At 35.7% G+C, this 56,209-nt stretch carries 66 protein-coding genes, 4 pseudogenes, 1 riboswitch and 1 other annotated feature (1 of these 72 cut by a window edge); of the genes and pseudogenes, 20 read left to right on the top strand and 50 right to left on the bottom strand.

Annotation, left to right across the window (positions count from 1 at the left end):
- The 13 genes from hisH to ilvE all read right to left on the bottom strand — a co-directional run.
- Window positions 1–437: the 5' portion of an imidazole glycerol phosphate synthase subunit HisH gene (gene hisH / locus AABL52_RS19825; RefSeq protein WP_097843828.1), read on the bottom strand. Its footprint begins 193 nt before the window's first position; only the first 437 of its 630 coding nucleotides appear in the window; its start codon is at window positions 435–437; its stop codon lies off the left edge, out of view.
- Window positions 438–1,022, bottom strand: a complete 585-nt coding sequence (gene hisB / locus AABL52_RS19830; RefSeq protein ID WP_001209293.1) for an imidazoleglycerol-phosphate dehydratase HisB — start codon at window positions 1,020–1,022, stop codon at window positions 438–440.
- Complete coding sequence (gene hisD, locus AABL52_RS19835) at window positions 1,022–2,311, bottom strand: histidinol dehydrogenase (RefSeq protein WP_341518250.1); 1,290 nt, start codon at window positions 2,309–2,311, stop codon at window positions 1,022–1,024. The genes hisB and hisD overlap by 1 nt, the downstream gene beginning before the upstream one ends.
- Before the next feature lie 11 nt (window positions 2,312–2,322).
- The gene (gene hisG / locus AABL52_RS19840) at window positions 2,323–2,958 is read right to left on the bottom strand and encodes an ATP phosphoribosyltransferase (RefSeq protein WP_341518251.1); all 636 of its coding nucleotides are present in this window, start codon (window positions 2,956–2,958) and stop codon (window positions 2,323–2,325) included.
- A complete protein-coding gene (gene hisZ / locus AABL52_RS19845) occupies window positions 2,934–4,196 on the bottom strand; it encodes an ATP phosphoribosyltransferase regulatory subunit (RefSeq protein WP_000170309.1) in 1,263 nt (420 codons plus the stop codon). The genes hisG and hisZ overlap by 25 nt, the downstream gene beginning before the upstream one ends.
- Before the next feature lie 309 nt (window positions 4,197–4,505).
- A complete protein-coding gene (gene leuD / locus AABL52_RS19850; RefSeq protein ID WP_000433207.1) occupies window positions 4,506–5,087 on the bottom strand; it encodes a 3-isopropylmalate dehydratase small subunit in 582 nt (193 codons plus the stop codon).
- Entirely contained in the window at window positions 5,065–6,459 is a 1,395-nt protein-coding gene (gene leuC, locus AABL52_RS19855) for a 3-isopropylmalate dehydratase large subunit (protein WP_097820216.1), read from the bottom strand. Before leuC ends, leuD begins: the two co-directional genes overlap by 23 nt.
- The gene (gene leuB, locus AABL52_RS19860; RefSeq protein WP_097843831.1) at window positions 6,459–7,523 is read right to left on the bottom strand and encodes a 3-isopropylmalate dehydrogenase; all 1,065 of its coding nucleotides are present in this window, start codon (window positions 7,521–7,523) and stop codon (window positions 6,459–6,461) included. The genes leuC and leuB overlap by 1 nt, the downstream gene beginning before the upstream one ends.
- A 76-nt stretch (window positions 7,524–7,599) precedes the next feature.
- Window positions 7,600–9,120, bottom strand: coding sequence for a 2-isopropylmalate synthase (leuA, locus tag AABL52_RS19865; RefSeq protein ID WP_341518252.1), 1,521 nt, complete (start codon window positions 9,118–9,120; stop codon window positions 7,600–7,602).
- Between the two features lies 1 nt (window position 9,121).
- Window positions 9,122–10,132: a ketol-acid reductoisomerase gene (ilvC, locus tag AABL52_RS19870; RefSeq protein WP_341518253.1), complete on the bottom strand. Its 1,011-nt coding sequence runs from the start codon at window positions 10,130–10,132 to the stop codon at window positions 9,122–9,124.
- 26 nt (window positions 10,133–10,158) lie between these two features.
- Window positions 10,159–10,668: an acetolactate synthase small subunit gene (ilvN, locus tag AABL52_RS19875; RefSeq protein WP_000822948.1), complete on the bottom strand. Its 510-nt coding sequence runs from the start codon at window positions 10,666–10,668 to the stop codon at window positions 10,159–10,161.
- The gene (gene ilvB / locus AABL52_RS19880) at window positions 10,665–12,365 is read right to left on the bottom strand and encodes an acetolactate synthase large subunit (RefSeq protein ID WP_341518254.1); all 1,701 of its coding nucleotides are present in this window, start codon (window positions 12,363–12,365) and stop codon (window positions 10,665–10,667) included. The genes ilvN and ilvB overlap by 4 nt, the downstream gene beginning before the upstream one ends.
- Before the next feature lie 73 nt (window positions 12,366–12,438).
- Window positions 12,439–12,666: a binding site (T-box leader), on the bottom strand.
- Window positions 12,667–12,682: 16 nt separating this feature from the next.
- Window positions 12,683–13,579 carry a branched-chain-amino-acid transaminase gene (gene ilvE / locus AABL52_RS19885; RefSeq protein ID WP_001005497.1) on the bottom strand — a complete coding sequence of 299 codons (897 nt, stop codon included), beginning with the start codon at window positions 13,577–13,579 and terminating at the stop codon, window positions 12,683–12,685.
- A 414-nt stretch (window positions 13,580–13,993) separates the two neighbouring features.
- On the opposite strand from ilvE, the gene AABL52_RS19890 reads away from it, so the two are divergent.
- Both AABL52_RS19890 and AABL52_RS19895 read left to right on the top strand, forming a co-directional pair.
- Complete coding sequence (locus AABL52_RS19890; protein WP_000752504.1) at window positions 13,994–14,233, top strand: DUF3911 family protein; 240 nt, start codon at window positions 13,994–13,996, stop codon at window positions 14,231–14,233.
- Window positions 14,234–14,512: 279 nt separating this feature from the next.
- Window positions 14,513–14,752: a YkuS family protein gene (locus AABL52_RS19895; RefSeq protein WP_061678665.1), complete on the top strand. Its 240-nt coding sequence runs from the start codon at window positions 14,513–14,515 to the stop codon at window positions 14,750–14,752.
- 351 nt (window positions 14,753–15,103) lie between these two features.
- On the opposite strand, the gene AABL52_RS19900 is transcribed toward AABL52_RS19895, so the two are convergent.
- Both AABL52_RS19900 and ytfJ read right to left on the bottom strand, forming a co-directional pair.
- On the bottom strand, window positions 15,104–15,193 hold the full coding sequence (locus tag AABL52_RS19900; RefSeq protein WP_000608225.1) for a hypothetical protein: 90 nt from the start codon (window positions 15,191–15,193) through the stop codon (window positions 15,104–15,106).
- Between the two features lie 108 nt (window positions 15,194–15,301).
- On the bottom strand, window positions 15,302–15,769 hold the full coding sequence (gene ytfJ, locus AABL52_RS19905) for a GerW family sporulation protein (RefSeq protein ID WP_061678666.1): 468 nt from the start codon (window positions 15,767–15,769) through the stop codon (window positions 15,302–15,304).
- 112 nt (window positions 15,770–15,881) lie between these two features.
- Between ytfJ and AABL52_RS19910 the strand changes: the two genes are divergently transcribed.
- Entirely contained in the window at window positions 15,882–16,265 is a 384-nt protein-coding gene (locus tag AABL52_RS19910; RefSeq protein ID WP_341519741.1) for an imidazole glycerol phosphate synthase, read from the top strand.
- 33 nt (window positions 16,266–16,298) lie between these two features.
- Here the strand turns inward: AABL52_RS19910 and AABL52_RS19915 are convergent, their stop codons facing one another.
- Entirely contained in the window at window positions 16,299–17,642 is a 1,344-nt protein-coding gene (locus AABL52_RS19915; RefSeq protein ID WP_341518255.1) for a TrkH family potassium uptake protein, read from the bottom strand.
- A 1,207-nt stretch (window positions 17,643–18,849) separates the two neighbouring features.
- Here AABL52_RS19915 and AABL52_RS19920 point away from each other — a divergent pair.
- Complete coding sequence (locus AABL52_RS19920; RefSeq protein WP_000814820.1) at window positions 18,850–20,085, top strand: dicarboxylate/amino acid:cation symporter; 1,236 nt, start codon at window positions 18,850–18,852, stop codon at window positions 20,083–20,085.
- Window positions 20,086–20,107: 22 nt separating this feature from the next.
- Here the strand turns inward: AABL52_RS19920 and AABL52_RS19925 are convergent, their stop codons facing one another.
- Entirely contained in the window at window positions 20,108–20,263 is a 156-nt protein-coding gene (locus AABL52_RS19925; protein WP_000184927.1) for a hypothetical protein, read from the bottom strand.
- A 136-nt stretch (window positions 20,264–20,399) separates the two neighbouring features.
- The gene (locus AABL52_RS19930; protein ID WP_000081442.1) at window positions 20,400–20,819 is read right to left on the bottom strand and encodes a MarR family winged helix-turn-helix transcriptional regulator; all 420 of its coding nucleotides are present in this window, start codon (window positions 20,817–20,819) and stop codon (window positions 20,400–20,402) included.
- Between the two features lie 162 nt (window positions 20,820–20,981).
- Between AABL52_RS19930 and AABL52_RS19935 the strand changes: the two genes are divergently transcribed.
- Both AABL52_RS19935 and AABL52_RS19940 read left to right on the top strand, forming a co-directional pair.
- The gene (locus AABL52_RS19935; RefSeq protein WP_341518256.1) at window positions 20,982–21,413 is read left to right on the top strand and encodes a YrvL family regulatory protein; all 432 of its coding nucleotides are present in this window, start codon (window positions 20,982–20,984) and stop codon (window positions 21,411–21,413) included.
- Window positions 21,414–21,446: 33 nt separating this feature from the next.
- Window positions 21,447–22,034 carry a thioredoxin family protein gene (locus AABL52_RS19940; protein ID WP_097845712.1) on the top strand — a complete coding sequence of 196 codons (588 nt, stop codon included), beginning with the start codon at window positions 21,447–21,449 and terminating at the stop codon, window positions 22,032–22,034.
- A gap of 29 nt (window positions 22,035–22,063) precedes the next feature.
- On the opposite strand, the gene uppP is transcribed toward AABL52_RS19940, so the two are convergent.
- The gene (gene uppP, locus AABL52_RS19945) at window positions 22,064–22,858 is read right to left on the bottom strand and encodes a bacitracin resistance undecaprenyl-diphosphatase (protein ID WP_087979915.1); all 795 of its coding nucleotides are present in this window, start codon (window positions 22,856–22,858) and stop codon (window positions 22,064–22,066) included.
- Window positions 22,859–23,038: 180 nt separating this feature from the next.
- On the opposite strand from uppP, the gene AABL52_RS19950 reads away from it, so the two are divergent.
- The 3 genes from AABL52_RS19950 to AABL52_RS19960 all read left to right on the top strand — a co-directional run bounded on the left by AABL52_RS19950 (window position 23,039) and on the right by AABL52_RS19960 (window position 24,815).
- Complete coding sequence (locus AABL52_RS19950) at window positions 23,039–24,403, top strand: MATE family efflux transporter (RefSeq protein WP_341518257.1); 1,365 nt, start codon at window positions 23,039–23,041, stop codon at window positions 24,401–24,403.
- A gap of 70 nt (window positions 24,404–24,473) precedes the next feature.
- A complete protein-coding gene (locus AABL52_RS19955; protein WP_341518258.1) occupies window positions 24,474–24,647 on the top strand; it encodes a 2-isopropylmalate synthase in 174 nt (57 codons plus the stop codon).
- 18 nt (window positions 24,648–24,665) lie between these two features.
- Entirely contained in the window at window positions 24,666–24,815 is a 150-nt protein-coding gene (locus tag AABL52_RS19960) for a hypothetical protein (protein WP_341518259.1), read from the top strand.
- 63 nt (window positions 24,816–24,878) lie between these two features.
- On the opposite strand, the gene AABL52_RS19965 is transcribed toward AABL52_RS19960, so the two are convergent.
- Window positions 24,879–25,376 (bottom strand): biotin transporter BioY, encoded by a 498-nt coding sequence (locus AABL52_RS19965; RefSeq protein WP_341518260.1) that lies wholly within the window; start codon window positions 25,374–25,376, stop codon window positions 24,879–24,881.
- A 105-nt stretch (window positions 25,377–25,481) separates the two neighbouring features.
- Between AABL52_RS19965 and AABL52_RS19970 the strand changes: the two genes are divergently transcribed.
- The gene (locus tag AABL52_RS19970) at window positions 25,482–26,384 is read left to right on the top strand and encodes an aminoglycoside phosphotransferase family protein (RefSeq protein ID WP_000382056.1); all 903 of its coding nucleotides are present in this window, start codon (window positions 25,482–25,484) and stop codon (window positions 26,382–26,384) included.
- A 2-nt stretch (window positions 26,385–26,386) separates the two neighbouring features.
- Here AABL52_RS19970 and AABL52_RS19975 read toward each other — a convergent pair whose 3' ends face one another.
- The 5 genes from AABL52_RS19975 to AABL52_RS19995 all read right to left on the bottom strand — a co-directional run bounded on the left by AABL52_RS19975 (window position 26,387) and on the right by AABL52_RS19995 (window position 29,609).
- Window positions 26,387–26,548, bottom strand: a complete 162-nt coding sequence (locus AABL52_RS19975) for a hypothetical protein (RefSeq protein ID WP_000651007.1) — start codon at window positions 26,546–26,548, stop codon at window positions 26,387–26,389.
- 251 nt (window positions 26,549–26,799) lie between these two features.
- Window positions 26,800–27,573, bottom strand: a complete 774-nt coding sequence (locus tag AABL52_RS19980; protein ID WP_341518261.1) for a hypothetical protein — start codon at window positions 27,571–27,573, stop codon at window positions 26,800–26,802.
- Between the two features lie 24 nt (window positions 27,574–27,597).
- Window positions 27,598–28,044 (bottom strand): flavodoxin, encoded by a 447-nt coding sequence (locus AABL52_RS19985; RefSeq protein WP_341518262.1) that lies wholly within the window; start codon window positions 28,042–28,044, stop codon window positions 27,598–27,600.
- The gene (locus tag AABL52_RS19990) at window positions 28,037–28,213 is read right to left on the bottom strand and encodes a hypothetical protein (protein WP_000929011.1); all 177 of its coding nucleotides are present in this window, start codon (window positions 28,211–28,213) and stop codon (window positions 28,037–28,039) included. The genes AABL52_RS19985 and AABL52_RS19990 overlap by 8 nt, the downstream gene beginning before the upstream one ends.
- Window positions 28,214–28,439: 226 nt before the next feature.
- Window positions 28,440–29,609: an amidohydrolase gene (locus AABL52_RS19995; protein WP_000827665.1), complete on the bottom strand. Its 1,170-nt coding sequence runs from the start codon at window positions 29,607–29,609 to the stop codon at window positions 28,440–28,442.
- Window positions 29,610–29,945: 336 nt separating this feature from the next.
- Between AABL52_RS19995 and AABL52_RS20000 the strand changes: the two genes are divergently transcribed.
- The 5 genes from AABL52_RS20000 (at window position 29,946) to dltD (ending at window position 34,262) form a co-directional block, all read left to right on the top strand.
- On the top strand, window positions 29,946–30,092 hold the full coding sequence (locus AABL52_RS20000) for a teichoic acid D-Ala incorporation-associated protein DltX (protein WP_000440293.1): 147 nt from the start codon (window positions 29,946–29,948) through the stop codon (window positions 30,090–30,092).
- A 12-nt stretch (window positions 30,093–30,104) separates the two neighbouring features.
- A complete protein-coding gene (gene dltA / locus AABL52_RS20005) occupies window positions 30,105–31,619 on the top strand; it encodes a D-alanine--poly(phosphoribitol) ligase subunit DltA (RefSeq protein ID WP_000770525.1) in 1,515 nt (504 codons plus the stop codon).
- Window positions 31,616–32,782 (top strand): D-alanyl-lipoteichoic acid biosynthesis protein DltB, encoded by a 1,167-nt coding sequence (gene dltB, locus AABL52_RS20010; protein WP_048544963.1) that lies wholly within the window; start codon window positions 31,616–31,618, stop codon window positions 32,780–32,782. The genes dltA and dltB overlap by 4 nt, the downstream gene beginning before the upstream one ends.
- 68 nt (window positions 32,783–32,850) lie before the next feature.
- Window positions 32,851–33,090, top strand: coding sequence for a D-alanine--poly(phosphoribitol) ligase subunit DltC (gene dltC, locus AABL52_RS20015; protein ID WP_000807310.1), 240 nt, complete (start codon window positions 32,851–32,853; stop codon window positions 33,088–33,090).
- Window positions 33,087–34,262 carry a D-alanyl-lipoteichoic acid biosynthesis protein DltD gene (gene dltD / locus AABL52_RS20020; protein ID WP_048544965.1) on the top strand — a complete coding sequence of 392 codons (1,176 nt, stop codon included), beginning with the start codon at window positions 33,087–33,089 and terminating at the stop codon, window positions 34,260–34,262. Before dltC ends, dltD begins: the two co-directional genes overlap by 4 nt.
- A gap of 17 nt (window positions 34,263–34,279) precedes the next feature.
- Here the strand turns inward: dltD and AABL52_RS20025 are convergent, their stop codons facing one another.
- The 3 genes and pseudogenes from AABL52_RS20025 to AABL52_RS20035 all read right to left on the bottom strand — a co-directional run bounded on the left by AABL52_RS20025 (window position 34,280) and on the right by AABL52_RS20035 (window position 37,283).
- Complete coding sequence (locus AABL52_RS20025; RefSeq protein ID WP_098873015.1) at window positions 34,280–35,374, bottom strand: NAD(P)H-dependent flavin oxidoreductase; 1,095 nt, start codon at window positions 35,372–35,374, stop codon at window positions 34,280–34,282.
- 157 nt (window positions 35,375–35,531) lie between these two features.
- A pseudogene (locus AABL52_RS20030) lies at window positions 35,532–36,687 on the bottom strand (RNA-guided endonuclease InsQ/TnpB family protein).
- A pseudogene (locus tag AABL52_RS20035) lies at window positions 36,684–37,283 on the bottom strand (IS607 family transposase). The pseudogenes AABL52_RS20030 and AABL52_RS20035 overlap by 4 nt, the downstream one beginning before the upstream one ends.
- A gap of 164 nt (window positions 37,284–37,447) precedes the next feature.
- Here AABL52_RS20035 and AABL52_RS20040 point away from each other — a divergent pair.
- Window positions 37,448–38,368 carry a S66 peptidase family protein gene (locus AABL52_RS20040; protein WP_341518263.1) on the top strand — a complete coding sequence of 307 codons (921 nt, stop codon included), beginning with the start codon at window positions 37,448–37,450 and terminating at the stop codon, window positions 38,366–38,368.
- 27 nt (window positions 38,369–38,395) lie between these two features.
- Here AABL52_RS20040 and AABL52_RS20045 read toward each other — a convergent pair whose 3' ends face one another.
- The 3 genes from AABL52_RS20045 to AABL52_RS20055 all read right to left on the bottom strand — a co-directional run bounded on the left by AABL52_RS20045 (window position 38,396) and on the right by AABL52_RS20055 (window position 39,918).
- Window positions 38,396–38,794 (bottom strand): SseB family protein, encoded by a 399-nt coding sequence (locus tag AABL52_RS20045; protein WP_282894425.1) that lies wholly within the window; start codon window positions 38,792–38,794, stop codon window positions 38,396–38,398.
- A gap of 85 nt (window positions 38,795–38,879) precedes the next feature.
- The gene (locus AABL52_RS20050) at window positions 38,880–39,434 is read right to left on the bottom strand and encodes a cysteine hydrolase family protein (protein ID WP_341518264.1); all 555 of its coding nucleotides are present in this window, start codon (window positions 39,432–39,434) and stop codon (window positions 38,880–38,882) included.
- Window positions 39,427–39,918, bottom strand: coding sequence for a carboxymuconolactone decarboxylase family protein (locus tag AABL52_RS20055; RefSeq protein ID WP_341518265.1), 492 nt, complete (start codon window positions 39,916–39,918; stop codon window positions 39,427–39,429). Before AABL52_RS20055 ends, AABL52_RS20050 begins: the two co-directional genes overlap by 8 nt.
- A 63-nt stretch (window positions 39,919–39,981) precedes the next feature.
- Between AABL52_RS20055 and AABL52_RS20060 the strand changes: the two genes are divergently transcribed.
- On the top strand, window positions 39,982–40,434 hold the full coding sequence (locus AABL52_RS20060) for an Lrp/AsnC family transcriptional regulator (RefSeq protein WP_001175500.1): 453 nt from the start codon (window positions 39,982–39,984) through the stop codon (window positions 40,432–40,434).
- A gap of 100 nt (window positions 40,435–40,534) precedes the next feature.
- Complete coding sequence (locus AABL52_RS20065) at window positions 40,535–40,717, top strand: DUF3913 family protein (protein ID WP_000707107.1); 183 nt, start codon at window positions 40,535–40,537, stop codon at window positions 40,715–40,717.
- A gap of 29 nt (window positions 40,718–40,746) precedes the next feature.
- Here AABL52_RS20065 and AABL52_RS20070 read toward each other — a convergent pair whose 3' ends face one another.
- The 13 genes and pseudogenes from AABL52_RS20070 to AABL52_RS20130 all read right to left on the bottom strand — a co-directional run bounded on the left by AABL52_RS20070 (window position 40,747) and on the right by AABL52_RS20130 (window position 51,340).
- Window positions 40,747–41,760: a CPBP family intramembrane glutamic endopeptidase gene (locus AABL52_RS20070; RefSeq protein WP_000558784.1), complete on the bottom strand. Its 1,014-nt coding sequence runs from the start codon at window positions 41,758–41,760 to the stop codon at window positions 40,747–40,749.
- Between the two features lie 194 nt (window positions 41,761–41,954).
- A complete protein-coding gene (locus AABL52_RS20075; protein ID WP_341518266.1) occupies window positions 41,955–42,731 on the bottom strand; it encodes an ABC transporter permease in 777 nt (258 codons plus the stop codon).
- Window positions 42,731–43,633: an ABC transporter ATP-binding protein gene (locus AABL52_RS20080; RefSeq protein WP_000528796.1), complete on the bottom strand. Its 903-nt coding sequence runs from the start codon at window positions 43,631–43,633 to the stop codon at window positions 42,731–42,733. Before AABL52_RS20080 ends, AABL52_RS20075 begins: the two co-directional genes overlap by 1 nt.
- A gap of 14 nt (window positions 43,634–43,647) precedes the next feature.
- Window positions 43,648–44,442 (bottom strand): ABC transporter permease, encoded by a 795-nt coding sequence (locus AABL52_RS20085; RefSeq protein ID WP_341518267.1) that lies wholly within the window; start codon window positions 44,440–44,442, stop codon window positions 43,648–43,650.
- Complete coding sequence (locus AABL52_RS20090; RefSeq protein ID WP_046958220.1) at window positions 44,439–45,137, bottom strand: ABC transporter ATP-binding protein; 699 nt, start codon at window positions 45,135–45,137, stop codon at window positions 44,439–44,441. Before AABL52_RS20090 ends, AABL52_RS20085 begins: the two co-directional genes overlap by 4 nt.
- Window positions 45,134–45,514, bottom strand: a complete 381-nt coding sequence (locus tag AABL52_RS20095; RefSeq protein WP_000687513.1) for a GntR family transcriptional regulator — start codon at window positions 45,512–45,514, stop codon at window positions 45,134–45,136. Before AABL52_RS20095 ends, AABL52_RS20090 begins: the two co-directional genes overlap by 4 nt.
- A gap of 216 nt (window positions 45,515–45,730) precedes the next feature.
- Complete coding sequence (gene nrdF / locus AABL52_RS20100; protein ID WP_097845697.1) at window positions 45,731–46,699, bottom strand: class 1b ribonucleoside-diphosphate reductase subunit beta; 969 nt, start codon at window positions 46,697–46,699, stop codon at window positions 45,731–45,733.
- A gap of 93 nt (window positions 46,700–46,792) precedes the next feature.
- A pseudogene (locus tag AABL52_RS20105) lies at window positions 46,793–48,112 on the bottom strand (ribonucleoside-diphosphate reductase subunit alpha); the annotation flags it as partial.
- 97 nt (window positions 48,113–48,209) lie between these two features.
- Window positions 48,210–48,971, bottom strand: coding sequence for a group I intron GIY-YIG endonuclease (locus tag AABL52_RS20110; protein WP_000995589.1), 762 nt, complete (start codon window positions 48,969–48,971; stop codon window positions 48,210–48,212).
- Window positions 48,972–49,214: 243 nt separating this feature from the next.
- Window positions 49,215–49,979: pseudogene (locus AABL52_RS20115) on the bottom strand (ribonucleotide reductase N-terminal alpha domain-containing protein); the annotation flags it as partial.
- The gene (gene nrdI, locus AABL52_RS20120) at window positions 49,966–50,325 is read right to left on the bottom strand and encodes a class Ib ribonucleoside-diphosphate reductase assembly flavoprotein NrdI (RefSeq protein WP_000634376.1); all 360 of its coding nucleotides are present in this window, start codon (window positions 50,323–50,325) and stop codon (window positions 49,966–49,968) included. The pseudogene AABL52_RS20115 and the gene nrdI, both read right to left, overlap by 14 nt.
- Before the next feature lie 476 nt (window positions 50,326–50,801).
- Window positions 50,802–51,119, bottom strand: coding sequence for a hypothetical protein (locus tag AABL52_RS20125; RefSeq protein ID WP_000502198.1), 318 nt, complete (start codon window positions 51,117–51,119; stop codon window positions 50,802–50,804).
- A 26-nt stretch (window positions 51,120–51,145) separates the two neighbouring features.
- Window positions 51,146–51,340, bottom strand: coding sequence for a hypothetical protein (locus AABL52_RS20130; RefSeq protein WP_000356682.1), 195 nt, complete (start codon window positions 51,338–51,340; stop codon window positions 51,146–51,148).
- Between the two features lie 245 nt (window positions 51,341–51,585).
- On the opposite strand from AABL52_RS20130, the gene AABL52_RS20135 reads away from it, so the two are divergent.
- A complete protein-coding gene (locus tag AABL52_RS20135) occupies window positions 51,586–52,164 on the top strand; it encodes a GNAT family N-acetyltransferase (RefSeq protein ID WP_340420958.1) in 579 nt (192 codons plus the stop codon).
- 35 nt (window positions 52,165–52,199) lie between these two features.
- Here the strand turns inward: AABL52_RS20135 and AABL52_RS20140 are convergent, their stop codons facing one another.
- Window positions 52,200–52,802 carry a histidine phosphatase family protein gene (locus AABL52_RS20140; protein WP_097845695.1) on the bottom strand — a complete coding sequence of 201 codons (603 nt, stop codon included), beginning with the start codon at window positions 52,800–52,802 and terminating at the stop codon, window positions 52,200–52,202.
- 89 nt (window positions 52,803–52,891) lie between these two features.
- Window positions 52,892–53,050, bottom strand: a complete 159-nt coding sequence (locus tag AABL52_RS20145; RefSeq protein ID WP_341519755.1) for a hypothetical protein — start codon at window positions 53,048–53,050, stop codon at window positions 52,892–52,894.
- Between the two features lie 260 nt (window positions 53,051–53,310).
- Between AABL52_RS20145 and AABL52_RS20150 the strand changes: the two genes are divergently transcribed.
- Window positions 53,311–53,496: a YkvS family protein gene (locus tag AABL52_RS20150; protein WP_001165081.1), complete on the top strand. Its 186-nt coding sequence runs from the start codon at window positions 53,311–53,313 to the stop codon at window positions 53,494–53,496.
- A gap of 55 nt (window positions 53,497–53,551) precedes the next feature.
- Here AABL52_RS20150 and queF read toward each other — a convergent pair whose 3' ends face one another.
- Genes queF through queC form a run of 4 tightly spaced genes read right to left on the bottom strand, consistent with a single transcriptional unit; the run spans window position 53,552 to window position 55,930 of the window.
- Window positions 53,552–54,049 (bottom strand): preQ(1) synthase, encoded by a 498-nt coding sequence (gene queF, locus AABL52_RS20155; protein ID WP_000918895.1) that lies wholly within the window; start codon window positions 54,047–54,049, stop codon window positions 53,552–53,554.
- 18 nt (window positions 54,050–54,067) lie between these two features.
- Complete coding sequence (queE, locus tag AABL52_RS20160; protein ID WP_000036276.1) at window positions 54,068–54,784, bottom strand: 7-carboxy-7-deazaguanine synthase QueE; 717 nt, start codon at window positions 54,782–54,784, stop codon at window positions 54,068–54,070.
- Window positions 54,777–55,268, bottom strand: coding sequence for a 6-carboxytetrahydropterin synthase QueD (gene queD / locus AABL52_RS20165; RefSeq protein WP_341518268.1), 492 nt, complete (start codon window positions 55,266–55,268; stop codon window positions 54,777–54,779). The genes queE and queD overlap by 8 nt, the downstream gene beginning before the upstream one ends.
- Window positions 55,268–55,930, bottom strand: coding sequence for a 7-cyano-7-deazaguanine synthase QueC (gene queC, locus AABL52_RS20170; RefSeq protein WP_000711591.1), 663 nt, complete (start codon window positions 55,928–55,930; stop codon window positions 55,268–55,270). Before queC ends, queD begins: the two co-directional genes overlap by 1 nt.
- A gap of 93 nt (window positions 55,931–56,023) precedes the next feature.
- A riboswitch (PreQ1 riboswitch) is annotated at window positions 56,024–56,067 on the bottom strand.
- Window positions 56,068–56,209 lie beyond the last annotated feature (142 nt).

Below are 56,209 nucleotides of genomic sequence, written 5' to 3' on the forward strand. Positions count from 1 at the left end.
TAAGAGTGGACATAATATACGAATGAACCGTCCTCTACTCCATTCCAAAGCGCTATTTCTCCCTCTTTCTTTAGCTCATTCCATCCCATATGTGGAATTTTATAAGGGACTTTTAGCTTTCGAATAACACCTGGCAATAAACTTAATCCGTTACAGTCTTGTAGTTCCTCACTATTTTCAAATAAAAGTTGCATTCCTAAGCAAATGCCTAGAAGCGGTTTTCCTGAACGCCCGATTTCTTTTAATACACACACTAAATCTTTTTCTTCCAATACATCCATCGCTTTTGGAAATGCACCTACTCCTGGCAAAATCACTCCATCACTTCTAAAAATCTCTTCTTTATCACTCGTTACGGTGTACTCTGCTCCAATATATTTTAATGCTTGTTCTACACTACGAATATTTCCCATTCCATAATCTATAATAGCAATCAATTACAACATCCCTTTCGTTGAATTTACACCAGTAATGTTGGCATTTTTATCAACTGCTTCCCTAAGCGCTCGACCAAATGCTTTAAATAATGCTTCAACTTTGTGATGTGTATTACTTCCATATAAAACGCGAGCATGTAATGTAATATTTGCAGCATGAGCAACTGCTCTAAAGAATTCTTCTGTTAGTTCTGTATCAAAATCCCCTAGCTTCGGATTCGTTAATTCTCCTTGAAATACAATATACGAGCGTCCGCTTATATCAATTGCGACAAAACCTAAAGATTCATCCATCGGTACATAAGCAGAGCCATAACGGTTAATCCCCTCTTTATTTTGCAATGCTTCTTTCAAACAATTTCCAAGCACAATTCCAACATCTTCAACTGTATGATGTGCATCAACAAATACATCGCCTTCCGCCTCCACTTGCAAACCGAATCTTCCATGCCTTGCAAATAAAGTTAGCATATGATCAAAAAATCCAACTCCCGTTTGTACAGAAACATCCTTTCCTTCATCAAGCTGCAAACTTAATTTTATCTTTGTTTCTGTCGTCTCACGTATTTGACTAGACTCACGCATTATTCTTCCTCCTCAAATCTTATTTGAATTGCTCTCGCATGCGCATGTAACCCTTCTTTATTCGCAAGTTCTACAATGTGATGTTGTACATCTCTTAACGCTTCCTCTGTATAAGACAGAAAGCTTGATTTTTTCACGAAATCATCGACTGATAACGGTGAGAAAAACCTTGCCGTTCCACTTGTCGGTAACACATGATTCGGTCCTGCTAGATAATCGCCAAGTGGTTCCGGCGCATATGGTCCAAGAAAGATAGATCCTGCATGTTTCACGTAAGCTAGTGCATTCATCGGTTCTTTTATATGTAACTCTAAATGTTCCGGGGCGATTTCATTCGATAATTGTAGTGCCTCATCTAAAGAGGGAACGATACAAATGGCTCCATTTCTATTTATCGATTCACGTGCAATTTCGCTTCTTGGTAATGTTTCTAACTGTCTTTCTATCTCCTTTTCTACTTCTTTTGCTAACTCTATATTCGTTGTAATACAAATTGCTGTCGCTCTCTCGTCATGCTCTGCCTGTGATAATAAATCAGCAGCAATATATTTTGCATTGCCGGTTTCATCAGCGATAACTACAATTTCTGATGGTCCAGCAATCATATCGATATTTACTATTCCATATACTTCTCGTTTTGCTAGAGCGACGTACAAATTTCCTGGTCCAACTATTTTATCCACTTTCGGAATCGATTCCGTCCCGTATGCTAAAGCAGCAATTGCTTGCGCACCACCTATCATATACATTTCATCTACCCCTGCAAGACTTGCGGCAACTAAAATATGTGGATCAATTCCTCCTTCTCTCGGCGGTGTTACCATTACAATCTTTTTCACACCAGCGAGTTTCGCTGGTAATACATTCATTAATACTGACGAAGGATACGAAGCAGTTCCCCCTGGCACATATACTCCTACATTTTCTAACGGCCGAATAATTTGTCCCCTAATGATACCTTTACTCTCGCAATCGAATATAGATTGCCTTTTTTGCTTTTCATGATACGATATAATGTTTTTCTTCGCCTCTTGTAACGCTTCTAAAAATGAATTTTCTACGAACATACTCGCTCGTTCTATTTCTTCTTCCCTTACACGAAACTCTTTCATCTTTACACCATCAAACTTGTTTGTATAAAAAGATAGGGCCTCATCCCTATTCTCCCTTACATTTTGAACAATCTCTCTTACACTTCTTTGAACAGTTTCTTCTATTATATTAGCGTTTTCTCGTAGCAATTTTATTTTCGATAACGCCTTTTGAAAATCTTCACAAACGATCTCCATTTCAAGTCCCCCTATTTTCCTGACAAAATTTCTTGCTCCATCATATTTATAATACTGAATATTTCGTCTTTTTTAGTTTTTAATGCAGCTTTATTTACAATCATTCGAGCAGATATAGAACACATTTCTTCAAATACAATGAGTCCATTTTCTTGTAATGTTGTTCCTGTTTCAACAATATCAACAATTGCATCTGCCAATCCAAGAATAGGAGCGATTTCTACAGAACCTTCTATTTTAATAATTTCTACATCCTCTCCTTTATCATGAAAATAGTTAGAAGTAATATGGGGATATTTCGTTGCAATACGTTTCTTCCGGTAGCTCTTCGGATTATAAGTAGGAATAGAAGCTACACAAAACTTACACACGCCTACTCCTAAATCCAACATTTCATAAACATCTTTCTCATTTTCCATTAAAATATCTTTTCCAACGACCCCAATATCCGCTACCCCATGTTCTACATAAGTAGCAACATCTACTGCTTTCACTAAAATAAATGAGATATCTGTATTCTTACTTTGAAAGACAAGCTTTCGCCCTTTATTTTTGAGCTCTGAACAATCAATTCCAATTTGCTCAAAGAGTGGAATCACATGCTTTTCTAATCTCCCTTTCGTTAACGCAATTTGAATGTTACGCATGAGGCTTCTCCTTCTTTCTGGACTACCCATTTCTCTTTCCATACATATTCCACTAATGATTCATTCTTCGCCTCAACGACCGTTACTATTTGATTTTTTCTTGCAAATTGAAAGGTGTCGTTTACATTAGAGAATAAGGATAGCTCTACTTTTTTCCCGTCCTTTTGAAGTAAACTTCGTAATCTTTCCGCTTCTGCTAATCTATTTAACTCATAATGAATGATTATATCTATTCTCTTTCGTTCATATGGTTCTTGCTGCTCTTGCAGCGCCTTCACAATTTGATTGACTTGCACCGCGAGTCCAACAGCCGGCAGCATTTCTCCAAAATTTCCAATTAACTCATCATATCTTCCACCACTAACAATTTCTTCTCCAATTTCATATATATACCCTTTGAAAATAACTCCTGTATAGTAATCTAGATGTTGGATCATACCTAAATCAATTGATATGTAAGATCCATAGCCTAGTTTTTCAATGGCTACATATATTTCTTTCACTCTTGCGATGGCCATTTTCATTTCATTACTTGAGGCGAGTTTTTCTGCTTCCTCAATCACTTCTAAATTCCCAAATAGCCTTGGTAATTTCTCAAGTAATCTTACTGTTTCATCACATCGATCTAATTTCTTTTCTCTAATAAAATTTGATAGAGCAGCATAATTTTTACTTTCAATATATGTTCTAAGTACTCTCTCTTCTTCCTCATGAATGGAGAGCTTTTTGACAATACATTTATATAACTGCACTTGCCCAATCTCTATTGTAAAAGATTGCACCTTCACCTTTTGAAGTGATTGAATGACGCTTATAACACATTCAATTTCAGCTCTTACATTATCAATCCCAATAATTTCAATACCACTTTGTATAATTTCATTATATTTTCCAGTAAGGGACTCATTCGCCCGAAATACATTCCCACCATACGTCAGTTTTAGCGGCGTATCCCACCTCTGCGTTCCCATCACTCTCGCTAAAGGAATTGTCATATCTGGACGCAAGACGATAATCCGTCCCTTTTCATCAAAAAATTTATACATCTTTTCTTCATCTATCGGTCTATTTTGAAAGGCAAACACATCATAAAATTCTATTGTTGGTGTCCTTATTTCCTCATAACCTCGCTCTAAAAAAGTACGTCTTAATTTTTGCTCCACTTCTTCAATTAACGTACATTCTTCGAATAAATAGTCTCTCGTTCCATTTGGATTTGCCCGTTTCCATTTTGTCATCTAAATTCTCACACCTTTCCCTTTCTAATGTATGCCTATTTCATTCACCTAAACCGAAAATAAAAAGAGCCTTGTAGACAAAATACCTACAAGGCTCTTTAGTAGAGTGTAGGTACAACGGGAATAACCCTTGTGCCTACACGTTTTCACGCTAGGTTCAAGGGCTTTATGTATGATGATGTAGTTGTGTAAGCATTTCAAGAGGTTGCACGATATTCATAATACTTACTCCCTTTCTCCTCTGATTTTTTACATAGTATATAATACTTAATTCTGAATGTAAATACATTTCGAACATTCCGTTATTTCTTAATATAAAGCTACTTCCCTTTCATATTCTACAATTTTTTGTTCATATTGCATTGTAATACTAATTTCATCTAGACCATTTAATAATTTCTCTTTCCACATTTTCTCGATTGTAAAATGAAACTTGTGCGTACTCGTTGTAATGACTTCATTCTCTAAATCTACTTCTATTTGTTCTCTCGCATCCGCTTTGACAAGTTGTTCTCGCATTTCTTTATCCATTACAATTGGTAACATACCATTTTTCATACAATTCATATAAAAAATATCTGCAAACCCGCCAGCGATAATAACACGGAAACCATAATCAGCAAGCGCCCATGGAGCATGTTCTCTTGAAGAACCGCAACCAAAATTATCACCTGTAATTAATATACTTGCTCCTTTTCTATCTTGTGCATTAAGTGGAAAATTAGGGTTTTCATGGCGGTTATTATCATAACGCCATTCATCGAATAAATATTTTCCAAATCCCGTCCTTTCAATTCTCTTTAAATATTGCTTCGGAATAATTTGATCTGTATCAATGTTATCATTCATCAGTACTGCGGCAGTACCTTTATGAATACGAAATGGCTCCATCATAACTCTCCTTTCTAGTATCAACAAAATGACCATATAATGCAGCTGCTGCCGCCATTGCTGGGCTAACCAAATGTGTTCGTGCTCCTTTTCCTTGTCTTCCTTCAAAATTACGGTTTGAAGTGGAAGCACAATGTTCTCCTTCAGGTACTTGATCTGGATTCATTCCAAGACACATTGAACATCCAGGTTCTCTCCATTCAAATCCTGCTTCTTCAAAGATGTGATGTAGTCCTTTTTGCATCGCAGCTTCTCTTACTCTTTTCGATCCAGGCACAACGAGTGCTCGCACACCTTCTTTTACCTTTCTTCCTTTCACAACAGATGCAGCAATTTCTAAATCAGAGAGCCTGGAATTTGTACAAGATCCAATAAAAACATGCTGAACTGGAATGTCATACGTACTTTGTCCAGGGCTTAATCCCATATAAGAAAATGCTCTTTCGTCATTTGCATCATGCTTTTCTGGCAATTTTTCATCAATACGAACACCCATACTCGGGTTTGTTCCCCACGTAACGTACGGTGCTAAATCCGCCACATCAATTGAAATATGTAAATCATAAATCGCATCTGAATCTGTATACAGTTCAGACCATTTTTTCTCGAAAGTTTCATAGTCTTTCGGTGCATATTGACGTCCTTTTACATAAGCAAATGTTTTTTCATCTGGTGCTATAATACCAGCTTTCGCTCCTCCTTCAATTGCCATATTACAAAGCGTCATTCTCTCTTCCATCTCCATAGCTCCAATTGTCTCTCCATAAAACTCCATTACGTATCCGGTTCCAACTGCTACACCGTACTTTGAAAGGAGATGCAAAATAATATCTTTTGCGTAAACACCTTTCTGTAATTTCCCTTTTAACTCAATGCCCATCGCTTTCGGTTTACGTTGCCATAACGTTTGTGTCGCCAATACATGTTCCACTTCACTCGTGCCAATGCCAAATGCTAGCGCGCCAAACGCACCGTGTGTTGCTGTATGACTATCACCACAAACAATTGTTTTTCCTGGCTGCGTGAGCCCAAGTTCTGGTCCGATAACATGAACAATCCCTTGCTCTTCATCTCCAATATCCGCTAACGGTACCTGAAATTGTTTACAATTTTCACGAAGTGTATCTAGTTGCTGTTTCGCAATGCGATCGGTAATATTCCAAACATCTTTCGTTGGAATATTATGATCCATCGTTGCGAATGTTAAATCTGGTCTACGGACCGTTCGATTTGTAAGCCGCAAGCCTTCAAAGGCTTGCGGTGACGTTACTTCATGAACAAGATGAAGATCGATATATAATAAATCCAACCCATTTTCGTTTGTCGTAACTATATGTCTTTCCCATAGTTTATCTAGCAACCTTTTCCCCATTATCTCCCTCTCCCTACTAACGCTTGCTCTTCCATTTCTTGCATAACCGCCTTCGTAAATGAAGTTGTCGTTTCAGTCCCACCGATATCTGCTGTACATTTCCCTGATGTAAGGACTGCAGAAATTGCTTCTTCAATTGCACACCCTTCTCTCGTTAATCCGAACGATTGGCCAAGCATCATTGCAACAGAGCGCATCATTGCAATTGGATTCGCCTTATTTTTCCCGGCAATATCCGGTGCTGATCCGTGAATAGGCTCGTATAATGAAGGTCCCTTTTCCGCGTGACTTGCTGATGGAAGCATCCCTAATGATCCAGCTAATACGGAAGCCTCGTCACTCAAAATATCTCCAAATAAATTTTCCGTTACAATTACATCAAACCGTCCTGGATTTCGAATTAATTCCATCGCAGCGGCATCTACTAAAATATGTTCTAGTTCAACGCCTGGATAACGAAGTGCTACTTCTTCTGTCACAGTTCGCCATAGTTTACTAGACTCTAAAACATTCGCCTTATCAATCGATGTTACTTTCTTCTTCCGTTTGCTCGCTAATTGAAAAGCATACGAAACGATACGTTCAATTTCATGACGATGATACGTAAGTGTATCGGTTGCTACTTCGTCCGTTCGTTCTTTCGGATAAGAAAAATAAATTCCGCCTGTTAATTCACGAACGACAACAAAATCAATTTCATCAGCCTTTTTTAATGGCGATAAATGTGCCGTTGCGCTTTCTACCGTTACAGGGCGAACATTCGCAAATACGCCGAGTCCTTTTCTTAAAGCTAATAATCCTTTTTCTGGTCTTTCTTTCGCACTATCCCACCTTGGTCCACCAACTGCTCCTAGTAAAACTGCATCACTTGCTAAACTGGCGGCAAGCGTTCGTTGTGGTAATGGTTGCCCATTTAAATCGATAGCACTCCCGCCAAAGTACTCATCTTGCAAATGAAAACGATGCCCATATAATCTCTCTACCATATGCAATACTTCCTTCGCACTTTCCATAACTTCCGGGCCAACACCATCACCAGCTAAACAAACGATACGTTTTTCCAATTTCAACACTCCTTTTAACTAAATTTTCAGAACTTTTTTTGATAGGTGAGGAAAGCTTCTCTCACCTATCAACCACTTATTTCACAAGCTGGATAAAAGATTTTAATTTCCCAGCCGCATGGACATATGCTCTCGCCGACGCTTCCAATACGTCTTGCGCGACACCAAAACCTGATACTTGATGCATTCCTTCTTTTAATTCAACATGAACATGAGCTAGTGCGTCTTGACCTTGTGTAATAGATTGTATGCGATAATCCGCCAATTCACATTCTAATCCTAAAATTCTTTGGATTGCATTATAAATCGCTTCAATACTACCAGAGCCAGTAGCTGCATCTTCGTATACATTTCCTTCCTCATCTTTTAGCACAACTGTCGCGCATTGTGTACTATTTGATACGAAATGTACTTGCAGTTGTGTAATGGTATATTGCTGAGCCGCAAATGCTGCTTCCCCAAGCATAAGTGCACGTAAATCTTCCTCCGTAATTTCCTTCTTACGATCAGCTAATTTTTTAAACGCTTCAAACACCGCATCTCGTTCTTCCTTTGTAAATTCATAGCCAAGCTCTTTCATTTTTTCTGTAAACGCGTGACGTCCAGAATGTTTTCCAAGTACAAATAGATTTTGAGATTCGCCTACTAGCTCCGGTTCAATAATCTCATACGTTGTCACTTCTTTTAATACACCATCTTGATGAATTCCTGATTCATGAGCGAATGCATTCGCTCCAACGATCGCTTTATTTTTCGGTACAACCATACCTGTCAATCTGCTTACTAGTGTACTCGTCGCTTTAATTTCTTTTAGCGTCATAGAAGACTCCGCTTTATAGAAATCTTTTCTAATATGAAGAGCAACTGCGACTTCTTCTAACGCCGCATTCCCTGCTCTTTCTCCAATTCCATTAATTGTTCCTTCTACTTGCAACGCTCCCCCTTCAACCGCAGCTAATGAATTGGCTACAGCCATCCCAAGATCATCGTGACAATGACAAGAGAAAATTGCTTTTTCATATGAAGGAACAGATTCTTGTAAGTATTTAAAAAGAGAATAATACTCTTCTGGATTCGTATATCCAACTGTATCTGGAATATTAATTACATTTGCTCCTGCACGAATCGCAACTTCTACTGCTTCAGCTAAAAAATCTCTTGCTGTTCTTGTTGCATCTTCTGCAGAAAATTGTACTGTCGGAAATAACGATTTCCCAAGTGTAACCGAGCGATGAATACTATCTAACACATCTTCCTTTGACATACAAAGTTTATACTTCATATGAATATCACTCGTAGCTAAAAATACGTGTAGACGGGGAGATACAGCACCTTTCACCGCTTCATATGCTCTTCGAATATCACTTTCTTTCGCTCTAGCTAAACTCATAACTGTAGCATTTTGAATCGTATTTGCGATGCGTTTTACCGATTGAAAATCCCCTTCGGAAGCTGCTGCAAAGCCAGCTTCCATGACATGAATACCCAATCTCTCTAATTGCCTTGCAATTTGCAATTTCTCTTGTTCATTTAAATTCACTCCTGGTGATTGTTCGCCATCACGTAGCGTCGTATCCATGAAAAAAATCTGCTTCATATTATTTGATCCCTGCCTTTACTCGCGGCTGTACGAAAGGCATCATTTCACGTAATTTACGTCCAACTACTTCGATTTTATGTTCATTCTCTTTCTCATTTGTCGCATGGAAATTCGGTTTTCCTGCTTTATGCTCTGCAATCCAGCCTCTTGCAAATGTACCATCTTGAATTTCAGCTAGCACTGCACCCATCGCTTTCTTCGTATCTTCCGTTACAACGCGTGGTCCTGATACGAAGTCGCCCCACTGCGCTGTATCTGAAACTGAATATCTCATATTTTCAAGTCCACCTTCATACATAAGGTCAACGATTAGTTTTAGTTCATGTAAACATTCAAAATATGCAAGTTCAGGCTGGTATCCTGCATCAACTAGCGTTTCAAATCCAGCTTTTACTAGCGCAGTTACTCCGCCGCAAAGTACAGCTTGCTCTCCAAATAAATCTGTTTCTGTTTCTTCTTTAAACGTCGTTTCTAATACGCCCGCTCTCGTCGCTCCAATTCCATCAGCATAAGAAAGTGCCTTTTCAGTCGCAACTCCTGTCGCATCTTGGTATACGGCGAATAATGCAGGAACCGCTCCGCCTTCAGCAAACGTACGGCGTACAAGATGCCCTGGACCTTTAGGCGCTACTAGAAATACATCTACATTCGCTGGTGGTTTCACTTGATCAAAGTGAACATTAAATCCGTGTGCAAAAACGAGAGAATTTCCTGCCTGTAAATTTGGTGCAATTTCCGCTTCATATACTTCTGGCTGCAGTTCATCAGGTAGTAAAATCATTACTAGATCAGCCTGCTCCGCTGCTTCTGCTACTGTATATACAGAAAATCCATCTTCTTTCGCTTTATCCCAAGACTTCCCTTTTCTTAAACCTACTACTACATCAAATCCGTTATCACGCAAGTTTTGCGCATGCGCATGACCTTGCGAGCCATATCCGATAATTGCTACTTTCTTTTCTTTTAATACATTTACCGTTACATCTTTCTCATAATAAACTTTTGCCATTTTCATTTCCCCCTATATTTAAATGATTATTGAATTAACATAACTTGCTTATCTTGTTTTTTCATACTACGCGTAAATGCAGTTACACCTGTTCTAGCAATTTCTTTCAAACCGTATGGACGAAGTAATTCAATTAATGCTTCTACCTTCTCCTGCGTACCAGTTACTTGCACAACTATGGAATCCTTCCCAACATCTATTACAGCGGCTCGAAACGGTTCAATTAAACTATATAATTCTGCTCTTGCTACTGATGTTGCAACTTTAATAAGTGCAAGTTCTCTTGCGATCATCGCTTCTTCCGTAATATCTGATACTTTCAGAACATCAATTTGCTTATGAAGTTGTTTAATTAACTGCTCAACTTGCTGTTCATTTTCCACGTGTACAACAATCGTCATCCGTGATATGTCCGATGATTCTGTATGACCTACTGAAATACTTTCAATATTAAAATGCCTTCGTGTCATAACACCTGTAATTCGGTTTAACACACCACTTTGATTTCGAACTGTCGCTGTAACAATTCTCTTCACCTTTTTTCCACTCCCTCCATTTGGTGAACACCTTTCCCTGGCGCAACCATCGGCATTACCTTTTCTGATTGAAGTACACGGCAATCAATTACGACCGGTTCTTGTAATTCAATCGCATGCTGTATTTGCTTCTTTGCAAGAAGTGGATCATCTATGCGAACTCCTTTTATGCCATACGCATTCGCAAGAGCGACGAAATCTGGTTGACACGATAGTAAAGAGTGCGAATATCTTTTGTTATAAAATTCATCTTGCCATTGTCTTACCATTCCTAAAGCTTCATTATTTAAAATAAACACTTTAACTGGTAAGGAGTGTTCTTTTAACACACTTAATTCTTGCAGCGTCATTTGAAATCCAGCGTCACCGACAATTGCGATAACTAGTTCATCAGGCTTTGCAATTTGTGCCCCAATTGCTGCTGGAAATCCGAAGCCCATCGTTCCTAATCCTCCAGAAGTTACCCATTTATCTGGTTTTTTCAGCGGATAATATTGTGCGGTCCACATTTGATGTTGCCCAACATCTGTTGTTACAATCGCTTCTCCTTTCGTAAGTTCATATAACATATCAATTGCGTATTGAGGCTTAATACTTTCCGAATTCCGTTTATAAGATAGTGGATATTTTTCTTTTCTACTCTTTAATAAGGAAAGCCAATTATGATGATTTTCTTTCCTTCCTTCCGGTTGAAGTAATACTTCCAACGCTAGCTTAGCACTTGCAACAATAGGAATTTCAGTCGGCACATTTTTTCCGATTTCTGCTGGATCAATATCGATATGCGCAACAGTCGCCTCTTTAGCAAAATAAGCTAAATTTCCAGTAAGCCGATCATCGAATCTTGCACCTATATTAATAAGTAAGTCGCATTCATATAACGCCATATTGGCTGTGTATGAACCATGCATTCCTCCCATTCCCAGAAAAAGTTCATCATCTGGCGGAAAGCCTCCAAGACCAAGTAAAGTATGCACAACTGGGATTTCATATTTACGAGCAAAACTTGTTAACTCTTTTGATGCTTTCGCATGCAATACACCTGCTCCAGCTAAAATTAACGGCTTACTTGCAGCACTAATTGCTTGTAATAATTTGTTTATTTGGAGTAGATTCGGTTCATAATTCGGGTTGTATCCTGGTAAATCCATTTGTACGTCATTACATCGTTCCCCTTGCTCTACCACCATATCTTTTGGAAGGTCAATAACGACTGGGCCTGGTCTTCCTGTTCTAGCAATATGAAATGCTTCTTTAATAATTCGAGGTAAATCTGAAGCTTTTCGCACTTGATAGTTATGCTTTGTCACCGGCATCGTAAGCCCCATAATATCCGCTTCTTGGAAAGCATCACTTCCAATTAACGTTGTTGCTACTTGCCCTGTAAATACAACAAGTGGTAACGAATCAATCATGGCATCTGCAAGACCTGTAATAACATTTGTAGCACCTGGTCCACTCGTTGCAATAACAACCCCTGGATTACCAGTAATTCTGGCATACCCTTCAGCGGCGTGAATCGCACCTTGCTCATGCCTTGTTAAAATATGCGGAATTTCACAGTCATAGAGTGCATCATAAAGAGGTAAAACAGCACCACCAGGATAACCGAAAATCACTTCTACTCCTTCCTTTTCTAGCGCTTCTAACAATAGCTGTGCACCAGTTGCCAGTTTCTCTTCCGTTTTTGAAGACATTGTTTTTATAAGCCCCCTTTTTGAAAACTTTTATCAATAAAAAAAATCCTACGTCCACACTCCAGCTATGTGCTGAAGGGACGAAAGATTTCGCGGTACCACCCTTCTTCGCAAGAATACTCTTGCCTCAGTGACCCATTAATGGGTCTAGCTAATAACGGAGCTACCGTCTAAGCCTAGACAAATGCTTCAGCTTAGCACTCAAGGGCGATGTTCGTCGACGTGAACCATCGGTTTTCAGCAACCACCGACTCTCTGTGAGGCTTCACAATCAACTACTCCTCCCTCTCAACGCTTTCTTATGTTATAAAAAGTTGTTATCCAACTTTATTTTCTTCGTAAATTTTCTCTCCATCTTCTATAACTAACTTTCGGAATTCTTCTAATAAACGATTCGTATGTGGACCTGTTTGCCCTAAACCAATCGTTCTACCATCTACTGTCGTAACAGCAATTACTTCAGCAGCCGTTCCTGTTAAAAATACTTCATCAGCTACATATACATCATGTCTTGTAAATAATTCTTCTCTAACGTCATATCCAAGTTTTTCACCGATTTCTAAAATAGCGTTTCGTGTAATACCTTCTAACGCTCCAGCAGAACTTGGTGGTGTAATTAATTTATTTCCTTTTACAATAAACACGTTATCTCCTGAGCCTTCAGCTACGTATCCTTGATCATTTAACATAAGTGCTTCTTGTACTCCAGCTAATTTCGCTTCAATACGAACTAAAATATTGTTTAAGTAATTTAGTGATTTTACTTGAGGCGACAAAACATCTGGACGGTTTCGGCGCGTTGCAACTGTTACAACTGGAATCCCTTTTTCATAATATTCTTGTGGGAATAAAGATAGTTGTTCTGCAATTACGACTACATTCGGTTTCTTACAAGAATCAGGATCTAATCCAAGATTTCCTGCACCTCTCGATACAACAAGGCGAATGTATCCATTAGATAATTTATTTTGTCGAATCGTCTCAACAACAATATTCGTTACTTCATCTAAAGAATATGGAATTTCTAACATGATGGATTTTGCTGATTCATATAACCGGACAAGATGCTCTCTCAAACGGAAAACATTACCGCTATAAACTCTAATTCCTTCAAATACTCCATCTCCATATAAATAACCATGATCATATACTGAAACTTTTGCTTCGTCTTTTGGAACAAATTCTCCATTTAAGAAAATCCATTGCTCATTCACTGGAAAGCGCCTCCTATGTTCTATGAATTTTTTATTGTTTCCTAGTTTACTCTCCTTTCTAAATAAATCAAGTTAATTTTTAGAAAATTTATAATTTTTAATCGTACGTACATCTTTGATTATATTGATTTAACAGCATTGTTAACGTTTACAAAAAGTCAAAAATTTTTTTCGCCAAATTCCACTAAAAAAATATTTGTTTAAAAGAAGGATTTTCATCAATTGATACGAATCTATTGTATTCAATAAACGGACGTCCGTTTTTATAAATTCGGGAATATACAACGACTTTTGCTGAAAAAGGAGGAAAATAAGAAAAATAACGCTGTCTAAAAATAACATTCATATTTTTCATCTCGCAATCATAATCCTATTTTTAAAAAACAATTTGTCAAAATGAAGGAGGAAATCAATATGGCGTGTGTACAAATTAAAGGAACGAGACAAGAGGTAGTAGAAATGCTTCAACTATTTGATCTAATGGATACGAAAGGTTTTTGTAAATTCGATAATTATGTAGAGGTAGAACCAAATAATAAAGAACATAATAATTTTATTGCTTCAATCGACATTCATTCAAATACTTCTTCCGCCCAAGATACTTTAAACGATCAATTCGTAAGTCAAATGCTTACTGGTGTATATAACGACTAAATAAAGTGAAACTTTAATCAGCGGGGGTTTTCTTCATCCCCCACTTATTATTAGCCCTCACCAATCGGACTTTTATGTGCAGCCCGATCCCCACCTAACTTCTTTGCTTTCGCTGAATTTTGAGGTAGGGGTCTTACTGCCCATTAAAGCGGGATAAAGTGATACGTTAATTAAGCTATCCTTCAATAACAGAATAAATATAGGCTTCCTACCGTCTTTGCATAAATATATGCGATGTACTTGAGCATACTAGCAACTAGATGGTAGGAGGTGAGAATTATGGCTAGAATTGGCGTTGAAAACTCATTAACAGATGTTCAACAAGCTCTTAAGCAACAGGGACATGAAGTCGTTACCCTTCACTCCGAACATGATGCACAAGGGTGCGATTGTTGTGTTGTAACTGGGCAAGATTCCAATATGATGGGTATTGCAGATACATCTATTAAGGGATCGGTAATTACAGCTCATGGTTTAACAACAGATGAAATTTGTCAGCAAGTTGAGAGCCGCACTTAAAAAAGAAAGAGGACTCCTTTTGAAAAGGAGTCCTCTTTTTTATATTCACCTAACGGGAAAGTAACATATACTGGATGAAAGCCCTACCTCTCTCTCATCATCACGGTTCCAATGACCGCTCCTTGATTCACTAGTATACCTATAAAGCCTACAATTATAATTTATAGGGTTTGTTCACAAAAGTTGTTGGTAAGACTACCCGATCTTTCGCAAACTTTTCGTATTATATTTATAAGATTTATTTACTTTACACTAGCTGTAACCGAGACACGAATTAAAATTTTAACACCAATACAATAACTTGTCAACATTTTTTACAAATTAAAAACAGACAGTAACGGTTTGTCTGTTTTAGAATGGAGCTTTTTCTTTTATTACATATACAACAAAACCGCTTACTAACATACATAAGCCAACTACTAAGTTTTTGATATTAATCATAAATTCCTCTCCCTTATTCCACACATCATATATATTTACAGTTCAATTATTCCGATCATCCTAAAGCGCACTTTTTCTAATATATCATAATTCCTAAAAAATGCAAGTTCACTTTTGGCGACCATTTACAAATTTATCTACAGTGCTTGGTACAGTATTTAAAGCCTTTTCAATTAAATGCGTACTACTATTGAGGTGCAATACTTGCACACCGTTAGAACCAACTACTAAAAAAGCAACTGGGCTAATAGAAACCCCAGCCCCGCTTCCGCCTCCAAATGGATGACTTTGCTTGTTCTCTTTATGCTGCCCTTGTCCGTTATTATGTTTTTCAGAAATAAAATCACCTTTAAAATCACTTCCGCCGGCACCAAAACCAAAAGCCACTTGAGATACTGTTAATACTACATTTCCATCAGCCGTTGAAACTGGACTTCCGACAATTGTATTTACATCTACCATCTCTTTTAAATTTGTCATTGCTGTTTTCATTAAATTTTCAATTGGATGTTCCATTATGTATTGCACCCTTTCCTTCTTATTCTTTTTTATACTTTCCAAAATAGAGGAAGTCATACTAACTTTTCCTATTTCAAAAAAACAATTTCTTCCTTCTAAATGGATATCACTCCCTGTACATACTCGGATAAAAAAGAAAAAGAGAAACATACTACTATTGAACCTTGTTATGAAAGGAGTCATGACTTTGACTGAAAAATTTGATGAGTATAAAAAAAGAGATAGAATAGATAGTGAATATAAAGAAGAATATGCAGCTGAGGTTGCACCACAGCGCATTGATTATGATTACGATGAGAAAGATCATAAAGATGATGTGAGATCGTCCGCGGCTGGATCAACTGCTGGCTTTATCGCTCTTGCCTTATCTATCTTATCACTCTTTACCTTCCCAACATTATTTGGTCTTGTTTCTGTATTACTAGGGATTTACGCTTATAATCGCGGAGCTACTGTAACTGGTGGTATCGCTGCGATTGTCGGCGGAGTTGCAGCACTCATTGCAATTTTATTCCGAGTAGCACTTGTTGGATTATTGTTCTCCCTTTTTTAAAATGAAAAAGGTATCTCGCTTATGCGGGATACCTTATCCTGTAAATACATCTTCCGATGGATATTTAATTTTTTGTTTTGCTGGTCGCGCTAAAGAAAACACAAGTGTTAACGGTCCAATTAATCCGCAAAACATAACAAACATAATAATACACTTTGCAAACGCTGATAACTTTGCAGTAATCCCCATCGTTAACCCTACTGTACCGAACGCTGAAATTGTTTCAAATAATAATTGAATAAAGCTGAATTTTTCTGTAAGCATTAATACAAATACTGCTGCAAAAATGAGGATTTGACTGGCAACAGCAATGGCTAACGCTCTCGTTACTGTCGACATTTTTATTGTGCGCTGAAATAATACGATTTCCTCCTTCTTTTTAAAGAAAGAAAGGACAGATGTAACTAAAATAACAAACGTTGTTAATTTAATCCCTCCACCTGTTGATACACTTCCTGCACCAATAAACATTAAAACCATCGTAAATAATATAGATGATTCTTCCATCCCCCCGTAGTCAACTGTATTAAATCCAGCAGTACGAGGAGTAATACCTTGAAAGAAAGAAGCCCATAACTTTTCATTTAAAGGCAAATTCCCTAACGTCTTCACATTATTATACTCCAATACAAAAATAACAATCATCGCTATCACATTTAACGCTACCGTTCCAACAATCATAATTTTGGAATGAAGCGATAGTTTTCGGAAACTACGGCTATACCATATATCAATTAATACAGTAAAACCGAGACCACCTATTACGATTAAAGAGCAAATCCCAATATTAATAATAGGATCTCCTACATACCTTGTTAAATTATCCGGCCATAGAGCAAATCCAGCATTATTATAAGATGCAATCACGTGAAAAATACTGTAGTATACACCTTTTCCAAAGCCAAACTCTGGAATAAAGCGAAATGATAAAAAGATGACTCCAATAAGCTCAATACAAATTGAAAATATAAAGACACGTTTTACTAATTTTACAAGACCACCTATATTTGTCTGATTAAATGCCTCTCCAATTAATAACCGATGGCGTAATCCGATTTTTTTACCTAATACCCAAACAATTAAAATGGCAATTGTCATAAGACCTAAACCACCTGTTTGAATTAAAAACATAATAACAATCTCGCCAAACATCGTAAACGTACTCGCAGTATCTACTACTCCCAATCCCGTTACAGTTGCTGCTGATGTTGCCGTAAAGAAAGCATCTACCCAACTAATATGTACTTTCGTTGCGAATGGTAACTTTAATAACAAACCGCCAACCACAATTAAGCAAAAAAAACCTAATGCTAATATTTGTGGTGGATTTAATCGTATAAAACGATTATACAGCCCTTGTCTTTTTGTTACTTCCATATTCACTAACTCCCTTTTCCCCCTCATAGCTAAAGGCTTATAACAAACCTTACATAGCGGGATAAACCTTATATTCTTATAATATAGTTGAGCATAATCCTTTTTTTCAAAGATTTCAACTTTTATTTATACTCTAACTTTACTTCATTTTATGACAAGACACTTTCTATTCTATTTATTCTTACTCTACAACTCTCGCAACAATCATTTTATATGTATCATTTCTCAAATCCTCATACCTTTCACTCTATGTTCACGCCAAGGTCACATCTATCTTTTATAGTATATGTATCGAAGTTGTTCCTCCCTAATTTATAAGACATTCCCCAGTGTCTTGAACAACTTCCATCCCTAATTAAATTGACATAAATTGTCCCCTTCCTTGACCATCTCTTATGTGATGGTCTTATTTTTTGTTTACTTTATCCTTTATGTAAAACTCCCTCTCTCTTTCACTCTATGTTCACACCCTGGTCACATCTACCTTTTATAGTATATGTATCGAAGCTGTTCCTCCCTAATTTATAAGACATTCCCCAGTGTCTTTGAATAGCTTCCATCCCTAATTAAATTGACATAAATTGTCCCCTTCCTTGACCATCTCTTATGTGATGGTCTTATTTTTTGTTTACTTTATTCCTTTATGTAAAATTCCCTCTCTCTTTCACTCTATGTTCACACCCTGGTCACATCCACCTTTTATAGTATATGTATCGAAGTTGTTCCTCCCTAATTTATAAGACATTCCCCAGTGTCTTGAACAACTTCCATCCCTAATTAAATTGACATAAATTGTCCCCTTCCTTGACCATCTCTTATGTGATGGTCTTATTTTTTGTTTACTTTATCCTTTATGTAAAACTCCCTCTCTCTTTCACTCTATGTTCACACCCTGGTCACATCCACCTTTTATAGTATATGTATCGAAGTTGTTCCTCCCTAATTTATAAGACATTCCCCAGTGTCTTGAACAACTTCCATCCCTAATTAAATTGACATAAATTGTCCCCTTCCCTAGACCATCCTATGTGATGGTCTATTTTGTTTTCTAACTAGATTTCCCAACTTTTTTGCTCACTTTAGCAAAAACAATCTATATTTAAATAGATATTTCTATACAAAATATTCAGAAAATATTGTCAAATTAGGTAGTTTTTCGGTACAATTAATATAGAAAGTAATTTCACAAAAATAAGGGGGGGTTTTATTGAAACAAACAAAAGCAATCTTAATTGCATTATTTCTCGGTTTAGTTGTCGGACTCACTTTAAATTTAGCTGCACCATCCATTTTTGAACCATTAAATCAATATGTGTTTAATCCACTTGGTCAATTGTTTATTCGACTCATTAAAATGCTAGTTGTTCCTGTTGTGTTCATTTCTATCGTGCTTGGAGCTGCTGGGCTTGGAGACCCGAAACAACTTGGAAGAATCGGCTTAAAATCCATTTCATTCTTTCTTGTCACTACAGCCGTTGCCATCACTATTGCAGTTACATTTGCACTGATTATAAAACCAGGATCTGGCGGTAATTTTAAAACCGAAGGGCTTAAATATGAAGGGGCAAAAACCGAAACATCTTTCGTCGATACATTGCTAAATATCGTACCAGATAATCCAGCAAAAGCGATGGCTGATGGAAACATGTTACAAATTATTGCCTTTGCCGTATTAATCGGACTCGGTATAGCTATTTTAGGAAAACGAGTCCAAGGTATCCATTCATTACTTGAACAGGGCAACGAATTAATGATGTATCTTGTTAATCTCGTTATGAAATTAGCTCCAATCGGAACATTTGGATTGCTCGCTTCATCCGTTGGTAAAATGGGTCTTGCAGGCGTCGCTGCGATGTTCAAGTATATGATTGTCGTTATGCTAGTACTTATAATTCACGGCGTCTTCGTCTATGGCGGATTATTAAAGGTATTAGCAAAAGAAAGCATTGTCCGTTTCTTTAAACATTTCGGACCAGTAATGGCAATTGGATTTAGTACATCTAGCTCTAATGCATCTCTTCCGTTTGCGATGAAAACAGCACAAGAAAAACTTGGCGTTCCAAAAGCGATAAGTTCTTTTGTACAACCACTAGGTGCAACTATCAATATGGATGGTACTGCCATTATGCAAGGTGTAGCAACTGTGTTTATTGCTCAAGTATACGGTGTTGAGCTTACTATTTCCCAATTAGCTGTCGTCGTATTAACTGCTGTACTAGCTAGTATCGGTACTGCCGGTGTACCAGGTGTTGGACTTGTAATGCTTACGATGGTATTAAATCAAGTAAATCTACCAGTAGAAGGTATTGCCTTAATTATCGGTATTGACCGCATTCTAGATATGTCACGAACAGCTGTAAATATTTCTGGTGATGCAATTTGCGCAATGATTGTCGCAAAATCAGAAGAAAAATATAATACGGATCAATCTGCAGCATCTTAAATCAAAAAAGGAGTGAAAAGATTCACTCCTTTTTTGATTTACTTCCTTTTTTCGAACGATATTCTTTCCCTTTGTTATCATTACCAGTCTCAAATTCCGCACTAAACTCTTGCTGAAATTGCCCTGATTCTGGTGAGCCTTGATTTCCGCTCCCTTTACTACCATTTCGATTTGTCATATTTCTGCCCCCTTCCTTTACTAGTAGTATGTTACATATTTTCTTTTTTATAATCTTTTACATAAGAAAGAAGACCTTCCTCATATAAGGAAGGTCTTCTTCTTTTCTACGTAAGCGTTTTCTTAATTATAATGAATTAAATAAGTTTTTTAGAAATAGATATCATTATATTCATTTCTTCTTCTGAAAGTGCAGAGAATCTTTCTTGTAAATATTTCTTTTTCTCACCTTCCATTTTCGCAACCAAATCTTTTCCTTGCTCTGTAATCTCTAAATATACAACTCTGCGATCTGATGTAGAACGTGAACGGGTTACAAAACCTTTATTAATTAATTTTTCTGTAACAGCTGTAATATGACTATTCGATACATTTAATTCGTTAGCTACACGTGATACCATTTCTTTATTCGTACGGTTCAATATTCTAAGGACGATGAACTCATTCCACGGTATGTAACCACCAAATATTTTTCCAATATCATTACGCAACGTGCGGAACATAGCAAAAACATTTGTCGATAGTTCTTCCATTAATTGCTCTCGATTTTGAGACAACTTTGACAGCCCCTTTTATTTCATTTAGTTAAATAAAAACCTTATTAATAATTTTACATGAAATCTTACTTTTTGTCACCTTATTTTCCCATAATTCGTAGTTTTTTAATAGATATTCCATGATACAATAAAATTAATTTTCCAGAAAAAGAAGATGGGGTAATGAGTGAAGAAGACGAATTTTCTAATCTCAATCTAAAAGATAAGACTATAATTATTGGTTTTGTTATTCTGCTTCTCATTATATTTTTTGCATTTATATTCTTTGTATATGTAGGAATCTTTCATATTACAGGTATTGAGTATAGATCACGAACTGCTTTACTTCTATTTTTTTTATTAATCACTTTCTTAGACGGTATTACATTCTTTATCTTCGGTTTCCTCAAGGCGTTGCTATATCCAATGACGAAAAACATGCCAAATTGGCTGGCTATTACGCTTTTTGCAATCATTGAAATTACGTTAGATTGGTTCGTCATTCATACTGCCGACGATTGGATAGAGAACGTACAACTGTCCAACATTGCTGAATTATGTGTCGTACTATTCTTTTTCCTATTAAATAAATTATTAAGCCACAAGAAAGAGTAAGAATACAAGCTTTTCTATATAAAAATTGGTACAATGAAAACAAATCATACTAAAGAGGTGTTACTTATGAACTTGCAACAATGGGCTGATAAAGGTATGTCCTTTGATACATATGTGAATGAAATGAAAGTAAATCAATACGAGTTACTACACATTTACAATAACTTTTTAATTCCAAATGAATTACTTCCTGTATTAGAAGAACGCCAAAATGATGGCTGGCGTGTTATCGTATTAACAGCTGATTGGTGTGGTGACGCTCTTTTATGCGTACCTGTTATGAAACGAATTTCTGAAGTTGCAAATATTGATATGAGATTATTAATTCGCGATGAAAACTTAGAATTAATGGATCAATATTTAACAAATGGAACAGCACGTGCCATTCCAATCTTTATTTTCATTGATAAAGATGGAAATGAACAAGCCGTTTGGGGACCACGCGCTCCGAAAGTACAAGAATTAGTAACTTCAATGCGCGCTACATTGCCTGAAAAAGAAGATCCAACATTCGAAGAGAAACAAAAAGAAATGTACGCTAATTTCCGTGCCACATTAGCTGATGATACTGCTCTTTGGGAACATGTAATGGAAAGCATGATGGAAAAAGTAGTAAAATAAAAAAACTGCCGAACTCGGCAGTTTTTTTATTACATAATGAAGAAGAAATAGAATACCGCAGCTAAAATGAAACGGTAGTAAGCGAACGGTGTTAGTTTTACACGAGCTAATAATTTTAAGAATGAAACAATTGCAAGCATCGCAACAACGAACGCTGTAATGAATCCTGTTGCAAATAATGGAATATCAGCCGTACTTAATATATCCCAGCTTTTAATTAAATCTAAACCACTTGCAGCTACCATCATTGGTACTGCTAAAATGAATGTATATTCAGCCGCCGCTGTATGCGAAACGCGAGCTAATAAACCACCACTTATTGTAGATCCAGAACGAGAAAATCCTGGCCAAAGCGCTAAACATTGGAACATTCCAATTGTAAATGCTTGCTTATATGTGATTTCATCTAATGTTCTTGCTGTACTTGGTTTCGAAAACTTTTCAGCAACAATCATTAAAATACCACCAGCCACTAAGCTAATGACAACTGGGCCTGGCCCAAATAAAACTTCTTTAATCGCACTATGGAACAATACGCCAAGTACGCCGGCAGGAATCATCCCTATAATAATATGTAATAAATTTAACGATGGTCCGTCTGTTACTTTCCCTATACCTACTAAAGACCATAGACGCTTCCAAAATATAACAACAACCGCTAAAATCGATCCCAATTGAATAACAACTTCGAAAACTTTCGCTCTCTCATCGTCAAATCCAAGTAAATGACCTGTTAAAATCATATGTCCTGTTGATGAAACTGGTAAAAACTCTGTTAAACCTTCAACAGCGCCCATGATTATTCCAATTAACCAATCAGCCACGAGTAGTGCCTCCTTAATAACGAATATGTAATTTTTCACACCTTATCATAATACCTTATCCCTTTTCAAAGTGCATCCTTTTTTTATTGATTCCATATGTTCTAGGCGCGTATTTCTTTTCTATTTTTTAATTAAATTGTATGATAGTGAGGGTTTGTTTTTATGCGGAAAGGGGCTTTTATGAAAGAAACTAATTCATTCTCACAAAAATTAAAGCAATTTGTATTACTATTTTTCCCGATTTTCGTAACACAAATGTCATTATTTGCAATGAGCTTTTTTGATACGACAATGTCAGGGCACGCGAGTCCTATTGATTTAGCGGGTGTTGCTATCGGAACAAGTATATGGCTTCCCGTTAGTACCGGATTAACAGGAATTTTGATGGCTACTACTCCAATTGTTGCTCAGCTCGTTGGATCAAAGAAAAAAGAGGATGTTCCCCAAGTTGTCATACAAGCAGTATATTTAGCAATTTGTGCTAGTTTCGTGGTCATCCTTATCGGTTTCTTCGCTGTTTCACCTATTTTAAACGGCATGGGCCTGGAAGAACCTGTAGAACGTATTGCGGCACAATTTTTAAGTATTATCGCAATTGGAATTATCCCTTTATTTACTTACACTGTTTTACGTGGATTTATTGATGCATTAGGAAAAACTCGCACAACGATGATTATTACATTACTATCATTACCAATTAACGTAGTATTAAATTATGTATTAATTTTCGGTCATTTCGGTTTCCCAAAACTCGGTGGTGTCGGAGCAGCAATTGCTTCTGCAGCAACCTATTGGTGCATTTTAATTATTACCGTTATTATTATTCGTACGAAAGAGCCTTTCACATCTTTCCATATCTTTAAACAATTATATCGTCCTTCTCTTTCGAGTTGGAAGGAGTTCTTACAACTTGGCGTCCCTATCGGATTTGCTATCTTTTTTGAAACGAGTATTTTTGCTGCAGTAACACTTATGATGAGTAACTTTAGTACGACAACAATCGCAGCTCATCAAGCAGCTATGAACTTCGCTTCCTTGTTATATATGACTCCTTTAAGTTTAGCAATGGCAATGACCATCGCTGTTGGATTCGAAGTTGGAGCGAAACGATATAATAACGCAAAACAATATGGATTTATCGGGATTGGCTTAGCACTTGCATTTGCCCTATTATATTCAATTCTTCTCTACTTCTTTGATGATGAAATTGCTTCTATTTATACGACAGATATACAAGTTCATCATTTAGCAAAAGAATTTCTTATATTTGCGATTTTATTTCAAATTTCAGATGCAATTGCAACTCCTGTACAAGGGGCACTACGTGGTTATAAAGACGTAAATGTTTCCTTAATTATGACATTAATCGCTTATTGGGTAATAGGCCTCCCTCTCGGTTACATATTAGCAACGTATACTGACTGGGCAGCAAAAGGATATTGGATTGGTCTTATTATCGGTCTAGCATTTGGTGCTATCTTCCTTCTTGTCCGTCTCTTTCAAGTTCAAAGAAAATATACAACAAAAAAACACCGCTCACGATAGAGGGGCGGTTTTCTTTATGCATATTTTTTCTTTGAACGTATAACATAATGAAAAAGAAAGGTGGATACATATGGACGAAAAAGAAAAAAAGCAATCATTCGATGAAGAATTCGCCCCTGAAATTTCACCTGGATATCGACAAGATATACATAAGCCACCTAAAAATAAAAACACTTCTTTTTTAATGGGTATTACCATTTTCGCTGCAGTACTACTTGTGCTTATCATTTTTGTTTATTTTTAAGGAAAGGTGACATATTATATGAAGAAACAAAATTCCAATCGGTCGAACAGAACTGTAAAAACAGAAAAAGGATATGTAGGTGATTCTGTTCTTACTCAGAAACAAGTCGAACAAGGAAATTTATACATTGCTCAAAAAGAACTTGGACAACAAAATGAAAACCTTTAAAATCCCTCAAAGAACTGGGGGATTTTTTTATCGGCTATTTGTGGCACTCATTTATGTTTCAATTTATTGTACATACTGCTTTTGTTCTAACACCTTAAATATATTATTAACCTTTACAATTTTCATTTCATAATTCAATTTCATTTCGCTTCTCTTACCATTCTCAGTACCCGCAACGTACGCTACAGTTTGATAGAGAAAGCTTTCATCCGTCACTTCACGTATGTCCTCGTTTATAAATTTATACTCTAAATCTCGAAAACGATTTGGATAATAATTTTCTATTAATTGGTCATATCCTCTATTTGAAAATATTTCTTCACCTTTTCGTTTCACATCTTCTTTATTAATAAACTCAAACACTGATAGTTGCTCTGTCACAAAATGTTCTCCTACCTTTTTCATTTCATTATGAGTCAAAGTTTCTATACTTTTGTTCTGTAATCCCTTATTTAATCCGTACTGATTAATCGGTTTATAGCTAGCAAAAACCTCCTCTTTATATGACCAAAACAATCCAAAAGCGATACATAAAGAAGTAATTAGTATTCTTTTCTTCATAACAATCCCGCTCCCTCTTCATAATGATAGTTATATTTTAACATATAGAAAGAAAATTCTGATATCATAGACTAGAATAAGTTAACTTAGAAACGAGGAACAATTATGGACACATACAAACAATATATAAAAGAAGCCTTGCCTAATCTTTCTATACATTCCTTTAAACAAAATGAAGAAGGGTGGGATAATGTAGCAGTTATCGTAAATGATGAGCTACTGTTTCGGTTCCCTCGAAAACAGGAATATGCAATGCGCATTCCGTTAGAAAAAGAACTATGCACACTTCTCTCTTATTCACTACATGAAATTGAGGTTCCAAAGTACCACCTATTCTATAAAAAGGATACTGATACTATTCCGCTTTGCAGTTACTATACTCTCATTCATGGTGAACCGTTAAAAACAGAAATAGTTACTACACTAGAAAAACAAGAACGGAAAGCACTTATTACACAATTAGCTACCTTCCTTGCAACCCTACATAGTATTCCTTTAAAACAAGGTACAACGTTAGGACTCCCTGTTGAAAAAACACTTACCTACTGGAAAGAGCTACAAACTAAGTTAAATCAGTATGTTACTAATAGTCTTACTTCGTTACAGAAATCATCTTTAAATCGGTTATTCGAGAATTTCTTTACTTTTATCGATACAACCACTTTTCAAAATACAATTATTCACGCTGATTTTACACATCATCACATTTTATTTAATAAGCAGAACAAAAATATTTCAGGGATTATCGATTTTGGTGATGCTCAAATTGGCGATCCTGCTTTTGATTTTGCTGGGCTATATTATGATTTCGGACATGATTTTACCACATCTGTATATGAACAATACAGCACACTTATTTCTCACCATGACCCATTACTCATTCACCGCATCACGAGTTTTTATCAATACAGCCCTTTACTACATAATATTGTTTATAACTTTGAAACAAAGGATGAACTTGAATTCCTAGCGGGTACAGAACAACTGAAAGTAATACTACAGGGATGAGATTACATTCTCTCCCTATACTCTCTCTCCTCATACATCATTAACTTTTTATCCATTTCAACAATAACTTGATACAGTTGAAATGCTTGTAAAATTTGCAGTTGAATTCCAAAAGGAGCATTCTGTTCTTTTAACCATTGAAATACTTTCATTTCATCTTTCATTGATTATTCCTCCCTTTATCCCGCTTTAATGGGCAGTAAGACCCCCACCTCCAAATTCAGCGAAAGCAAAGAAGTTAGGCGGGGGATCAACTGCCCATTAAAGTCCGATTGGTTCAACTAATAATCAGTAGGGGATGAAGAAAACCCCCACTGATTAAAGTTTCACTTTATTAAAATCTGCTACAAATATACGGTAAATGATGAAAAGCTTTTCATGTCAATAACAAAAAAAGGATGCAACATTGCATCCTTTAATGTACGATATTTTTCTTCTGCTTCGCTTCCTTCTTTACTTCTTCCCCTTGGCATTCGCTACGAAATGCACAACTTATACACTCAGAACGAAAATGACGCTCTGTATAATGCTCCGGTTGCTGCAACATTTCTTTCATTCTAGATAAATCAGCCATTCCAGTTATAATATCTTCCTGTTTCGGAATGTACTCATACTTAGTTCCTTCTATTAAATTAATTACTTCAATTTTTCCTGGAAGAATGCCGAAAGCTTTATAACTGAATACTGTCATTAACTTTTGACAAAGAGCAAGCATTTCCTCATCCGCATCGACAACATACTTTTTAATTACAAACGACTCAGTACTCCACTCACCAACTTCTAATGTCAATGACATGTGGACACCTAACTCTTCCATATATGTTTGAAATTTTTCATATAAAAATAACGGCGGTGTCTGACTATCATCTCTTTCAACAAACTGTAATAAATGATCCGTTAACTTCGCTAACACAATATAATACTCCGTCTTTGAAGCAAACATATTAATCCTTACTTTTTTCCAATACTTTTCTATTAATATTAAAAGTACGATTTTAGTTTGTTGGCCCGCAGGTAGTGTGTAATATTCGTTAATAATTCGATTCACAATCATTTGTGCGATTTGTTGCCATTCAAACGAAGAAGGTTCTCTTCTTTTTATATGACGGAAATAAAATTTGTGCGGACAACGCATAAAATCATACAAATGATACTCTGTCATCGTTTTGATTGCGATTTTCTCATGCACTTGCTCTTCATCTCCCTTCTGCCATTAAGAAAGGTGTTTTACAAATTCAGCTCCAAACTGTAAACATTTTTCTACATCTTCATCTTCTGGCGTTAATTCTACTTTTAGTCCTTCTAACACAACTGCTGCCCCGCGTTCTTGTAGCTTTTCTATTAAAATGTCAACCGCCACGCCGTATTTCGGATACGCCGAATCACATGATCCGAATACTGCCGATTTTTTCCCAGTTAAATCAATAGAATCCATTGCGTCATAAAAATCTAAGAAATCATCAGGAAGGTCACCATCTCCCCAAGTGTAAGCACCTAAAATAATCCCATCATACTGTTCTAGTATAGAAGCTTCTGGTGAATCCATAATATCGATAACTTCAATTTCATTTTCTGTTTCACGAATGGCACCGGCAATATGATCAGCCATTTCCTCTGTATTTCCACTCATACTTGCAAAAATCATTACTAACTTACTCAACTGTATCTCTCCTTTTACCTTGTATCTCTTTTTCTGTTGGAAGTGTACTCTTCTCATCTACATATTCAGAACGAATTACATTTCTTTGCCATTCCATATGCTGATCAACATCTTTATTTTTATCTTTTAATCCCCTCCGCAGAAGGTGAAATTTTTTTCTCATTAACATGTCGCATCCACCCTATTGATAATAATTATCAATTTCAACTACCCTTAGATTAATTGACGATGATTATCAATGTCAATAACTATTTTTAAAAAAATGATGAAAATGTACAAGCTTGTCCGTTAGCTATTCATATACTATAAATGAGCATAGTTCTTTCTCAGCCCTCTCTGACGGAAAGAAATAAAAGCAACTGCGATAGAGCGCAGTTGCCTTTTTTTATACTTTTTTATGATTTTAGTAGTCTTATCGCTGTCTCTAGAAATAATTCCACTCCATAAATTAAAGCTGATTCATCTACATCAAATTTTGGATGATGATGCGGATAACAAGTACCTACCTTTTCATTCCCCGTCCCCAATTTAATGAAGCAACCCGGTGCCTTTCTTAAATATGCTGAAAAATCTTCTCCTCCCATAGAGGGTTCAAGCTTCACAACACGCTTATTCCCAAACAAATGTAGTGCACTTTCTTCTACTACTTTCGTAATATATCCATCATTAATAACCGGATCATATCCATATCGATACGTATATGTATACTCCCCTCCATGCGCCTTTGTAATGCCTTTCACGATTTGCTCAATTTTCTCTTCTGCTTCCACCCTTAACGCTTGATTAAAAGAGCGCACAGTTCCCATTAAAGTTGCTGCACTAGGAATAATATTATCAGCCATTCCCCCATGAAACTGCGTAACTGAAACAACTCTTTGCATGAAAGCACTTGTATTTCTTGATACGATATGTTGTAAATTTGTAATAATCTGTGCTCCGATAGCAATAGGATCTATCGTTTCTTCTGGCCTCGCCGCATGCCCTCCTTTCCCTTGAATTTCAACTGTAAATACGTCCGGTGCCGCCATCATCGGCCCATACGCAATTCCTATCTTCCCGCTCTCAAGTCCTGACATAACATGTAAACCTATTACATAATCCACACCATCCATCACGCCTGCCTTAACCATTTCTTGTCCGCCCCCAGGATACACCTCTTCTGCGTGCTGAAAGAAGAGACGAATCTCACCTGCAAAATCTTCCTTTATATGTGATAGCACTTCTGCTGTACTTAACAAAATAGCGGCGTGAGCATCATGTCCACATGCATGCATCACTCCCTTATTCGCAGACGTATAAGATTTCCTTGTCTCCTCTTGAATTGGCAAAGCATCTATATCAGCTCGAATCGCAACTACTTTCCCTTGTTCCGTTCCTCTTTTAATTGCTAGTACACTATACTTCGTCGGTCTCGTTACTTCAAAAGAAGAAAATGAGCATAATGTATCATATATAAATTGCGAAGTTTCTTTTTCATGAAATGATAATTCCGGATGTTTATGAAAATACCGTCTCCATTTAATAATGTTTTCTTCTGAAATAAAATCCTTCCACATCCTCTTCATCAGAAATTCCCCCTTTTACGAAACTTTAACAATCCATACATTAACTATGAAAAACTCAAAAATTCAAACAAATATTACATTCCTATTCATTCTCCCAGACCACTTTTATACATTCACACAATCCACTTCCTATTTACATATCAAACCCATTACAAATTGGTGCTGAATGTAATATAATTGCTAAGTTAGGGATTTTCTTTTTTAGTATTTAGTGCTAATATCAGAAAAGAGCCTTTTGACTTATTTTTACCTAAAATGTGGAATTTTGTTTTTTTCACAATAATGTAGGACATGATACCTACAAAGAGCTATTATTTCATTAAGAGAGGGAAAGACATGGAAAGATTAAAAGAGATATGGTCTCGACCACTCACACAATGGGTTGCAAAGACGGTTTATTACCTTGCAATTTTATTTGCATTACTTTGGTTGTATGGATTCCATGATACAAACACAAGTACATTTATTTACAATGAATTCTAGGGTGGGAACGTTATGAAGTTATTAGAACAAATTGAAAAGTGGGCTATTGAAACGCCTGATCAAACTGCTTTTGTTTGGCGAGATGCGAAAATTACGTACAAACAATTAAAGGAAGATTCTGATGCGTTAGCACATTGGATTTCTTCTGAGTATCCAGATGATCGTTCACCAATTATGGTGTATGGCCATATGCAACCTGAAATGATTATTAACTTTTTAGGATGTGTAAAAGCTGGACATGCTTATATTCCTGTAGATTTATCTATCCCAGCTGATCGTGTACAACGTATCGCTGAAAATTCTGGTGCGAAACTACTTTTATCAGGAACAGAAGTAACTGTAACTGATTTACCAGTTCGCATTGTAAGTGAAGACAACTTAAAAGATATTTTCTTTACTCATAAAGGGAACACTCCAAATCCTGAACATGCGGTAAAAGGTGATGAGAACTTCTACATTATTTACACATCAGGAAGCACAGGTAATCCGAAAGGGGTTCAGATTACTTATAACTGCCTTGTAAGCTTTACAAAATGGGCTGTAGAAGATTTCAACTTACAAACAGGGCAAGTATTCTTAAACCAAGCACCTTTCTCATTCGATTTATCTGTCATGGATATTTACCCATCATTAGTAACAGGTGGTACACTTTGGGCAATCGATAAAGATATGATTGCACGTCCAAAAGACTTGTTTGCTTCTTTAGAGCAATCGGATATACAAGTATGGACTTCAACACCATCTTTCGCAGAAATGTGTTTAATGGAAGCATCTTTCTCTGAGAGTATGCTACCAAACATGAAAACATTCTTATTCTGCGGTGAAGTGTTACCAAACGAAGTGGCTAGAAAATTAATTGAGCGTTTCCCGAAAGCGACAATTATGAATACGTACGGTCCAACAGAAGCTACTGTCGCTGTAACAGGTATTCACGTTACAGAAGAAGTGCTTGATCAATACAAATCACTTCCAGTTGGCTACTGTAAATCAGACTGCCGCCTTCTTATTATGAAAGAAGATGGCACGATTGCACCTGATGGTGAAAAAGGTGAAATCGTAATTGTCGGTCCAAGCGTAAGTGTTGGATATTTAGGAAGCCCTGAATTAACAGAAAAAGCATTTACTATGATTGACGGTGAGCGCGCCTATAAAACAGGCGATGCTGGCTATGTTGAAAATGGTCTTCTATTCTATAATGGTCGTCTTGATTTCCAAATTAAGCTGCATGGTTATCGAATGGAATTAGAAGAAATTGAGCATCACCTTCGTGCGTGTTCTTACGTAGAAGGCGCAGTTATCGTTCCAATTAAAAAAGGTGAGAAATACGATTATTTATTAGCGGTTGTTGTTCCTGGAGAACATTCATTTGAAAAAGAATTCAAATTAACATCTGCAATTAAAAAAGAACTCAATGAGCGATTACCAAACTACATGATTCCACGTAAATTCATGTATCAATCTTCTATTCCAATGACACCAAATGGAAAGGTAGATCGCAAAAAATTATTGAGTGAGGTTACAGCATGACCGCATATGGATCATTTTATTTTTTCGCTATAGTGGGCATTTTATTAATACCTACTATCATAGCTGGATTAAAAGGTAAAATGTTGCGTAAATATAATGCCGTTTTAACATTAGTCATGATTGCTATTATCTTCTCGGATAAACCGAAGCAAGCGATTATGTTAGCCGTATTTATTATTTGGCAATATGCCCTGATTAAAGGCTATTTAATTTTAAGAAAACAAAATAATAGTACATTCATGTTTTGTATAGCTGTTATTTTATCGATTTTGCCACTTATTTTGGCAAAGGTCGCACCATTTGTACCTGAATTACATTTTATTGTTTTCGCAGGTATGTCTTACGTAACATTTAGAGCTGTACAAATGGTCTTTGAAGTTCGTGATAATTTAATTAAAGAACTTTCCTTCTTTAATTTCTGGGAGTTTGTTTTATTCTTCCCTGCGATTTCAAGTGGGCCTATCGATCGTTACCGTAGATTCCAAAAAGATATCCAAAAGCCACCTAGTGCTGAGGAATATCAAAAATTACTATATACAGGGCTTAACCGTATTTTCCAAGGTTTTCTGTATAAGTTTATAATCGCGCACTTGATAACAACATATCTTGTTAAGGCAGTATTCGCCAATCAAGATACACTTTTATCTAATGTGATTTTTATGTACGCTACTAGCATGCAATTATTCTTTGACTTTGCAGGTTATAGTGCGTTCGTAATTGGTATCAGTTACATGATGGGAATTAAAACGCCAGAAAACTTTAATAAGCCATTCCTTAGTCGTAACATTAAAGACTTCTGGAACCGCTGGCACATGAGTTTATCATTCTGGTTCCGTGATTTTATTTACATGCGTTTCGTCTTTTTTGCAACGAAGAAAAAGTTAATCAAGAACCGTTACACAATTTCGTATATCGGTGCCTTTTTAAACTTCTTCATTATGGGAATTTGGCACATCCAAGGAAGCGCCATTGCGCAGTATGTTATTTATGGTCTCTATCATGCCGCACTGTTTATTTTATTCGATATTTTCGAACGAAAAAACAAGAAGCATAAGTTTTGGCCAAACAATAAATTTACACACGTCCTTGCGATTGTAATTACGTTCCACGTTGTATGTTTCGGTTTCCTAATTTTCTCTGGACACCTTAACAGATACTTTTAATGCACCCTTCTTATACTAATAAGAAGTTGCACATATAATATATTTCGGATATAAAGGAGATTTTAAAAATGGCAGAATTCAAAGAGCAAGTATTAGATATTTTAGAAGAAGTATGTGAAAACGATATTGTGAAAGAAAACTTAGATGTTCAATTATTTGAAGAAGGTATTCTTGATTCTTTCGCTGTAGTATCTTTATTAGTTGAATTCCAAGAGCGTTTAGATATTGAAGTTTCTATTTCTGATTTTGACCGTGACGAGTGGGCTACACCAAACATGGTTATTAAGAAGTTGGAAGAAATCCGATGAACAAAGCAAAATTTGGTCCGATGCTTTTAGCATTGGCCCTTTTTGCTGTATTCTTACTTATTCCAACGCGCTTCCTACTTCCACTTTTAAGTGATGAAAAAGTAGAACAAGCTGCCACTTCTTTAAAAGAAGAAAAGATTCAAAGTATGATTTTACAGCAAAAGATGTTAGCAGACCCGAAATACCTTCCGATGTACGGTTCATCGGAATTTGCACGTATGGATGCTTTCCATCCATCAAATTATTTCAAAGTAAAGCCTGAAGGGTTCACACCATTCCTTCTTGGACGCGGAGGAACACAAGACCTTGTACATGTGTTAAACTTTGCATCTACAATGGATCAATTGAAAGATAAGAAAATGGTATTCGTTCTTTCTCCTCAATGGTTTGTACCACAAGGTATTGATGAAACACACTTTGCACCTAACTTTTCGAAACAACAAGGCTATCACTTGCTTTTCAATGATGACTTAAAGCCTGAAATGAAAAAGCAAATTGCAAAACGTTTATTAAACTTTGAGATCGTTAAGAAAGAAACTTTACTAAAAATTTCGCTTGAAGGTATCGTTTATGATGATACAAAGCATAAAGTAAAAGCACTTGCTGCTAAACCTTTCGCTTATATTTATCGTAACATTTTAGATCGTAAAGATTTATTTACAGCAATGTTTGATATTAAACCGCATAAAGAAAAACTTGACCCTTCATTAAAACAAATGAATTGGGAAGAAGCTCGTAAACATGCAGATCAAACTGGTGCAGTAGAATCAGGTTCTAACGAATACGGTATCGAAGATGATTACTTCAACAGCAAGATTAAGAAGAAATTAAAGCAACGTGAAGGCTACTTAAAAAATGATGCTTATGATCAATCGCCAGAATATGAAGATTTACAAATTGTACTTGATTTACTAAAACAATCTGGTGCAAAACCACTCTTCATTTCTGTTCCTGTAAAAGGTCCTTGGTACGATTACGCTGGCTTCCCGAAAGAACGTCGCGAATTATACTACAAGAAAGTTCATGAGCAAATTGAGAAAGCTGGCTATCCAATTGCCGACTTCTCAAATCATGAGTATGATAAATACTTCTTAAAAGATCATATGCACTTAGGTTGGAAAGGCTGGGTTTATATCGATGAAGCCATCCAACAATTTTATAAAGCAAACTAATGAAAAGACCGCTTGAATTATTCAAGTGGTCTTTTTCTATATACATTTTGTAATTGTTCGATTACATTCTCTGCTTCTTTCATAACTCGCTCCACTACATGCTGAGCTGATTCTATTCGTGCTAATGATGACGCTTGCCCTGCCCAAAGCGACATGTATTCTCCTTTATTATGCTTTGCTGCTTCTTGGCGTATTTTAGAAGTTAATACATTTTGCACTGGATACATCGGAAGCCCTTCTTCATGCCCTTCATGCTTCTCTATGAATTCATTACGAATACCTCGTGCATATTTCCCGGAAAACGCACGGGTCACAGTTGTACTCGTATCTGTACTATGTAAAACTGCTTCTTTATACACATCATGCGTAATACTTTCTTCACTCGTTAAAAAGGCTGATCCCATTTGAACAGCTTCTGCCCCCAGTGTAAATGCCGCAACAAGCCCTTGCCCGTTCATTACACCACCTGCTGCAACAATTGGTATATGCGGGACTGCTGCTACTAACTGCGGAATTAATGCGAATGTCCCAATCATAGCGTCCTGTTCTTTCCCGATAAACGTTCCTCTATGTCCTCCTGCCTCGCTACCTTGACCGACAATAATGTCTACTCCTAATTCAGCAAGCACTTTTGCCTCTCTCACATGAGTAGCTGTTCCGATGACTTTTATTCCTCTTCTTTTTAAGTCATCTATTTCTTCTTTTTCTAACGTTTGAAATGCAAAGCTAACGACTGGCACGTTTTCTTCTACTAACACTTGTAATTGTTCTTTATAACTTTTTGGAAGCTTTAGCTGCTCTTCTTCCTCTATACCGAATTCTCTATTCACTCCGCTAAGTAATCCCTTTGCCAAGGTTACCTTCTCTTCTTCTATCTGTATCTCTTTCGTTAACAGTAAATTAACACCGAAAGGCTTATCCGTTCGTTCCCTTATTTTATAAATTGCGTCACGAATTTGTTCAGGGCTCATATAACCTGCTCCAAGCGTTCCTAGTCCTCCGCTATTACTTACAGCTGCAACAAGCTCAGGCGTCGTAATTGCACCTGCCATACCTGCTTGAATGATTGGATACTTAATTTGTAATAGATCTATTACACGACTTGTAAACATCATTTCTCCTGCTACTAAAAATATAGACAAATGTATATTCTTAGAGTATTCCTGCTTCTACGTGCCCTGCCTCGCTAATCACTTGCTACTACAGTTTGCTGTGACACTCCACAGGCGTAAATTCCGATGTAGCCCACCGTACATATATACAATCTATTTACGTTAGTATTGTATATTTTTTTGCTTGTAAAAGGTTGATAGATGCATTTAAATCTCTATCCATTACATTTCCACAATCACATGTATATACTCGGTCAGACAGCTTTAAATCCGACTTTTTTGACCGCAACATGAACATATTTTAGAAGATGGATAGAACCTGTCCGCTTGCCGTAGTTCAATTCCATATTCCCTACATTTCGTTGATAGCCATGTTTTAAAAGTATAAAAACATTGTTGCGCTACAGCTTTAGATAGATGTTTGTTCTTCATCATACCTTTCACATTCAAATCTTCTACTGTAATAAACGTTGGCTTGGTTTTCACCACATCATTTACAATAGACTTTACATACGCTAATCGGATATTTACTAGCCTAGCATGTAGTTTTTGCACCCTAAGAATGTTTTTATCTATATTCGCTCTTTTATTAGTAACAGGTTGTTCACCTCGCTTTCTTATATTTTCAAATTTGCGTGATAAAGAGCGTTGTTCACGTTTTAACCGTTTTTCTATCTTTTTTACTTGTACTGTTTTATTTATATTTTTGTGAGTTTTTCCATCGCTACGTACAGCGAAGTCTTTAATTCCCAAATCAATTCCTAGACCTACTGCATTGAGAATTGAATTTGGTTTTACCTCTTTCACTTCACAGAGTATAGACACATAGTATCTCCCTGCTCTTTGATATACTGTACCACTTTTTACAGTTGTATTTTTTGAAATATATCCATACTCTTTTAACCTTATCCAACCAATTGTAGGGACTTTTACTCTATGTCTTTCTACTGTCCAATCTGTTTTGTTGTTTTTCGGAAAGTAGCACTTCACATCTTGCTTCTTCTTTTTTTATATCGTGGAAACTTAGATAAACCTTTAAAAAATCGCTTAAAAGCTTTATCTCCATTCATAATCGCTTGTTTTACCGCTTTGCTCGACACTTCTTTAATCCACTGGTCACACTCTTTTGTATGAATGTTGTTTAGCCATTTGGAAAAGTCATAGCCACTAAGAAATTTCCCCTCCGACTCATATGCCTCTTTATTTTTAGAGATATACAGGTTATATACATATCGACACACCCCAATAGTTTGACGGATTTTACTAACTTGTTCAGTTGTCGGTTTGATTTCTATTAAATATGCTCTTTTCATAAGTCTTCATCCTCCGACATTTTCTTTTTGTATTTTCTCAACCCATATATTCTACAACTAAATACATGAATGATAGATATTAAATCCTGAACAAGTTCTTCTTGAGGAGATAGTTTATTATTGTTAACAATAATAATTTTCACCCCCATTTTACGAAGAAACTTTTCAAACCAATCATATCCAAAACGTACAAATCTATCTTTGTGTGCAATGATGATAGTCGAAATATTTCTTTCCATACAACTGTCAATCAGTTTATTCCACTGTTTTCTTTTGTAGTTTAATCCGCTACCAATATCTGTGATAACTTCATCTACAATCATCCTTCGTGCATTTGCGAATGCTTTTAAAAACTCAACCTGATTTTCTAAATCATCTTTCTGACCTGGATTTGATACTCTTGTGTAAATAACTACTTTGCCTACTTTATTTTCTTCTTGAATACCCATATATTCCTTATACTGTTCTTCTGTATAGTATCATCTTCCTTTTTGGTTTCGGTAAGCAGTTAAAACACCTTGATTGTCCCACCTTTGCAATGTCTTAACAGAGACATTAAGCATTTCTGAAAATTCTTTTGGTTTATATTGTTTCATAATTACTTTTTATTATATATGCCTACTTTTGTCTATGTTTTTGTTTACTGTTTCTTTCTCCCATTCCCCTTATATCTTCTTTATTTGACAAACTTTCCCCTTCTTTTACAAGGGTTGAACTTCCTATGAAGCGAATATATTGAAAGTGAAGGAGGCTGAAAACGATGATTTATCCAAATGCGTTACAACAAGGTGATACAGTAATGGTTATTGCACCGTCCGGTCCACCAACAATTGAAAGTGTATTAAAAGGTGTAAATGTATTACAAGAGATGGGTTTATCTGTAGTAATCGGGAAGAGTGTTTATGAGAAGTATGGATATTTAGCTGGAAGTGATCAGGTTCGCCTTGATGATATACATGAAGCATTTTCCAATCATGAAGTAAAAGCCATTTTCTGTGCACGGGGTGGTTACGGAAGTGCTCGTCTCCTCCCTCACATTCAATATGAAATCATTAGGCAAAATCCAAAAATCTTTTGGGGATATAGCGATATTACAGCTTTACATACGGCCTTTTCACGTTATGCAAAGCTCATTACTTTTCATGGCCCAATGGTTGAAGAATTAGGAAAAGGTGTAGATTCTCTCTCTTTATCTTCTTTCAATCAACTATTCCATCCGTATTCCACCATCTTATCTGCTTCAGAATGTATCGTACCTACCTCTCCCTGTACAGTTACAGGCACATTAGCGGGAGGAAATTTAGCTGTGTTAACGAGTATAATTGGCTCACCTTATGAGATAGATACGGCGAATAAACTTTTGTTGCTTGAAGACATTGGGGAAGAACCGTATCGTATTGACCGTATGTTAAATCAGCTACTTTTATCTGGAAAGTTTAATGAATGCAGCGGTGTTATTTTTACAAGTTGTCATGACTGCACTCCTTCTAAACCATCTCAATCATTACAAACAATATTATATGAATATTTCGCACCATATCATATACCTGTTCTATTCGGTTTACCGATTGGACATATAAGTCCAAACATCGGCATTCCTCTTGGAGCTACAGCGACAATAAATACAAATAATAAAACACTCTCTATTTCTTCTGGCGTAGCCAATCCGTATTCAAATTAAAAAGGAAAAGCGATTCCGCTTTTCCTTTTATTTATAATAATTAAAAATTCGTCCAGATGCGATATCTGCAACTTCTTCTGGAATAAATGTTTTACTTATCTCAGTTCCAACATTTAATACTGCTGTAGCATCTTTCTCAATGCTACCAAATAATTCTTTTCCACGTATCGTAATAAGGGGCGTTCCTTCTGGCAACACGTCTTTTACAAATTCCATTTGTGTAAAGAACGGAACGATCCATCTACCCTCTCCTTGGAAATGACGCAAACGAAGTATTCCTTCTGTTGCCCCGTCCTCTGCTTCTAGTGAACCAGCAACATAAAACTCAGTAGATAAGAGCAATTCATAAAATTCCTTTTGCTTCTGTTTATCGTCCCCTGCTACAACAAGTACTTCTTCTATTCTCTTTACCGGAATTTGCTCCATATGATGCCACCCCTATTTCAAAATGATTGTACTTAGATTATACGAAATATTCTTATTTTTTTCTACATAATTCGCAATTATTTTCTTAAAATAATTTTAATACTTCTTTTGTCGTTACAATCGTAGCAAACTCTTCATGTAAATTTACAAGTGTCATATTGTGAATATCCTCTGCATTATACTCTTTACCATCTGGACCTTTACGGTTAAAAGTAGCCGTTGCATCACTCACTAAATACGTTGTAAATCCTAAATTTCCTGCCATTCGTGTCGTAGTCTCCACACAATGATTTGTCGTTAATCCTACAACCACTACTGCATTACATTTGTTCTCTCTTAATTGCTCTTCTAAATTTGTCCCAATGAACGCGCTGTTAACAGATTTCTGAATAATCACTTCGCCTGGTAATGGCTTCACCTCTTCTTTAAAGTTCACCGTTTCCGCTCCTTCATAAAACATCGATTGAGCATTTTCTTTATTTACATGTTGAATATGAAAAACTGGTCGTTTCCTTTTTCTCCATTCTGCTAATAACATTCTCATGTTTTCTTCAGCAAAAAGATTATTTCTCTCGCCCCAGTATGGTAACTGAAACGCCTTTTGTACATCAATTATGATAAGTGCTATTTGATTAGTCATCATTTTCTCCTTCATTCGGCTGTAATTGAAACAGAAAACCAAGTTGTTGTGACGCAGTAATAAAACAAATATAAGCGCAAAGCTCTACAATTTCTTTTTCCGTCCAATATTGTTTCAATGCATGAAACATATTATCATCTATTGCCTTTTTATCATGAACAAATGTATGTGCAAAAGTAACTGCTACACTCATTTCTTCTACCTTTTGCATATCATCAGGTCTTCCCTTTGCCATACAGTACGGACATTCATTCCCGTACGCTAATGTTCTTCTTACTTGCTCCTTTAGCTCTGCTGAAAGAGTTCCTTTACTATACAATGTATCCTCTACCATACTCCATGAATGTAATAGGTCCGGATTATGCCCTAATAGCTTTTGAAACTTTGTAACTCCTACATTTGATAATGAAATTCTCTCCATCATTTCCCCTCCTATTTCCTTCCGTTTTATTGTAAAATAAATAAAGTTCACTTTACATTTCATATGAATCTTAATTTATATTTTTACTTTACAAAAATTATTATTTTACTGGAGGTATATTTACAAATGCAACTAGACCGTGTCGATCGAAAGATTTTAAATGAATTATATAATGATAGTCGCCTTTCCATGCGTGAATTGGCGAAACGAGTAAACTTATCTGCTCCGTCTACTGCAGAACGTGTTCGCAAACTTGAAAGTGAAGGCGTTATTCAAAAGTACACAATCGATATCGATTATAAAAAAGCAGGACTTGTTTTAGATTGTATTTTAGAAATCACTTTAAAAAATGGTGATACAACACGTATGCAACAGTTTATTCAGTCTTATCCATCTGCAAGTTTTTGTTACCGAGTAACAGGGAGCTTATGCTACATTGTAAAAATTTCTGTTCCTTCACTCGTTGAACTTGAAGAATTTATCAATGATGTTTCTTCATATGCAACGACTGTTTCTCATATCGTATTATCAGAAGTATCTCTTACTCCTGATATTGAACATATCTTCCCAGAAGTTTAATTTATTTTTATTCATAAAATATATAAAAACCCCTTACAATAAGAATAAAAATAATATATTATGTATTAAAATACATAAAGTTCGAGAAAGGGGCTTTACATTGAAAATCTGGTTTTATGAAAAAACGGCACAATTAGATGACTTGCTTGGCATTTGGGATAACGTTCCGACTATCCCTCGAATTGGTGAAAAAGTGGAGATTTTAAAAACAGTCCGCACTGTTACAGATATTAAATATGTAAAGAACGGTAATAATTTTCGTGTAGAAATTATTACAAATTAAAAAGTAGCTCCTAAGGAGCTACTTTTTAATTATCTATCGTGCGCTTTCTTTATAACGATTTTATCTTCTTCTACAGATACTGTTACATAATCATTTTCTTCTAATCGAAGCTTATTTACTGCTTCATCTGGTAGCTCTACAGCCATCAGTCTATCTGTTACAATCACTTGACTATACACTTCATTTTCTTGTAACACACTTACTATTTTTTCCTCATTTATAAAGCGCATCGGCGGCACACCAACTTCTTTTACTGTACGCCATTGCTTCCAAACATACGGAGTTAACCAAAGTAAACCAACAACTGTAAGACCGATACCGATCCATAAATTACTTTGCGCTTGTAATTCAGGAATTGAAATTGCACCACTCTCTTCTCCACCGACAAATTGCATACTTGTTGCAATCAAATTATTTAGAGCGTGTACAGCGATATTTGTCCATATATTTTTCGTCTTTATGTATAAAAGACACATCACAACACCAAACATAAATGCACCAATAACATCAAAATGTCCTAAACCAAAAATAAGTGAAGATATGATTACAGCTTTTTTAATTCCCCATTTATAAGCCATTCGCTGTAAAAAGAACCCCCTAAAAATAACCTCTTCCATAATAGGTGCTAACACACACGCTGAAATGAAAGTAAATATCGTCATATATATGTTACTCGTATTAATAACGTTTCCGTCTTCTAACATAGTAACTAAGAAATTCGGTAACGTATGTGCTAATATGTAAAATTGAATATGAGATATACCAACTGAAAAAATCATTCCCATTATCGTTGCTAATACAATTAATCCCCACGGTAAACGTCCTGGCTTATCAAAAAAACTGTTAAATACAACATTATTTTTATTTGTTTTTACGTATAACCAAAATAACGGAAATACAAAAAATATAGTTATTTGTGAAACAACTTCCAGCGTATTCTCAGAAACATTTGCTAGCTCTAATAGGATCATCGTAAGAAACAACCCTATAATCATCCATCCAAAAAAACTGCGTAGTCTTATACGTGAAAATGCATAGTGCATATAGAACCCCCCCAAAGATAGTAAAAATAAACAGTATGATAATTAAATTATAATATGAATATAGTTGAAAATATCCCTATTTTTCTCAAATTCTTCCGAACAACATATAGTAATCATTTTTTTCTTTCCATTGAAATCTACGAGAAAGTTATGTAATAAAAAATCCCCGTTTCTACAAGCGGGGATTTCTTTTATTATAATACATCACGTTTTTGGAATAATGCACTCGATGCTACAAGCAATACAACAAAGTATGCAGCTACAAGTAATAATGAAGTTGTAAATGTAAATTCTGTAAATGTAGGTTCTACTCCGCCACTAATTAATTTATTGCTGTCGTAAGCTCTTAAATCTAAATGGAAGAATACTCCAAACTTTGCTACACCTTTTGCAAACATCATTAATACCATATTAATTGTTCCTTGTAAAAAGAAGAGGAACATCGTAATAATTAATGGTAATACAGATTTTCTAAATACGTTTGCTAAGAAAAATGCAAGCGTCACAAAGAAGAACGGTGAAAGTACTTGATATAAAGTAGATTTCATTACGATTCCTAACGTTAATTCTGTTTTACTACCATCCATTACAATTCCGCCAATAATCATTGCAATTAACGTGCTAGCAAATATGATACATACTATAGTAAGTATCACTGTAATATATTTAGAGAATAAAACTGTCATTCTTTTTCTTGGACGGATTAATAACTGCTTAATTGTACCTTTTTGGAACTCATCAGTAATCATACGAGAAGCAATCGTAATTCCAAAAATTGTTGCAAACAAAGTAATTAAACCAATCTCTGAACTTGCAAAATCTAAATATGATCCTTTAAATTCACTTCCGTCTCCCCATTTCAGCATCGCTAAAACTCCCAAAATCTCCAATATTGCAATTACACCAATTAAAATATACATACCTTTTTTCGCATGTAACTTTAAAAATTCATTTTGAATTAATTTAAACATTACGCTTTCACTCCCCCTGTAATCGCTAAGAACTCATCCTCTAACGTTTTATTTTGAACAGTAACTCCGTATACAAGCACATCGTCATTTACAAGTTTTTTTACAAGTTGTGGGATTTCTTCTTTCATTACAGATACTGCAATTATATTTCCTTGCGCCTTACCTTTAATGATTTCATTTGCTTTCTGTACTTGATCTACTTCAAAAGCTACAACTACTGTCTCATCGTGTTTCGCTTGTTCATGTAAGTTGTACTCTTGCACAAACTCACCTTGCTTAATAATAACGACGCGATCACACATGAGTTCAATTTCACTTAATAAGTGACTTGATACGATTACAGCAATATTCTCTTCTTTCGCTAAACGTTGTAAATAATCACGAATTTGGCGAATACCAGCTGGATCTAATCCATTTGTCGGCTCATCTAAAATTAAGATTTTTGGCTGATGAAGTAATGCCTGTGCAATTCCTAAACGTTGTTTCATACCAAGTGAATATGTTTTCACCTTTTTATGAATCGCATGCTCTAATTCAACAAGCTTTACAATCTCAGCAATGCGCTCTTTACTAATTGGTGTAATTGCCATATTCGCAAAATGCTTTAAGTTTTGCATTCCAGTCATATAATCATATAGTTCAGGATTTTCTACAATCGCTCCAATTTGCTCTAGCGCCTTTTCACGCTCCGTGCGAATACTATGACCACAAATTGTAATATCGCCCTCTGTCATTGATATAAGACCTGTCATCATACGAATTGTCGTTGTTTTCCCACTACCGTTCGGTCCAAGAAACCCGTACACTTCCCCTTCACGAACTTCAAATGATAAGCCACGGATAATTTCCGTTCCACCAATCTTTTTTCGAACATTCTCTAACTTTACTACTACGTTTCCCAATGTTGATTCCTCCTTTAGACTTCTAGTTTTTTATCGATTATGCGACCTGTTATATAAACAAGTAAAACAAATATACCGATTGAAAAAGCAATACTATATAAATTCATAAGTCTTTCTGGATATAGTATGAGATTCATATCCGCTGATTCATCTATATAAACTAATTTTTTAATAAAAGTAGGTATAGGCGCAAGTCGGCCCAGCATTTCATATATCAGATTGATTACTTTCGTTACTAGTAAAAATAGGAAGAAAATAATTACGTACTCCATTTTTTTCTTTTTCAAAGAAAATACTTTCACACCAGCTACTGTAAAAAGTAAGACTAACAATATACTTGATAAATTAAATACATATAACACGCTACTAAATAACTGCTTTACCATATCTAGCGTAAGTGTACTTTCGGTAAATAACAATTCATGGAGTTCTGTACCTTTTATTACTTTCATCGAGATACTATAGAAAAACATAGCACCTATTACTTCAAAACACATTAAGCTAATTGCTGCATATGACAATATTGCTAAAACAATTTTTTTACCAGATATCGGTGTTAACCGAAATAATTTACTTTCAGTCATTTTCCCAAACGCAGACATCGCCTGCAGAAATACTAATACCGCAAAAATTAAATAAACTAAGAATACTAAAGCAATTGTAATCATTTGCCTTACTTCTCCTGATTCTTGTTTAATATAATTCCCCATACTTACAAAAGCGACAGCTGCAATAAATATGAATGACAATAACGAAATGAAAATTTGTTTTTTATTCGCATTGTACATATATATTAAACTGGCCTTCATCTACTAAACACCTCCTTAAACAAATCCGTAACAGCTTTTCCTCGTTGGAAACGTAATTCTTCTACATTTTCATGCAGTACACTTTCACCATCTTTTAAAAAGATTACTTCGTCAAAAATATTTTCCACTTCTCCAATTAAATGTGTTGCAATTAAAATGGTACAATCTTCGCGATAAAACTGTAAAATAAGTTCTAATACATGTTCTCTAGAAACAAGATCAATTCCGCCAAGCGGTTCATCTAGTACGTACAACTTCGCTTTCCTCGAAAATGTTAAAATAATTTGTAGCTTTTCAACCATACCTTTTGATAAAGCTGTAATTTTTTCTTCTAACGGTATTTTAAATTCCGCAATCGTATCTACCGCTTTTTGAATGTCGAAGTCTTTATAAAAATCTCGATAGAAAAATAAAGAATCTTTTACCGTCATCCAATCATCAAATACTGGTTTATCCGACATAAAAGAAACAATTTCTTTCGTTTCTAATCCGACCTTTTTACCAGCGATTGTAATACTCCCTTCGGAAGGATGCTGCAGACCAGCAATCATTTTCAATAACGTCGTTTTCCCGCTCCCATTATCTCCAACGAGTCCTATAATTTTCCCTTCCGTAATCTCTATATTTAATTCACGGATCACTGCTTTTAATCCGTATCTCTTCCATAAATTTTCTATTTTTAATAGCTCTGTCATTCGCTCTCCTCCCTCTTCTCATGTAATGAAGAACGAAGGATTGTAAGAATTTCTTCTTCTGAAAAACCTAAATTGTCCATTCCATCTATAAAAGAATGAAGTAATTCTTTCGCCATCTCTTTTCGCAGCTCCATAATTTTCTCCCCTTCATTCGTTACATATCGTCCCATTCCTCTACGCGTTACTACAACTCCATCCCGTTCTAGCTCTTGAAATGTACGCTGAATCGTATTTGGATTTACTTGTAATTCACTCGCTAATTCACGTACAGAGGGAATTTTATCACCAGGCAATAAATGTCCTGTTACGATTTCTTTTTTTATGTATTCCATTACCTGAATGTAAATTGGTGTATTTGGAGAAAACTCTATTTTCATTTCTTCCCTCCTTTTGTATCGGTGTACTAGTTAAATAATACACCGATACAAAAGGATTGTAAATACCCATTTAATTACAAAAAAGTTCTATCCATTAGCCGGATAGAACTTTTTCAACAGAAATCGTTATACAAAAATAATAGTGTTATGTAAACAAAACCATAAAGAAAAGCTGCCTTATCAATGAATAAGACAGCTTTTCTTTATGGTCATATATTAAAAATTAAATACGAAGTCATCATCAGATAACTTTTCAACGTTCGTCGCTTTTACGTAACCATTTCCTTTTACAGAGAAGAAATCATGGTTTTTCGTATCTGTACGTAAACCATTTAAAACGATTGGGTTAATTTCTTCTTCTTCAAACTTCGGCTCAAGTCCTAAGTTCATAAGTCCTTTATTCGCATTGTAACGAACGAAACGATTTACATCCTCTACAAGACCGATAGAAGTGTAAATTTCTTCTGTGTATGCCATTTCAATTTCATATAGTTCCATTAATAACTCTTGTGTTTCTTTTTGCACTTCTTGTTGATCTTCTGCAGAAAGTTCTGCGAAGAGTTGTTGTGCTAAAATACCGACGAATACGCCGTGAATTGATTCATCACGAATTATTAAGTTAATAATTTCACCACTTGCCGTCAATTTACCTTGACCTGCTAAGTAAAGTGGATAGAAGAAACCACTATAGAATAAGTAACTTTCTAAGAACACACTGGCTACCATTGCCATGTATAACTCTTTTTTCGTTACTTCAGGCTTTAATAAACGACGATAGTAACCCGTAATAATACCAGCCTTTTTCTCAAGTAACGGATGATTGTCTACCCAGTCAAAAATATCATCGATTTCTTCTTCAGTAGCTAACGTTGTGAAAATATGACTGTAACTCTTCGCATGTACTTCTTCCATAGCACCCATGAAAGCTAATACACTTTTCGCTTGTAAATTTTCAAGATGAACAAGTACAAGCGGCATCCCTTCGCCACCTTGTTTCGTATCTAAAAGTGTTAAACCACCTAATACACGCTTATACGCAATTTGCTCTTCTTTTGATAATTGCACCCAAGTATTTTTGTCAGAAGATACCGCGATTTCTTCTTCTGTCCAAAACTGAGCGATGTTTTGCTTCCAAAACATTAAACTAAAATCATCTTCTTTTTTGTTCCAGTTTACCGCACGCATTCAATCGCCCCTTCTCTAAATAAACATGAAAAATTGATAACTAAGCATGAGCAGGGTTCAGAAAACCCTGCTCATGATGTCTCACTTTTTATATTAAACGGTACAAGCTACGCACTCTTCCACGCTTAACTTACGTGTTCGCGTATAATACAGACTCTTTAAGCCTTTTTTATGTGCATAGATGTAGTAACGTGCTAATTCACGTGTTGAAATATCACTATTAACATAAAGAATTGTACTAATTCCTTGATCAATATGTTCTTGGATTTCTGCGATTAAATCAATTAATTTAAACTGATTCATATCGTAAGAAGATTTATAGTACCAGAACGTATCTTTTGATAAATACGGCATTGGATAATATGTTGTCGCATTCGCGTATGTTCTTGATTCGATTTGACTTACGATCGGCATTACGCTTGAAGTTGCATTTTGAACGTAACTGATAGATTGTGTTGGAGCGATAGCAAGACGGTAGGAATTATATAATCCATTCTTCTTCACTTGCTCTTTTAAACTTGTCCAATCTTCTTTTGTTGGAATATGAATTCCTTCAAATAATTGCTGAACTTTTTCAGTTACTGGGCTGTAATCTGTCGTTTCATACTTTTCAAAGTATGTGCCGTTCGCATAATCAGACTTATCGAAGTCTTTAAATGTTTCGCCTTTTTCTTTAGCGATTTCCATACTTTTCTCAATAGAGTAGTAATTTAACATCATAAAGAATGTACGAGCGAACTCTTTCGCTTCTGCACTTTCATATGCGATTTTGTTTTTTGATAAATATCCGTGTAAGTTCATTGCGCCAAGTCCAACTGAATGAAGCTCATCATTTGCTTTTTTCACAGTTGGTGCATTCGGAATGATCGTCATATCAGAAACAGCTGTTAAAGCTTCCATTCCCGCATGAACGGCTTCACGAATTTCTTTATTTTCCATTACATTCACGATATTTAACGATCCTAAATTACAGTTAATATCACGACGGATAATATCATCTGTACCATAATCATTTATTTCAGAAGTTTCTTGAAGCTGGAAGATTTCTGTACATAAGTTCGACATCTTCACAGTTCCAATATCCTTCAATGGATGTTGATTATTTGCATTTGATTTAAACATTAAGTATGGGTAACCAGACTCAAGCTGAATCATAGCGATTTTAATAAGCATATCACGTGCACTAATATCTAGCGGCTTCTTCTTCACTTTCGGATTGCTCATTAATTCATCGTACATTTCATCGATATCAATATCATCTAAATGCTTTCCGTATTCTTTATACACCGTATAAGGCGCGAAAACATGGAAAGGTTCGTTTTTCTCAGCTAGCTCAAAGAACTTACTTGGCACGATAATTCCGATTGATAGAGACTGAATACGGCTCTTCTCATCAGCATTTATTTTTTTGGTCAACTCGTCTTCATATTTCTATGAAGGTTGGACTATATCATCAACCTGTAACTGGTTGCCTTGCACTTCGACTGGTACCTATTTCCAGCCTACTCTACTAGCTTTCGTCTAATGACGTGCGTTCGATAGTCTCTACACCTTCTTGAAAGTATTGATAATTAGGAAAGTTATTGGATAGTACTCTATATTTTATCGTATTAGCAGGCACATTAAACGCTCGGCCGGCTTCCGCTAAAGACTCATAGTAAATGTCATTTATAACAATTGGCTTTTTTTGTTTTTCTCTTCCAGAATTATATTGGTTTTTTTGAGCTTTACTTATCTTCATACATGTTTCTTTTGTATGTTTTTTACCTTTACGAGACCTAGACATTTTTTCTTTTGTTTCATCAGTATGTTTTCTACCGTGAAATCGTTTAGTAATCTTAGATCTCATATTCTCCATATGTTGAGGTTTATCATACCAATAATTATTAGGACCAGTATTAATTTCAGAAAGAAATTTTTTTACTTCCTTTGAGTGAGTTTTCCCATACATATGGTTCTTTTCCCCACTCAACGCCCCACCTCTAGCGATGGGATGTCCGTTGTAGCAATACTGTTTCCCATAATATTGACTTAGTAAACTTTGCTCTATCTTATGAAGAATGTTCTTATCATCTGGTAACTCGATTATCCCTTTAAACTCAAATTTATTCTCACCATATAAATTCCAGGCTGCTTGTAAATGTTTACTATGATGCCGATTAGCATTCAATTGATTTCTATGAGTTTTAAATCGTACTTTAAAATTATTAGAACTACCAATATAAAACTTCCTATTTTCCTTATTAATTATCAAATAAATTCCACAGTTCATGGAATCTCGCCTCCGGTGAATATAAGATTCCACTTCACCCAAGTAACATTTCTTTCAAGCTTGGCACGGTATTACCTGCTATCCATGTACATGGACCGTAGGCTCTCTTAGTCAGCTTCTTCGCGGGTTCTTTTTCTTTTACCCCTTATTCAACTGATACCGTTAGCCGCTACTGCGACACCCTATTGGTTAGGTTCACAAGGTTTTCTCATACACATTACTGCGTAGAGGGACTACCAATTAATCCAAGAATTCAATAATATCCCAATGGAAAATGTTTAAGTATACTGCGCCGGCACCTTTTCGTTGGCCAAGCTGATTCGCATATGAAAACGAATCTTCAAGTAATTTCATAACAGGTACTACACCACTTGCAGCATTATCGATACCTTTAATTTGCTCACCGCGTGCGCGTAGCTTAGATAAGTTTAAGGCTACTCCCCCGCCGATTTTCGATAATTGCATTGCAGTATTAATGTTAAAGCCGATTGAATTTAAGCTATCATCCATCTCTAACAAGAAACAAGACACCATTTCTCCTCTTCTGCTTCGTCCCGCATTTAAAAAGGTTGGTGTCGCTGGTTGGTAGTTTTGTTTTACAATCATGCTTGCGAAGTGTTTTGCCTTCGCAACATCACCGCGTCCTAAGTATAATGAAACAATTGCTACACGATCTTCATAGCTTTCTAAGTATTGTTTTTGATCATTTGTTTTTAACGCATAATCTTTGTAGAACTTAGATGCTGCCATATAAGATTGGAACTCGAAGTTTTCACCATAAGCGATGTTATATACCTCTTCTACTTCCTCCAAGCTATACTCGTCGAGAACGTTGTAATAGTAATCATGTTCTTTCATATACTCCATTCGCTCTGCCACGCTATTAAAATGAACGGTATTCTCTCTAGCTTCTTCCATAAAGACTTCTAATGCCTCTTTATCTTTATGAAGCTGATAAAAACCGTCCTGCATTTGCGTGATTTCATTATTCAGTTCAATGTGTCGCAATCTCCCGCACCCTTTCCTTAAAATATTCTACATCGTTATTTGTTCCTGATAACTCAAATTTTGATACAATAGGCACTTCATATTTAGCAGAAATTTTGTCAGCACTTGCACCGAACATGTCTCCCCAGTTACGATTGCCGCTTGCAGATACGCCTTTTAATTTTTCATTATTGCGCTCTAAAAATTCTAAAACACGTTCTGGTACATTGCCAAAACCTGTTGTATACGTAATTAAAACAAAGTCTTCATCTATTACTAGATCTTCACCAATTTGAACGGCCGGCATATTTAATTTGTGAATGAAACGCTTCACGTTTCCTGTCATAGAATCATATGCAACTATCATTTCCGACCCTCCCTCTCCAATCTATACTCTCTGTATATTGATTCTTGTTTTCTCTATATATTGTATTACGTTTCAAAATAAGACACAAGATATATGTATAAATTCTTTCTTTTTTTAAATTTCACTTTTCGACAAGACAGTCGATTTTTTTCAATACAATGACTATGAAACAACATTCTAAAACTCATGTCAATAAAGTGCTTTTCAAAAAAGTTGTCAACGAATTTAACCTTATTTTTAAAAAAGTTACCAATATATTTTGTCATAAAACGGCAAATGCTGGAGGAATATATTTCTCCAGCATCACGCAAAAAAGAACAGACATGAAACGATAATCTGTTCTAAAAAACGATTACATTTATCAATTTTACTTTATTAAATATTATACATATACTTTCGGTTCGCGTTACATACTAAAAGATAACTATTATAGAAAAAGATTATTATTATGGAAATTCAACTTATTTATGAAAAGATTATTCAGAGTGCTCAATACGCAAAATATCTTTTACAAATATATGATGTGGATTTTCATCTTTATCAATCATTGTACATACAGGAGCTTCTTCATCAAAGTACACAATCATTCCTTCTACGTACTGATATGTATGTTGAACTTGTACAGTTACTTTAATTTCTATAGCCTCTTCATATGCTCTTTTTATTTTCTGCAGCATTTTTGCCGAACACTTTCTTTTCTCTGGGTACATAACCATCCCCATAAACCTATTTCCTGCTCTATCTTTCCACATATAATCCCAATGCGGTAATATGCCTTGTTTAAAATCGCCCATAATTCTCCTCCCCTATATTCTTCTAGTTACGAACGTGGCGTTTCTGAATATGTATAAATTACTTGTCCGCCGCGCTGCGCGTTCCCAATAATATGTTTAAAATCTTCTCGACTTACTACAACTTCTCTGAACGTATAAAATACATCTTTCGTAACAACGTACTCCTTTATTTCACCATTTTTCAGCTGATCTAAAATTGCATTTGCTAATTCTTTATCCATGTATTTCACCTCTATGCAATATTTTATTTTATCGTATATTCTTTAGGTCAACAACTGTAAAATTATCCAGATGCTATACCTTCATTTCATTTTCAATATTTCGCAAAAGATATCACTTTACTATATGTCCACTAAATATCATATACTATCATAGCTACTTCTCTATATCAAACATTTCGACATTCAATTATGCAAAGTTTCATACCACTATGCTACAATATATAAATAGAACTAGGAGGGATACTATGATTCGGAAAGCAAAAAAGACAGATGCGAAGCTGGTAGCGCCTTTATTGTATAACGCTCTGCACGAAATTGCTGAAAAAATCACAGGTAGCACTGTTGAGACAGAAGTATTACTAGGACTTGAAACATGGTTCTCAAAAGAGCGAAATCGACTGAGCTACGAAAACTGTTTTGTATATGAACACGACGGGGATGCAGTTGGAGTTATTGTCGCTTATCATGGTAGTGAAGCAACAATGCTTGATGCACCAATTGTACATCACTTAAGAGAATTACATAAAGATGAATCGATTACGTTAGAAAAAGAAGCTGAGCTTGATGAATATTACATTGATACATTATCAGTTTCAAGTGCATATGGCGGAAAAGGAATTGGTTCTAAATTAATTGAAGCTGCTGAAATCCATGCAACTGAACAGGTGTATGAAAAAATCGCATTACTTGTTAATTTAGAAAACAAACGTGCCTATTCACTATACGAAAAACTAGGTTATAAAAAGGATCAAATCGTTATGCTCGTAGGCGAACCTTATGCACATCTCGTAAAAACATTAAACATCAAAGTTTCTATATCTTAAAAAGAAAGCACACGATTTATATAAATCGTGTGCTTTTATGTTAAATTCGTATTCAATACATTTCCATTCATCGCCTCGTGAAACGTATATGTTGTACATCCCCATGGCTCTCTGTTCAAAATAGGCGTACCAGACCACCTCATCGCTCTCAGTTCCGCACCAATCATTACATTCACATAATTATGACCTACAAGAGCAATGCTTCCATATACGAGAGCGTAACGATGTAATAAGTAAGCCGCTTGCTTTGCCCTCTCCCTTACTTCCTTATAAGACTCCACATCTTTATGGTAACCAAGTATCCATACAGTTCGTCCGATAAACATCCATACATTAGGTTTACACTTCAACCATTTTGGAGCATAAAAACTCGTCGGAACTTCAGCTTCCCTAAAAAGAGCATTTTGCATAAAAGATAAAGAATCCACTAATTCAGCTGCTGACTGTACAGCACACCTTTGATCACTCGTTACAATCAATTTTGCTGCTTCAACCGCTTCCTTTGTTTCCATTGGTATAGGTGCTTTTTCTGTTATAGTATGTAAGTCATATCCTTTCATCCATTCACGAAAGGATGTAACCGTCATTGGTTCTATAGTACGATCTAAGCGACCATGACGAATAAAAGAAATCTTCATTCTTTCCACTCTCCATTCATCACTTACGAACTCTATTATGTACTATTTTTAAATATCATACCACGCAAAAAAAAGAAAGTTATACACCTTTACATATCCCCGCCACTCTCATTTGTGACCCCAGTATGTATACCATCCATCCCATCAAAATATGTAGTCGTTTCATGATGACGAATCTTTTTTAAATTTATACAAGAAAATCCAAATAAAGTTAATGCTATAACACTCCCCACAAATTCAAACATCATTTTACCGCCTCTAATTTCTCCCACTTTAGTAGGTTATTGTATGTTTTTTCATTATACCCCTATATAAAGATGTCTGCATTTAAACCGTTCTTTTTTTCTATTAACATGGAGTTATTGCATATTTTCTTACAAAATGTGAATATTTTTCGAATTTTTACTTTGGAAACATTTACAAAATGGACAATATGGTTCAAAATAAGAGGAAATAAAAAAACCAAAATTATTCTTTTTTTGGAAAACTGTAACAAGGAGAGTTGCTTATGCAGATCGCAGAAACTGGAGATATCATTGAATTTAAAGGTGGAATGCAAGGCCGTGTTCAAAAAGTAAATCAAAACTCCGTTATTGTAGATATAACAATTATGGAAAATTTTAGAGAACTAGATATGGAACCTCTTACAGTTGTGAGTCATAAAAACTATACTGTCATTAATCAAAATGCATAATATAATAGAAAGAAAGGATCTGTATGTTATACAGATCCTTTCTTTCTATTATATATTAACGATTATCAATTGTTTCTGGATATAGATCATGGTTCATCATGCGGTAGTCTGCCATTTGTTCATACTTCGTTCCTGGGCGACCGTAGTTGCAGTAAGGATCAATTGAAATCCCTCCACGTGGTGTGAATTTACCCCATACCTCAATATAACGTGGATCCATTAATTTAATTAAATCATTCATAATAACGTTCATGCAATCTTCATGGAAATCACCGTGATTGCGGAAACTAAATAAATATAGCTTTAAAGATTTACTCTCTACCATTCTTTGTTCTGGAATGTAGCTAATATAAATTGTTGCAAAATCTGGTTGACCTGTTTTCGGACATAAGCTTGTAAATTCAGGGCAATTGAATTTCACAAAATAATCACGATTTGGATGATTATTATCAAATACCTCTAAAATTTCTGGGCTATATTCAAATAAATATTTTGTATTTTGATTTCCTAGTAACGTTACATCTTTTAAATCTTCATCTAATCTTCCTGCCATTTTAAACATCCCTTCTCATTATACCCCGCGTTTATTTCCCCATACTAACGCATGAAGCTGCGGCAATACTTTTGCATCATTCATCTCTTTACAATTTACAGCTTTATCAATAAGCCACTCATACTTATCTAATAATTTTTTAATCAACATCGCATCATCCACTGTTTTTGTATCATCATTCCCTACTTGTAAGAAAAATGGCACATTTGGATAACGTTCGTGCATCTTAACTGCATATTCAAAATCTTGATCGTCAAATACTACTACTTTTAAACTAATATCTTTTCCTGCTAGTTTCTGAATCACAGCATCTAACTTCTGAAAATCAGTATTCATTGCCGAACTTGGTGGTTTTGGAGAAATCGTTATCTCATCAATTTGAAGTAACCAATCTTGCCATTTACTCCCTTGCGTTTCAATTGCCGTTCGCATTCCATTCTCTTTTAATATAGAAAGAAGAAACTCAATATTTTTCAGCAACGCTGGATTTCCACCTGAAATCGTAACATGAGAAAAATTTTCGCCACCAATTTCTACAAGCTCATTCCAAACGTCCTCTGCTGTCATCTGTCTAATTTGATCTTTAGCCGATCCATCCCAAGTAAAAGCAGAATCACACCAAGCACAGCTATAATCACAGCCAGCTGTACGGATAAACATCGTCTTTTGTCCCACAACCATTCCTTCACCTTGAATAGTCGGACCAAATATTTCTAAAACAGGGATTTTACTCATCGAGCATCCACTCCCGTCTTACTTCCGCATAACTAGTTGGCGTCTCGAAAAGACGAACAAATTCAACACGAGCTCCTTTATATTCGTTCGCACGATTATCTTTTATTAATGCTTCTGCCATCTTTTCGTAAATCCAAACGACCATGTTTTCAGCAGTCGTATTCATTGCTGGTAACGTTTCGTTTAAATAACGATGGTCTAAATAGCCTTCTATTTCATTCTTCCAAATTTCTTTTATATCTCCAAAGTCAATCGCAAGACCGATTTCATTTACATATCCACTAATCCCAAATACAACTTTATATGTGTGACCATGTAAGTTTTTACATTTCCCTTCATAACAGTGCAAATGGTGTGCTGCATCAAATGTAAATTCCTTGCTGACCATTACTCTTTTATTATGATATTTAAGCTGCTTACGCTGAATATCCTTGTCCATTTTTTGCAAATTTTCTACGATGCGAAATCCAAAGAAGTTATCCATTAGTTACTCGCTCCTTCACGCTCTTGCAGGTACGTATCTAATCCTGCTTTACGAAGTTGACATGCTGGACATTCACCGCAACCATCACCAATGATTCCGTTATAACATGTTAATGTTTTTTCTCGAACAAACTCGAATGCTCCAAGTTCATCTGATAATTTCCATGTTTCTGCTTTATCAATCCACATAAGTGGTGTATGAATTACGAACGGATAATCCATGGATAAATTTAAAGTAACGTTTAACGATTTCACAAACACGTCACGGCAATCTGGATAACCACTAAAATCAGTTTCACATACACCCGTTACAATATGACGTGCCCCAACTTGTTTTGCTAATACAGCAGCAAATGATAAGAATAGTAAATTTCGTCCATCTACAAACGTCGATGGCAATTCACCTTCTTCATGTGTAATCTCCAGATCCGTTCTCGTTAACGCATTTGGAGCAAGTTGATTTAATAGACTCATATCTAGTACCGTATGTTTAATTCCTAGCTCTTTTGCAATTTCTGCTGCGCAATCAATTTCTAACTTATGACGTTGATTGTAATTAAACGTTACAGCCTCTACTTCTGCAAACTGCTCTATTGCCCAAAATAAACATGTCGTACTATCTTGCCCTCCACTAAAAACAACAACTGCCTTTTCTTTTTTCATTTCACTCATTCTCCTTCTCTACTACGAATAAGAAGAAAGAACGTTCTTGAACTGTCACAATAAAAAAACAAAACAATACCTAAAGATATTGTTGTTTCCATAGTTTTTTATAGAGGGAGTTCGCGAACCTCTCCCGTGCATTGCACGGAATTCCTTCTTTCATTGACAAAGCTTATTGTAACATATTGTATACTACCAGAAAAAATTTCTGATTTTTCCGCTATTTCTCATTTCATTTCTTTCATTTTATAGTATGATTAATTTAATGTGAGAAGAGAG

The sequence above is a fragment of the Bacillus paramobilis genome, assembly GCF_038096195.1.
In the GTDB taxonomy this organism is placed as follows: Bacteria; Bacillota; Bacilli; order Bacillales; family Bacillaceae_G; genus Bacillus_A; species Bacillus_A mobilis.

Bases quoted from the DNA above. Each gene is read 5' to 3' on its own strand.
- hisG (WP_341518251.1), bottom strand. From the start codon at position 2,958: ATGCGTAACATTCAAATTGCGTTAACGAAAGGGAGATTAGAAAAGCAT.
- ilvB (WP_341518254.1), bottom strand. From the start codon at position 12,365: ATGTCTTCAAAAACGGAAGAGAAACTGGCAACTGGTGCACAGCTATTG.
- dltC (WP_000807310.1), top strand. From the start codon at position 32,851: ATGGCAGAATTCAAAGAGCAAGTATTAGATATTTTAGAAGAAGTATGT.
- AABL52_RS20090 (WP_046958220.1), bottom strand. From the start codon at position 45,137: ATGACAGAGCTATTAAAAATAGAAAATTTATGGAAGAGATACGGATTA.
- hisB (WP_001209293.1), bottom strand. From the start codon at position 1,022: ATGCGTGAGTCTAGTCAAATACGTGAGACGACAGAAACAAAGATAAAA.
- queE (WP_000036276.1), bottom strand. From the start codon at position 54,784: ATGAGTAAAATCCCTGTTTTAGAAATATTTGGTCCGACTATTCAAGGT.
- hisD (WP_341518250.1), bottom strand. From the start codon at position 2,311: ATGGAGATCGTTTGTGAAGATTTTCAAAAGGCGTTATCGAAAATAAAA.
- AABL52_RS19975 (WP_000651007.1), bottom strand. From the start codon at position 26,548: ATGAAAGATGAAATGAAAGTATTTCAATGGTTAAAAGAACAGAATGCT.
- AABL52_RS20040 (WP_341518263.1), top strand. From the start codon at position 37,448: ATGATTTATCCAAATGCGTTACAACAAGGTGATACAGTAATGGTTATT.
- AABL52_RS19935 (WP_341518256.1), top strand. From the start codon at position 20,982: ATGAGTGAAGAAGACGAATTTTCTAATCTCAATCTAAAAGATAAGACT.
- leuD (WP_000433207.1), bottom strand. From the start codon at position 5,087: ATGGAGCCATTTCGTATTCATAAAGGTACTGCCGCAGTACTGATGAAT.
- dltD (WP_048544965.1), top strand. From the start codon at position 33,087: ATGAACAAAGCAAAATTTGGTCCGATGCTTTTAGCATTGGCCCTTTTT.
- AABL52_RS20085 (WP_341518267.1), bottom strand. From the start codon at position 44,442: ATGAAGGCCAGTTTAATATATATGTACAATGCGAATAAAAAACAAATT.
- AABL52_RS20075 (WP_341518266.1), bottom strand. From the start codon at position 42,731: ATGTTTAAATTAATTCAAAATGAATTTTTAAAGTTACATGCGAAAAAA.
- AABL52_RS19940 (WP_097845712.1), top strand. From the start codon at position 21,447: ATGAAAACAAATCATACTAAAGAGGTGTTACTTATGAACTTGCAACAA.
- hisZ (WP_000170309.1), bottom strand. From the start codon at position 4,196: ATGACAAAATGGAAACGGGCAAATCCAAATGGAACGAGAGACTATTTA.
- AABL52_RS20130 (WP_000356682.1), bottom strand. From the start codon at position 51,340: ATGGATAAAGAATTAGCAAATGCAATTTTAGATCAGCTGAAAAATGGT.
- queC (WP_000711591.1), bottom strand. From the start codon at position 55,930: ATGAAAAAAGAAAAGGCAGTTGTTGTTTTTAGTGGAGGGCAAGATAGT.
- AABL52_RS19915 (WP_341518255.1), bottom strand. From the start codon at position 17,642: ATGGAAGTAACAAAAAGACAAGGGCTGTATAATCGTTTTATACGATTA.
- AABL52_RS19995 (WP_000827665.1), bottom strand. From the start codon at position 29,609: ATGAAGAGGATGTGGAAGGATTTTATTTCAGAAGAAAACATTATTAAA.
- AABL52_RS20135 (WP_340420958.1), top strand. From the start codon at position 51,586: ATGATTCGGAAAGCAAAAAAGACAGATGCGAAGCTGGTAGCGCCTTTA.
- AABL52_RS19910 (WP_341519741.1), top strand. From the start codon at position 15,882: ATGAAAGGAGTCATGACTTTGACTGAAAAATTTGATGAGTATAAAAAA.
- nrdI (WP_000634376.1), bottom strand. From the start codon at position 50,325: ATGATAGTTGCATATGATTCTATGACAGGAAACGTGAAGCGTTTCATT.
- leuC (WP_097820216.1), bottom strand. From the start codon at position 6,459: ATGGGGAAAAGGTTGCTAGATAAACTATGGGAAAGACATATAGTTACG.
- AABL52_RS19890 (WP_000752504.1), top strand. From the start codon at position 13,994: ATGGCGTGTGTACAAATTAAAGGAACGAGACAAGAGGTAGTAGAAATG.
- AABL52_RS20145 (WP_341519755.1), bottom strand. From the start codon at position 53,050: ATGATGTTTGAATTTGTGGGGAGTGTTATAGCATTAACTTTATTTGGA.
- AABL52_RS20055 (WP_341518265.1), bottom strand. From the start codon at position 39,918: ATGAAATGTAAAGTGAACTTTATTTATTTTACAATAAAACGGAAGGAA.
- AABL52_RS19895 (WP_061678665.1), top strand. From the start codon at position 14,513: ATGGCTAGAATTGGCGTTGAAAACTCATTAACAGATGTTCAACAAGCT.
- AABL52_RS19970 (WP_000382056.1), top strand. From the start codon at position 25,482: ATGGACACATACAAACAATATATAAAAGAAGCCTTGCCTAATCTTTCT.
- AABL52_RS20045 (WP_282894425.1), bottom strand. From the start codon at position 38,794: ATGGAGCAAATTCCGGTAAAGAGAATAGAAGAAGTACTTGTTGTAGCA.
- AABL52_RS20070 (WP_000558784.1), bottom strand. From the start codon at position 41,760: ATGCACTATGCATTTTCACGTATAAGACTACGCAGTTTTTTTGGATGG.
- AABL52_RS19950 (WP_341518257.1), top strand. From the start codon at position 23,039: ATGAAAGAAACTAATTCATTCTCACAAAAATTAAAGCAATTTGTATTA.
- queD (WP_341518268.1), bottom strand. From the start codon at position 55,268: ATGGATAACTTCTTTGGATTTCGCATCGTAGAAAATTTGCAAAAAATG.
- AABL52_RS20060 (WP_001175500.1), top strand. From the start codon at position 39,982: ATGCAACTAGACCGTGTCGATCGAAAGATTTTAAATGAATTATATAAT.
- dltB (WP_048544963.1), top strand. From the start codon at position 31,616: ATGACCGCATATGGATCATTTTATTTTTTCGCTATAGTGGGCATTTTA.
- AABL52_RS19955 (WP_341518258.1), top strand. From the start codon at position 24,474: ATGGACGAAAAAGAAAAAAAGCAATCATTCGATGAAGAATTCGCCCCT.
- AABL52_RS20150 (WP_001165081.1), top strand. From the start codon at position 53,311: ATGCAGATCGCAGAAACTGGAGATATCATTGAATTTAAAGGTGGAATG.
- AABL52_RS20050 (WP_341518264.1), bottom strand. From the start codon at position 39,434: ATGACTAATCAAATAGCACTTATCATAATTGATGTACAAAAGGCGTTT.
- AABL52_RS19900 (WP_000608225.1), bottom strand. From the start codon at position 15,193: ATGATTAATATCAAAAACTTAGTAGTTGGCTTATGTATGTTAGTAAGC.
- queF (WP_000918895.1), bottom strand. From the start codon at position 54,049: ATGGCAGGAAGATTAGATGAAGATTTAAAAGATGTAACGTTACTAGGA.
- ilvC (WP_341518253.1), bottom strand. From the start codon at position 10,132: ATGGCAAAAGTTTATTATGAGAAAGATGTAACGGTAAATGTATTAAAA.
- leuA (WP_341518252.1), bottom strand. From the start codon at position 9,120: ATGAAGCAGATTTTTTTCATGGATACGACGCTACGTGATGGCGAACAA.
- AABL52_RS20000 (WP_000440293.1), top strand. From the start codon at position 29,946: ATGGAAAGATTAAAAGAGATATGGTCTCGACCACTCACACAATGGGTT.
- ytfJ (WP_061678666.1), bottom strand. From the start codon at position 15,769: ATGACTTCCTCTATTTTGGAAAGTATAAAAAAGAATAAGAAGGAAAGG.
- AABL52_RS20110 (WP_000995589.1), bottom strand. From the start codon at position 48,971: ATGAACTGTGGAATTTATTTGATAATTAATAAGGAAAATAGGAAGTTT.
- AABL52_RS19965 (WP_341518260.1), bottom strand. From the start codon at position 25,376: ATGAAGAAAAGAATACTAATTACTTCTTTATGTATCGCTTTTGGATTG.
- AABL52_RS19990 (WP_000929011.1), bottom strand. From the start codon at position 28,213: ATGTTAATGAGAAAAAAATTTCACCTTCTGCGGAGGGGATTAAAAGAT.
- AABL52_RS19925 (WP_000184927.1), bottom strand. From the start codon at position 20,263: ATGACAAATCGAAATGGTAGTAAAGGGAGCGGAAATCAAGGCTCACCA.
- AABL52_RS20125 (WP_000502198.1), bottom strand. From the start codon at position 51,119: ATGGGCGATTTTAAACAAGGCATATTACCGCATTGGGATTATATGTGG.
- AABL52_RS20095 (WP_000687513.1), bottom strand. From the start codon at position 45,514: ATGAAAATAGAGTTTTCTCCAAATACACCAATTTACATTCAGGTAATG.
- AABL52_RS20140 (WP_097845695.1), bottom strand. From the start codon at position 52,802: ATGAAGATTTCTTTTATTCGTCATGGTCGCTTAGATCGTACTATAGAA.
- AABL52_RS19960 (WP_341518259.1), top strand. From the start codon at position 24,666: ATGAAGAAACAAAATTCCAATCGGTCGAACAGAACTGTAAAAACAGAA.
- dltA (WP_000770525.1), top strand. From the start codon at position 30,105: ATGAAGTTATTAGAACAAATTGAAAAGTGGGCTATTGAAACGCCTGAT.
- nrdF (WP_097845697.1), bottom strand. From the start codon at position 46,699: ATGCGTGCGGTAAACTGGAACAAAAAAGAAGATGATTTTAGTTTAATG.
- AABL52_RS20025 (WP_098873015.1), bottom strand. From the start codon at position 35,374: ATGTTTACAAGTCGTGTAATAGATCTATTACAAATTAAGTATCCAATC.